The sequence below is a fragment of the Arcticibacter svalbardensis MN12-7 genome (assembly GCF_000403135.1).
Classification (GTDB): Bacteria; Bacteroidota; Bacteroidia; order Sphingobacteriales; family Sphingobacteriaceae; genus Arcticibacter; species Arcticibacter svalbardensis.
Genome location: NZ_AQPN01000143.1, coordinates 1 through 57671 on the forward strand (window position 1 = coordinate 1; position 57671 = coordinate 57671).

Here is a 57671-nt window from a genome sequence, read left to right on the forward strand (position 1 = left end):
TATTTATTATTAAAATAATCCAGACAGACGGACTACCAAACTTTTTATCACACTAACCTTAGTCAATAATACTTACCATTCATGACCGTCAGTAATCACTAAAATATTTTATATACTTCGTCTTCTTAGACTATTAAATTTTCACTTTTAGAACTTGATATTTTCAGTATTTTCTCCTGCTTTTATATTTCCAGCCAAACCATCCAATATCAGCTTGGCATTAATGCGTAAATTTTCAAAAGTAATCCTTTTTATAAGATGCAAATTATCCCAGACCATCAATACTGGATGTCACTTCATTATTGGTGGTTTAACTTACTTTCTTAAAAAAACATCCTCTATAGCTCTGCCTGGACCTGTATTATATTTCTGATTATAAAATGTTCTTATGCTAAATAGTTTCCCGTCGGGAAAATCATCTATACGTATGTCTTCGAACTTAATATTCCTTACAAGGTTTAAATCGCCCACACTAAATGCAATAGCTCCCTGATAATTTGGATCATCTTCATAGTGTTCCAGAATATCGATATTATTACTAATATTTTCAATGGTATCTCCTACAGCCGAAGTATTTCCCCGTAAACCTATATTGATAGGATGAGCAATATCTGCCCATAAATAGAATTAGTAATCTTATAATTTCGGACACTTCTTAAAAAATCCCATCTGTGTGCATACATTGCAATGCAATCGTCTGAATTTCGCATAAAAACATCATCTATCGTCACATCCGAACAACTCATCAGATCAATACCGTCGCTCCAACCATTAGCACTAAAAGACTTTATGTCCCGGATAGTCATATTTTTAGACTCCCCACCATACACAATATAGTGTTTTGGGATTAACACAATTATCCCTTCAATACTCACGTTATTTGAATGACGGATTTCCACTCCACGTTGAGGTTGGTCCAATATGCCCCTGCCCCTGATTTTTACATTACTTACGCGGTCGCAAACAAATCTTGCCTTTAAAATAGCCCCTCCTGCTATATACACTGTTTTTCCGCTGGGAATATCAAATTCATCACCTGACATATCGTTAGGCTGATGAATTTCAGGTCCAAAGTAAATAACATTAGGAGACTTTGGATCAGGCTTATTTGTCTCAATACTATTTCCGAATAGATGTAGGTTATGAAGTTTATTACCATCAAACTCAATAGAAAGCTTTACTGGACCATTTAAAGTGAAGTTTACCACCTGACCATGCTTTTAGTTTGAATTGCTTGCTGGAATGGGCGCACTGCAACCAAATTAAAATTCTCATTATTTTTCCTTACTGATTCTTCTACAGTACCTGAATAATCAAAATAGACCATAGACGCATTAGATTTAGTGTCAAAATCTACGACAACATTATATTCAAACGAGTCCTGCTATTCTTTTCCTGGCTTCCTTACCTTAACTGAATAGTCATCATTGTGATGCGTATAGTTTACTGGTCCAGGTGCAGGATAGGTTACCAGTACCTTTACCATCCATGGATATCTGTATTTCATTATCTGTCAGTACCTTTTGAAACTCATGAGAGGTAAACTGGCTACCTTGATCCGTGTTCAGGATCTGTGGTTTTCCATATAAAGCAATGGTTTCACTCAAGACCGCTGTACACCAGGCAGCACCCATCGTATTGGATACACTCCAGTGCAGGACATAACGGCTTTTAACATCAATAACGGCCATAAGACCCATCAGGCGCATCAACCTGCGTACACGCTTGACATTGATGGTAAAACCTTCGCTCAGGCACAAATAAGCACACAGTGTCACCACTCCGGTATGGGGATGTTTAAGAAAATAGGCATCAATAAATTGCATCAGCATCAGATTAAGGGTACTTTCTCCCTCTGGCATGTAATAGAAGCCTGATCGGTGGATCCCAAGTATTCCGCATTGATCGGTTATACTGAGCGTTCCACTTTTGCTGACCATCATCCTGCGTTCTGGCAAACTACACTTCATAATAACTTTTTTTTTAGCCAATCGTTCTGCATCTGAAGCTTGCCGATCTGCTCATATAACCGGGACTCATTGGCCTCATTCTCCTTATTGTCAGTTTGTTTCTCAGCAAACAAAGCAGAACTATTATCCAGAAAATGCTTTTTCTATGTGGCTATCTGCGTTGAATGAATATCATATAAAACAGCCAGCTCTGCTACTGTCTGTTGCTCTTTGATTGCCGCTAAAGCTACTTTTGCCTTGAATTCTGCACTGAATTTCTTCCTGCTAACCTTTTTTTTTCATATGTCTTTAAATTTAAGGTTTTTATACCTTAATTTACTGACCTAATTTTGTGGAGTATTATATTACATAATGTCGGAAAAATTGTTTTCAAAAAGGGAAAAACATTTGAGCAAGATAAAGCCACCAATTCTATTGTTAAAAAATCAAAATAATTTAATCACCTAATCATGAACATTAAAAGAAACATATCCGCACATTTTAAAATCATTTGTTACTTATCCCTTTTGGTATTTTTAACAAATTGTAAGTCAAAAGAAACACAAGGTAAGGGTGGTTTTGCCAGCGATGTAGCATTTATGCAAGATTACGTTGATGTCATCCAACTTTCAGATCCCTCTGGAAATGGAAAAGTAGCTGTATCAGCCGCATTGCAGGGAAGAGTAATGACAAGCAGTTCTTCTGGCGATGAAGGACAAAGCTACGGTTGGATCAATAAAGAACTTTTTAAATCTAAAGATACTTTAGACCATATCAATGTATTTGGTGGAGAGGAACGTTTTTGGATTGGTCCAGAAGGTGGTCAATATTCTCTTTTTTTTACAAAAGGAGTTGATTTTAATTTAGACAATTGGTACACACCCAAATTGTTAGATTTAGACCATTTTGACGTGAAAGAGGTCAATAAAACCAGTGCAACATTTACAAAAAATGCCTCTTTAACAAACTATTCCGGTTTTAAGTTCGACATTGGAATCGAAAGAAAGATAGAGGTTTTGTCTAGCGATGCTACCTTTAAAGCATTAGGAATCGAGCCGATTTCAGGGCTGAACTCCGTGGCTTACCAAAGCACCAATACCTTAACCAATACCGGTAATGCCGACTGGAAAAAAGAAACCGGATTACTTTCTATCTGGCTTTTGGGAATGTTTAATCCCTCGCCAGAAACCACAATTATGATTCCTTATGTAAAAGGCGATAGCATAACATTAGGAAAAATTGTAAATGACTATTTCGGAAAAGTTCCGGCCGAGCGATTGATTGTTAACGAGGGAATTATTTATTTTAAAGGAGATGGTAAATTCAGAAGCAAAATTGGTTTATCACCTAAAAGAGCTACAGATATTTTAGGTTCTTACGATGCCAAAAATCATGTACTTACTGTTGTAAACCATAGCCAAGAAGCAGGAGTTACAGATTATGTGAATTCTAAATGGGAGCTTCAGGACAAACCATTCTCTGGAGATGTAATTAACGCTTATAACGATGGACCTCCAGAGCCGGGCAAAAAACCATTGGGACCTTTTTATGAAATGGAAAGCTCCTCTCCTGCTCTCGCTTTAAAAGTTGGAGAAAGTGGCTTACATACTCAATTAACCTGTCATTTTGAAGGTGATCCGGCTAAATTAGATCAGATTGCGCGAAAACTGTTTGGAATCTCGCTTGAAGATCTCGATAAAATATTCAAAAAATAAATCTGTAAAAGTGAAAATGCTTTGGCGAACAAACAATTTAAGTGTGGTAAATCTCCATAAGGCTAAATCGTTTTTAGAAAATCGCATAAATGGCAAAATAAAGTGGGTGCAGAAATGCCAAAACCTAAGAATAAAAATTAAATTTTATAACGAATATGATAATGAAAAGGGGTTTATTAATGATTTTTTTATTTGGAACATTAACTTCCTTTAAAAATCAATCCGATAATTTCAACATAAATTCTCCCGATGGGAAAGTAAACCTTAAAATTTCCTCGATAAATAAAAAGCTAAATTACCAAGTGAAATGGGCTGGACAAGAGATGCTTGGTTTATCAAAATTAGCAATTTTTCCTGGAGGAGATTTAACCATTATAGATTCAAAAATCACAGAATACAATAAAACATGGAAACCAGTTTGGGAACAGTTTAGTAGTATAAATAATCATTATCAGCAATTAGAACTAGGTATTGTATCCAATAAAGTAAAAGGAAAACTGTATGCTAGGGTGTATGATGAAGGAGTAGCTTTCCGCTTTGTGCTTCAAAAAGGTAATAAACCTAAAACGGCAAATTTTTATTGCACATATAACTTACCAAAAGGGAGCAATTATTTTGCACCAAATGGAGAAAACGAACCTATTGGTCCGCTCCAACTTTCAGGGTTAGATGATTTTCAGAAAGCTGGAAATAAAGGCGGAAGTAGAAAAGCTATCCCAGTTCCATTGGTTGTTGAAACGCCTAATCATTCTTTTGCAGCACTTTTAGAATCTGACCTTTTTGTAGCTAAGGGGTTTAAAAACATGAATATTGATTTGGATCAAAATAAAATTGTTTCTAATAATGAAGCAAGTTTAACAGATGATGAGCTTATTTCTCCTTGGCGTGTGATCGTATTAGGTAAAACAGCAGGAGACCTTGTGGTAAATACGCTGACGCAAAACCTAGCTACTCCCTGCCAAATTGAAAATACCGATTGGATAAAACCAGGTAAAACTTTATGGGATTGGCGAGTGCATGGATATATAGCTCCAGACGGATTTAAATATGGTGTCAATACTGAAAGCTATATGCGTTTTATTGATTTTGCGGCTGCAAAAGATATCGATTATTTTTTGATTGATGATGAATGGTACACCAAGGTTACAAAAGGTCATTTTGAGATGTCAGATAAACTTGATTTACAAAAAGTAATCAGTTATGCCAAACAGAAAAAGGTAAAACTCATGTTATATTATGATATTAAACATGGCGAATTTGGTGATGATGAGCTGTTTCCGTATTATCAGTTATTAGGAATGAAAGGTATAAAATATGGTTTTATGGGCCCTAATGTTCCTTTTACTGAAGAAGCTATAAGTAAAAGTGCTGTCAATAAATTATTGATAGATTTTCATGATTCTCCTGTACCAATGACAGGTGTTCATCGTACTTATCCAAATGCAATTTCGCGTGAATACTGTCACGGTCAACAAGATTCTAGAAAGGCTTTCACCCCCGAAGCATTTATTAAAATGGCTTTGATTAACGCTATAACAGGTCCATTGGATATGAATAATGGAAATTTTGATTTACTAGGGATAAATGCTGGTAAAAGAGAAAAAGGACCAAAGGAGCTAAACTCCTATTTTTCTACAGTAAGCTCAGAGGCTGCAAGAACATTGATAATTTTCAGTGGCCTGGTTTGTATTCCTGATGCTCCCGAAGCTTATGCCGCTAAAGCAGATTTATTTGAATTTGTTCAAAAATTACCCGTAGGGAAATGGGACGAAAGTCGCATCCTTAATTCTAAAATGGGCGACTATATTACTACGGCTCGCCGACATGGGAAAGAATGGTTTATTGGTAGTGTTTATAACCAAAAGGGAGGCACATTAAATATCAATCTTGATTTTCTGGATGCCAACCAAAAATATGATGTAACCTATTACGAAGACACAAAAGAGACTAATTGCAAAACCAATCCAGAGTCTTATCAGGTTAGACAAGGAACTGTAAAAAAGGGTGATGTGATTAAAGCGGTTCTCGCTCCTGGTGGCGGACATTGTATGTGGATTAGGGCTGCTAAATAGAGGAATATTAAACCACATTTGCACACTTTGAAAAGAACTTCTAATAAATTAATAGAACGAGCACCATAAAAATAATATAATTCACTTATAAAATTTATACAACCCATAAAACATAAATAAAATGAAGAGAATTTATATATCACTAATCCTATCCTTTTTTTGTGGATTTTCGGGCATTTGTCAAAAGCAAAAGAATACACAGCGTCCAAATATCCTTTTTATTCTGGCAGATGATCTTGGTTATACCGATTTGAGTTGCATGGGGAGCAAATACTACGAAACACCAAATATCGACCAGATTGCAAGTAAAGGATTGGTTTTTACGAATGGATATGCTGCTTCTCAGGTTTGTAGTCCTTCACGGGCAAGTATCATGACCGGTAAATTTACTGCTAGGCATGATATTACGAATATTATTGGAGTACCTTCCGGCGAAGCATGGCGAACAAGGAATCGCTTCTCAAAAATGCTTCCTCCTGAATTTACCAGTAATCTTCCTGCTAAATACATCACATTGCCTGAAGCAATGAAAGCGGAAGGATATACAACTTTTTTTGCCGGAAAATGGCACTTGGGAGGCAAAGGCTTCTTGCCCGAAGATAATGGGTTTGATATTAATATCGGTGGTTGGGATGCAGGTAGCCCAAAAGGGGGCTATTTTTCTCCATTTGCAAATCCAAAACTACCCGATGGACCCAAAGGTGAAGATTTACAAATGAGGATGGCCAATGAAACCGTGAAATTTATGAAAGAGAATAAGGACAAACCATTTTTTGCTTATCTTTCCTTTTATGCCGTTCATGAGCCCATCCAATCAACAGAAGCACTATGGGAAAAGTACTGTGATAAAGCCGAAAAAATGGGTATTTCTGAACAAGGGTTTGCTATTGGACAAAGGTTGCCTTACCGTTTGCATCAGGATAATCCTGTGTATGCCGGACTAATAGAATCAATGGACGATGCTGTTGGTATAATTTTAAAAAAATTAAAAGAATTAGGTCTGGATAAAAACACCATTGTAATCTTTACTAGTGATAATGGCGGTGTGACCTCAGGTGATAATTATTCTACCAATAATGCACCGTTGAGGGGAGGAAAAGGTAATCAATGGGAAGGCGGGGTTCGTGAGCCCTATTTTATTCAAGTACCTTGGATGAATCTAGCTGGTAAAAAGAGTGATGTTCCGGTTTCGGGAACCGATTTTTACCCAACCATTCTCGATTTAGCCGGATTGCCATTGAGACCCGAACAGCATAACGATGGGGTTAGTTTATTGCCTTTGTTAAAAGGCGGAAAAATTGCCGACCGTTCACTCATCTGGCATTATCCACATTATGGAAACCAAGGAGGCGATCCAACTTCAATGATCAGGAGAGGTAATTGGAAATTGATTTATTATCACGAGGATGGCCACCAAGAATTATATAATCTTAAAACAGACCTGTCAGAGACGACCGATGTTTCTGCAAAAAATCTGGAAAAAGTTAAGCAGTTACATACCGAACTGTTTGATTACCTGAAAAAAGTGGGCGCCAAGTTCCCACAGAAAGATCCAGAGTATAGCGAAGAGGCAGAGAAAAAATATCAACTAAGCGTTGAGCATAAAATTTGGCCACAATTGGAAAAACAGCGAAAGGATATGTTGTCCCCCATTTTTGATCCTAAAAACAACTGGTGGGGTAGTAAACCTACAAATGATTAAATTTAGATAGGATGATTAAAAAAAAAGATTCTGGAGGTTTTTGATTTCAATTTCCCTGTACTATAAAAAAAGCTTTTTTTAATATCTAACAATTTCACCCGGTGGGAAGATCGAATTAAATTTAATCCCATATGCAAAAACTGAAAAAGAACCAGAATAAATTTACTAACAAACATGAAAAAGCTCAAAATTAAAGTTCTTCTAATGTCAAATTAATTACAAAGTAAACGGAATGTTAATGCCATCCATTAATTTAATTAGAAGAACCTGTAACCCTCCCAAATACCGAACTGGTCTGATAACGAGAAACCAAATTTACACAATACCGCTATTCATTACTGCGTTAAAATAAATTTATTGGTTTAATGTAAAAATTTCTTAACATTTTCTGATAGAGAGTGTAATACATCCTTATCAGGCTTATAAAAAAAATTGGCGAGTTGCATCATCGTTGGGATACCGTTTTCTCCCAATGAGCATCCTGACCCGAGTAAGAAAGAAAGATTACGTGTTTCCAGTAGTTTCGAAAAGTCTTTCTTAACTACTTTTACATATTCATCAAAGGTATTAGACTCAACTTCGGAAAGTAGGTTTTGCTTTCCTTTAAAAAAAAAGTGCTTCATTTAAGCGATAATTATCTTATAAGTATAGTTAGTAATGTAACAATCAATCTATGTTTATATTGGTTCCAAGCTGGTGATTTGCCTTACATCTTAAGTATGCAATGCTCTTAGTTCCGCGTCCTTTTTTGATGGACAATCTTTGAATGTAAGGTTATAAGTCGCAAATCAACAAACTTTTAGCTTAAGTATCTACTCCTGATCTATCTGATCTAGACAAAACTTAGCATGATTTGTCTTGTTTCAACCGTCAAGTTTATTTAAATACTTCCTCGACTAATCTGCCCCTAATACCGCCTTGGTGGCCCTGTATTGATATCTCACATCTTAACAGAATATTGTCAGAGCTGCTGATGTAAAAGTTTTTATTTAGTTTCAAAGATTGCATAAACTCAAATATATACCATTCTTTTTAGTGGGAGTACTATATTTATCAAAGGTTTATCAGTTAGGATAAAAGTAAAAGCCCTTTTCTTTTCAGAAAAGGGCTTTATAAACCGGGGTGGGATATGGGTCTCGAACCCATGACCTCCTGAACCACAATCAGGCGCTCTAACCAACTGAGCTAAAACCACCGTGTTTAGTCCTGCAAAAATAGCGCATTTATTACATAATCCAAATTTAACTTTAAATTATTATTAACTCCCTTATCCTGAACCCAATTCATCTTCCACACCACCTTAATTTTCCTAAATCCCCTTTACTTTCCTATTTTTGCCACCTCAAATTCAATACAAAATGATCGAAATCTTTACTGATGGTGCTTCAAGTGGTAACCCTGGTCCCGGTGGATATGGGGTGGTATTAAAATCAGGATCACATTACAAAGAGCTGTCAGCAGGATACAGGAAAACTACAAACAACCGCATGGAACTCTTAGCCGTTATTACAGGATTGGAATCTATTACTAAACCCGACCAGGAAGTCGTCATCTATTCCGATTCCAAATATGTTATTGATGCAGTAGAAAAGAAGTGGGTGTTTGGATGGGCAACTAAAGGCTTTGCGGGTAAAAAGAATAAAGACCTTTGGATGCGATTCCTAAAGATCTACAAAACACATAAAGTATTTTTCCAATGGGTGAAAGGTCATGCCGGACATATTGAAAACGAACGCTGCGACCGTTTAGCGGTCGCAGCAGCTCAACAACGAGACAAGTTACTTGTAGATGAAGTCTTTGAGTCTGAATCTAAGTAAATTTGAAATAATCTCTAGTAAGATTACATCATTTCTTTAGGGGCAAGTTCAGGAGAATACAGACTCATTAGCTCTTCAACTTTCAAAACCATGTTTTCAGAGCCCATAAAAATAGGCGAACGCTGATGCAATGATTCCACCTCAGTATCCAATATTCGTTGGAAACCGTTGGAAGCCTTACCACCCGCCTGCTCAATAATAAACGCCATAGGATTACCTTCATAAACCAGGCGCAACTTTCCATTTGGGGCACTTGCTGTGCTTGGGTAAATAAAGATACCACCCTTCAGCAAATTACGATGCACGTCAGCAATCATAGAACCAATGTACCGCGAAGAATAAGGTCTCTTCGTTTCGTTATCTTCAGCTTGGCAATATTTCAAATACTTCTTTACGCCCTGTGGAAAATGGACATAGTTACCTTCATTTAGCGAATAAACAAACCCATCTTTAGGAATTTTCATATCCGGATGGGATAAACAAAACTCACCAATCGATGGATCCAGAGTAAAGCCATTCACACCCTTCCCTGTCGTGTAAACCAACATCGTAGATGAACCATATACCACATAACCCGCAGCCACTTGTTCAGTGCCATTTTGAAGCGCATCCTTGATATCTGCAGGCCCATCGATAGATACCCTTCTATAGATGGAAAATATAGTCCCTACTGACACGTTTACATCAATATTAGAAGAACCATCAAGCGGATCGATAGCAACAATATATTTTGCATTCTTGGATACTTCCGAACTGATATAAACCGGTTCATCATTTTCTTCCGACACGACAATGCAACACTCTCCGCCAATCGTTAAGGCGGAAATGAATTGATCATTCGCGAATACATCCAGTTTCTTCTGCGACTCTCCGTGCGTATTATAAGTACCCACTTCTCCGAGGATGTCGACGAGGCCCGCTTTGTTTACTTCGCGGTTTACAATTTTTGATGCAATACCGATGTCCCGTAATAAGCGGGATAGCTCACCCTTTGCATAGGGAAAGTCTTTTTGTTTTTCAATGATGAACTGACCTAGTGTTTTTACAATTGACATACTTAGTGTATTTTTTACATTATCTATTCCCTAATTCTATGATCTCTAAGGTATGAATTTTTTCCTCAGAAATGGTGAACCTAAGCAAAGAACGCACTTTATGCCATCCTTGTTTGCCTGCTGCACCGGGATTTAAGTGTAAAGTACCAATCTTTTTGTCAAAAATCACTTTCAGTATATGCGAATGTCCACTAATGAACAATTTGGGGGGCTTATTGTATAATTCTGCCCTTATTCTGGCATCATATTTACCCGGATATCCGCCAATGTGTGTCATCCATACCTTTACCTCTTCACATTTAAAATGGAGATCCTCCGGATAGGTTAACCGAATATCCTGTCCATCTATATTTCCATAAACTCCCCGCAAAGGTTTAAAAGCCGCCAGTTGATCTGCTAATTCGATATTGCCGAAATCTCCGGCATGCCATATTTCGTCACATTGATCAAAATGCTTAAATACTGAATCGTCCAGATAGCCATGTGTATCTGATAAAAGGCCTATACGTTTCATAACCTGGTGTTGTAAAAGCTAAAATATAATAAGAAAATCACGAAGCAACGTTTTATATACTTCTGAATAACAATTAGGCGCATCATAAATCACCAGCGCCTCCTCAACAATCAAACCCACCACCCCTAAAACGTTAATAAAGCCAAAACAAACAACCTGTCGATGTGGCAAATCTTCTTTAAATGACCGCACAGCAATTCGCTTAAGCAAAGAAAGCCCAGTCAACGAAGCCAATTTACAAGTTTCCAGGTAGGCTTCCTCTGGCAAAATAAGCCATAACTCCCCTCTTTCCCGATTCAAATGAGCCACAGCAAAATCAATCAGCTCACTAAAAAACCCTTCTGCCGCATGCCGCGCAACTTGTTTTTGCACATCAGGATTTTTCAACGATTTCAGGAAAAATGGAGGATTACTTATAATAAGATCATAAGAAACAAGCGGATAGGAAATAGAGTAATCCTGAAAGGATCCCCTGATCAACTGAACCCTTGAAGAAAAAGGGGAATCTGAAAAATTACGAGATGCCCGCTCTGCTGCTGATGGATCAATCTCCACCGCATCTACCTCTAAAAGGTGATTGCGCTGTGCAAGCATCAGCGCAATCACTCCTGTACCCGTACCAATATCCAAAACCCGTCCAGATAACGAACTTCCAGCCAGTGCGCCCAGCAACACACCATCGGTATTAATTTTCATTCCGCAACCAGTCTGATCTACGCTAAACTGCTTAAAACGGAATACATTCTTCATTCTATTTTTGATAAAGCTCAAGAGGCAACTGGTCCGGATCAGCAAAAAAGGTAAACAATTTACCCGTCAGCTCATCTTTTCTAATAGGCTCCACAAAGATTCCAAAAGCTTGCAAAGAAGCCACATCAGCATAAATATCGGTACTCAGAAAGGCAATATGCCTCAATCCACATGCTTCAGGCCGGGATACTCTTTCTGGCGACTCCGGAAACGAAAAAAGCTCGAGCTGAAAGTGTTCATTTACTTTCAGATCGAGCTTATACGATTTTCTTTCGCTCCTATAGATTTCCGCTATAATCGCAAAACCCAGTACCTCAGTGTAGAAACGCTTTGATACTGAATAGTCAGCACAAATAATTGCCACATGATGTACTGCGTTTATACTTAACATTTATGCCTGTCCTAATATATGATGCAACACATTATCAAACACCTCTTTTGATTCCTGAACAGTAGCAAACAATTCTCCGTCAACCAAAAGGTCACCTTCCGATACCGTTCCTAAAAGACTGAATTCTACTTCCGAGGTTGCCATCAATTCCACAAACTCTTCTTCTTTATCCGCTTTAACCGAAACCAATACACGACCCTGTGCTTCACCGAATAAGAAAGCATCTTTCCGTACCTCATCATCCGATTCAATGTCAAATCCTAAACCTCGTGGCATAGCAGATTCCAACAAAGTAATATATAAACCACCATCAGCCACGTCATGAGCAGACTCAATCACTTTCGAAAGGATCAGTTGTTTAACTACCTGATGCATGTCATACTCTTCATCCAGATCAAAGTAAGGAGCCGGAGAGGCCGATACTTTATGAAATGATGCCAGGTATTCAGATGAAGAAATATCATTCTTGTTCTCGCCTATTAAAAAAATCAGGTCACCTGCTTTTTTAAAATCAAGGGACATCCTGTTTTCTACATTATCCAATACCCCCAGCATACCAATTGCAGGAGTAGGAAAAACGGGACCGTCATCGGTAGACTGGTTATAAAAACTTACATTACCACCTGTAACCGGAGTTTCAAATTTAACACAGGCCTCAGACATTCCTTTAATAGCACTCACAAATTGCCAGTATACTTCCGGCACATAAGGATTACCAAAGTTCAGACAGTTCGTAATAGCAACCGGCTCACCACCCGCACAGGTAATATTCCTTGCCGCTTCAGCAACTGCAATCGCACAACCCTTTTGAGGATCAGCATATACATATCTCGAATTACAGTCAATCGTTAAAGCCAATGCCTTATTAGTCCCTTTAATGCTGGTCAATGCCGCATCACTAGGAAAATTAGTGGTAATAGTAGCCGCACCAACCATTGAATCATACTGCTCGGTTACCCAGCGTTTTGATGCAATATTAGGATGAGAAATCAGGTGCATTGCTGCAACCTTCAAATCTTCCGGCTCTGTTATATCTTCAATATTGAATTTTTTATTCTCAGCAAAATAGGCCGGCTCTTTGTATTCCCGTTCGTAAACCGGAGCACCACCACCTAAAACAAGGTCATCAGCAGGAACATCAGCCACGAGTTCATCATGTACATAATATTCTAAACGACCATTGGCAGTAACCTCTCCTATTTGGATACAGTTCAAATCCCACTTGTCAAACACCACTTGTACCTCTGCCTCTCTACCCTTCTCAACCACAATAAGCATGCGCTCCTGTGACTCAGACAATAGAATTTCAAAAGGCTCCATGTTTGGCTGACGCATTGGAACTTTATCCAGGTCAATCCGCATTCCATGTTCGCCTTTAGCCGACATTTCTGCGTTTGAGCAGATAATACCAGCAGCACCCATATCCTGCATACCTATTACAGCACCTGTTTTAATCACCTCAAGAGATGCTTCTAATAAAAGCTTTTCCTGAAATGGATCACCAACCTGAACCGATGGAAGGTCATTTACCGAATCTTCCGTGATATTCTTAGATGCAAAAGCAGCTCCATGAATTCCATCTTTCCCTGTAGCAGATCCTACTATGAAGACTGGGTTACCCACACCAAATGAAGTGGCAGAAATCATATCGCCAACCTCTAAAATGCCAGCTGACATCGCATTTACCAGCGGATTCACATTATAACAGTCGTCAAAGAATACTTCACCACCAACGGTAGGTATTCCAAATGCATTGCCATAATCGCCAATACCTTTTACTATTCCCTTAATTAACCATTTAGTACGCTCCTGATTGATATCGCCAAAACGCAATGAATTTAATTGCGCAACAGGACGGGCGCCCATAGTAAAAATGTCACGATTTATACCCCCTACTCCGGTTGCAGCACCTTGATAAGGCTCTAACGCGGAAGGGTGATTATGAGATTCAATTTTAAATACACAAGCAATACCATCACCAAGGTCTACCATACCGGCATTTTCCTCGCCTGCCTTAGCCAGCATTCGGGGTCCATCTTTTGGTAAAGTCTTCAACCAGGTTATTGAATTCTTATAGGAACAATGTTCGCTCCACATCACTGAAAAGATAGATAGTTCAGTGAAATTAGGCGTGCGGCCTAAGATTTCTTTAATTCGTTCAAATTCTTCTGGTCTTAAACCAAGGTCATTTGCTGTTTCTAATGTTGTAAGCTGATTATATTCCAAAGCAATAACGTTTGATGGGAAGCGCAAAAATAGGAAAACAAGCTGATTATAGAAAGCTGATTTTCAAATACCGGAAATCAGCTTGAAAACTCTAAAAAAGATCGAATAATCAAATCATTCAAATGATCCTTCCCTTTTTAACAAATCTTACAGAAATACAGCTTAACCTCCATCTTTTAACCCTTATTTAGTAACATTCATCATTATTTTCAAACATTATTAGCTTTTTAACTGGATTTTAACAATTTTTGACCAAATCACGAATATTTAAATTAAATATTTTTAAAATAACAAACAATCATGTCAAGTCTTAGATTCCAGGCATTAAATGCCGTTCTAACCAGGACTGTTCCTGAAGTCAATTCTCCTTCGTCTAAAATCTCTGATTATTTCGCCTCAAGCGTTTTCGACAAAAGAAAAATGAAAGAGTATCTTTCTAAAGATGCCTATCAAAGTATAGATAATTCAATTATAAATGGCGAAAGAATAGATCGTGACATTGCTGAACAAGTAGCCTCTGCAATGAAAGCATGGGCAATGAGTCTGGGTGTAACGCATTATACGCATTGGTTTCAACCTTTAACCGGTACAACCGCAGAAAAACATGATTCTTTCTTCGAACCTTCCGGTGACGGGTATGGTATGGAGAAATTCTCAGGCGAAACATTGGCTCAACAAGAACCTGATGCTTCCAGCTTCCCGAATGGTGGTATTAGAACCACCTTTGAAGCCCGCGGATATACCGCATGGGACCCTTCTTCCCCAGCTTTTGTAATGGGTAAAACGCTGTGCATTCCTACTGTATTCATTTCTTACACCGGCGAATCACTGGATTACAAAGCTCCTTTACTAAAGGCATTGGGTGCACTGGATAAAGCAGCCGTTTCTGTTGCACAGTATTTTGATAAAGGAATTGAGAAAGTAACTCCTTCTCTGGGTATCGAACAGGAATATTTCCTTGTTGACCTGGCCTTATTTAATGCTCGTCCGGATATGTACCTCACTGGAAGAGCATTGTTCGGACATATGTCTGCAAAAAACCAACAGTTAGAGGATCATTATTTTGGATCTATCCCTGAACGTGTACTTGCCTTCATGCAGGACTTCGAAACAGAATCTCTAAAACTGGGAATTCCTTTGAAAACCCGTCATAATGAAGTTGCACCTTCTCAATTTGAATGTGCTCCACTTTATGAAGAAATTAATTTGGCCATTGACCACAACCAACTGTTGATGGATCTGATGGACCGGGTTGCCCGTCGCCACAACTTTAAAGTGTTGTTGCACGAAAAACCATTTGCAGGTGTAAACGGATCAGGTAAACATAATAACTGGTCACTAATTACCAATACTGGCAAAAATCTGCTTGCTCCCGGTAAAACACCTAAAAACAACCTGATGTTCCTTACTTTCTTTGTCAATACCATCAGAGCAGTATACGAACATGCCGATTTGCTTCGTGCATCTATTGCTTCGGTTGGTAACGACCACCGTCTTGGTGCAAATGAGGCTCCTCCAGCAATCATCTCTATCTTCCTTGGAAGTCAGTTAAGTGATGTCTTAGACGAAATTGAAACCTCCCGTGTAACCAGCAAAATGAAGCAGGAACCTGCTTTATGGACACACATTCCTAAAGTACCTCAAATACTTTTAGATAATACCGACCGTAACCGTACTTCACCTTTTGCCTTTACCGGTAACAAGTTTGAACTCCGTGCAGTTGGTTCTTCTGCCAACTCGGCTAATCCGATGACTGTGTTGAACACGATAGTTGCTGATCAGCTGAATAAATTCCGTGTAGAAGTAGACAAGCTTTTAAAGAAAGGCGAGAAAAAGGATGTTGCCCTGATGACTGTGATCAAACGATATATCAAGGAATCCAAATCAATCCGCTTTGAAGGTAATGGATACGGCGATGAGTGGACTGCTGAAGCAGAAAAAAGAGGTCTTTCTAATATCAAAACTACTCCTAAGGCTTTAGACGTTCTGCTTACCGATAAAACAAAACGCCTTTTTGAAGATTTAGGCATCTATACCGAACGCGAAGCAGTAGCCCGTCACGAAATTCTTTTAGAAAGTTACTATAAGAAACTGCAGATTGAAGCCAGAGTAATGGGCGATATGGTCAATAATGTGATCATCCCTGCATCTATTGGTTATCAAACTACACTGATCGATAACGTCAAAGGATTAAAGGACCTCGGTCTGGATGAAGAAAACTATGCCGCTCAAATGGAAATCATTAAAAAGATCTCCTATCATGTCAATTTCATTAAAACGAATACGACTAATATGATTAATGAGCGCAAGACAGCCAACAAGGTTGAAGATTCTCGTGATAAAGCAATTGCTTACGATGAGCATGTGAAGTCTTTCTTTGATCCAATCCGTTACCATGTAAACAAACTGGAACAGATCGTTGCCGATTCAGCCTGGCCTATCCCTAAGCTGAGCGAGCTCTTATTTCTAAATAAGTTCTTCATTTTTGAGGATTTCTGAATATTATATAAAAAAGCCGGCAATGCCGGCTTTTTTATTTTAGCACATAGGCTTATCTTTGCTGCCGATGTCAGATCTTAAATACAACCAAAGAGGCGTGTCTGCTGGAAAAGAAGACGTGCATAATGCCATAAAAAACATTGATAAGGGACTCTATCCACAAGCTTTTTGCAAAGTAATTCCGGATATCCTGGGTGCTGATGATGAATGGTGTAATATTATGCACGCTGATGGAGCAGGTACCAAATCTTCTCTGGCCTATGTATACTGGAAAGAAACAGGTGATCTATCTATCTGGAAAGGCATTGCACAGGATGCCATCATCATGAATCTCGATGACCTCTTATGTGTAGGTGCAACCGACCACATCTTACTTTCTTCTACTATCGGACGAAATAAAAACCTCGTTACAGGTGAAGTTGTAGCCGCCCTGATCAATGGTACGGAAGAGATCCTCTCCGAGCTTCGCGAAATGGGGATCGGTATTCACTCCACAGGTGGCGAAACTGCCGATGTGGGCGATGTAGTGCGTACCCTGATTGTTGATTCAACTGTAACCTGCCGCATGAAAAGAGCGGACATCATATCCAACCATACCATTCAACCTGGTGATGTGATCGTGGGACTTGCATCTTACGGACAGGCCAGCTATGAAACCGAATACAACGGAGGAATGGGCTCCAACGGACTCACTTCTGCCCGTCACGATGTATTCAGTAAATCCGTAGCCATCGCTTATCCCGAAAGTTACGACCCTTCTGTTCCTTATGACCTCGTTTTCTCCGGCAGCAAAAAGCTGACTGATGAAATAGATCTTGGCCATGGACAAAGCATTACCGCAGGCAAACTCGTTTTATCCCCTACGCGGACGTATGCGCCTATTCTGAAACAAGTTTTAGAACAATACCGTTCACAAATCCATGGCTTGGTACATTGCAGTGGTGGTGCGCAAACCAAAGTGCTGCACTTCATCAATAATCTGCATGTCATCAAGGATAACCTTTTCCCACTTCCCCCACTCTTCAAACTGATTAAAGAAGAGTCAGGCACCAGCTGGGAAGAAATGTATAAAGTATTCAATATGGGGCACCGTATGGAAGTATACGTTTCCGAAGAAATAGCAGCTGAAATCATTGCCATTTCTGAAAGCTTTAACGTAGCTGCACAAATTATTGGCCGTGTAGAGGCATCAGATAAAAAGCAAGTAACCATTCAATCTGAGTTTGGTGAGTTCGTCTATCACTAATAAAAAAGCGGAGTTTCAGGCGGTCCTTCAACCTGTTGATGGGCGGATGATCCATCATGTCATACTTGTTCCTTTAGATGTTTGTACCCTCTTCAGGGAAAACAAAGGGGCAATCAGGATAATGTGCTCCATAAAAGGACTAGAGGAGTTCCCTTGTGCCCTCAATCCCCGGGAAGACCGCTATGTAATCATGGCCAGCAAACAGCTTATTAAAAAACATAAACTCCTTCCGGGCGTTCCATTTATAGTACATATTCGCACGGACTTAAATGACGGACTGGAGATTCCCGATGAATTATTGGAGGTAATGAACCAGGATGATCATTTCAGATCACTGTTTGAAGCTTTATTACCGGGTCAAAAACGTGGATATCTATACTATATCCGCTCTGCAAAAAGTGTCGACACCCGTATCAAACGTTGCCTGGATATGGCCTATAAAATGAAAGCGGGTCTGTTATATTATCAAAAACCAAAAGAATAACACATGTGTAACGGTTAAAACGAATTCATAAAAACTTCATTCTTACATCATATTATAAAACGGCACGTTCAAGGTTTGACCATCTCTAAATAAAATCTCTGTTGGGTAAACGAATCACCGCTCAGCAAGTTATTTAAACGTCAGCTACCTTATCTTCTTTTACATATTTAATATATCGATAACAGGTGGCTATAGGCATCTGTAGCCTTTTAGCTATTTCAGAAATTGCATATTTTCCTGTATCATGTAGATCAAGTGCGGTCAATGCCAATTGCAGGTTTTCAGGAGATAAGCCTTTTGGTCTCCCTCCCTTTTTTCCTCTTGCTCTGGCAGCATCAAGCCCCGCTTTAGTACGCTCACGTATAATCTCTCTTTCAAATTCTGCTAATGATGCAAAAATATTAAAAGAAAATTTACCAGTAGCTGTAGTGGTATCAATGTGGTCATGCAAGCTGATAAAATTCAGCTCCTTTTCATTGAAAAGTGCAACCAGGTCAACCAGGTCCCTTAAAGAACGCCCAAGCCGATCCAATTTCCAAACAACAACCTGATCGCCTTTTTTAAGATTCTTAAGAAGATTTTTAAGTTCCGGTCTGTCTGTATTCTTCCCCGAAATCTTTTCCTGGTAGATTGTTGTGCATCCATATTCTGTAAGCGCTCTAGATTGAAGATCTAGATTTTGATCTGATGTACTTACCCTTGCGTAGCCTATTTTCATGTAATAAAATTATTATCAAAAACTCATATCAAAAATACTAAAAAACGCTTTGATTAATGGAATGAGTTTATGATAATCGGCTAAAAAGAAAAAGATCGATCAGGCTTAATAGGGAGAGATTTGGTATGTTCAGTTGCGGTACCTCAGGGACAATAATCGATTTTCAAAAAACGAGGGAATATTGATAAAAAATCTTTATTTCTAGGATAGTTCTTAGTTTGCAACTAGAAAATCAATTGATGTTTTGGGTTGATAAAATCCTATAGATATCCTTTCAAACTTTCTTCAACACCGCCCTTCCTGCATCTGTCTCGCTTTTGCCACCAAGCTGACTCATGATAAAGTCAGTGTTCCATAATTTCTTTAAACACGTGTTCATTCAGGTAAAAAATTTTATAAAAAATAGGGAGTGTTAAAGCAAATGAAAAAACAATGGGCATGACTATATTATTCGTGTAGATGCCAAAGGCACAAAATAACATTACAAGAACAGCAAAGTAAGAAACCGATGTAAAATAAATTAATTCTACACTTGTTTCATGATCGATTGAGTTAAATACAAACTTACCTTCGCCTATTCTAGTATGGAAGTCTGACTTGGCTTTTCTTCGGTCACTAAATTCATCTTCAACAAAGATTATGTATCCTAAGCCTCTTTCTGTAATCCGATAGGAGTTTTTTATTAAATAAGAGTTAATTTTCTCTTCCAAAACGTCAGCTCGAATTGTGAGTGATTTTTTAATTTTATATTTAAATTTCATATTATTAGTTACATTAGCCATGGAAAGCCTAAAAATGTTTTGCTATCATACGCCATTTTAAAGAAGGGCATAAAGATTACTTTTCTGCTGTCTCATAAGCAAATGCTTTGATGTTGTCAAACCTTTAAAGATGATTATAATAAGAAAAAAGATAATTGAATAGACGACAACAATATTTTAATTATGATAAGCAATTTATAAATTTTTTATTTCATCAATGTCGTTTGGGAGATACCATCTATTCAAAAAAGAACGCTCAATACTCTGCATTCCTCTGTAGCCATATTTACCCGAAATCAGCACTTCGAGATTCAAATAACGTTCCTCCCCGTCTATAATTCTGTATAATGAGATACTTGCAACAGGGTTCAGCAACTGTTTGCTAAATAATACACCCCACTTTGCTTTTAGTTCAGGGTGGCTGGCCATCAGCGCATTTCCTACCAAAGCAATAAAATTCAACTTGTACTTCGTTGTTAGCTTACGCTTTTGTAAAATTTTGTATACTTCGTCTAAATCTTGACTGATCCAATCGCCCTTTCTAGTTGGCAAAATAGCTTCTAGTTCCTTTACCAGATCAATACTGCTTTGGGGAAAATTATCAATTTTTAGTTTATTTTTGAAATAGAATGAATTGACACTCTCTTCGGTTGGAAAAAAAGACTCTGCGATCCATTTGTCTACTTCACTTCTATCTGAAGTGATTAAAGCTTTAGCAAACGGATTTATCGGTAGTATGACGTACTGCAGGTCCTTTGTTTTATATACAGAACTGAGATTGTAAGGTATATTTTCAATCAGCTCACTGCTATCAAGTAATCTCAAGTCATTTGCTTTTGACCATTCCAAAACTCTAAAATTGGTCTGCATAGTTAAACTTATTAATTTACACTGAAATACAGAATAAGCTAAAAGGTTTTGATTTTCGGTTAAAGTATGAAAATTTACTTGTCATTCGATACCGTTGGTAATATGATTTCAAAAATCTAAATAGGGCATTCCAAATTTAGTCCATAGCTTTTTGCAAAGACTTCCAAAGTCTTGCCGATTTGTAGGTCGTCTTAATGATTTTGATGCTTCCATAAGTTTGCCGCTAGCTTATAAATAGTCTGACAATTCGAGTGGCAAAAAATTATCAAAAACGAAAAGATATCAGAAATAGATTTCATGGATTCGTTTTAACCGTTACACTTTTGTAAATTGACTTATTCTCAGGTTTGAAGAAACGATAAGTTTCTAATGAAGTACACTGGAAATTAACAAAAGCCTAATGTAAGTTTGGGGGTTGATTATACTAGCGACGCTTTTTGTATATTTTAGAGATTGGTGCACTGCTTATGTTTGAAGTAGCCAATACAGAGTAAGAAAACAGTACTCCGGTATTTCACACAGTTTCTGGCAAGGTTATCTCTCAAATACTCATCTCATCATCTATTAAAAAACGGTGGGATAGAGAGACACTTGCTGGCTTATTACTAGATAAGGAGATAATAATAATAATAATAGCAGATCAGCTATGCATATTTTAAGTTCCTTTATAATAAATTTGAGTACAAGCAAATTATAAAAGTATATTCGGTGAAACCTTTAGTCTCAACGAATGATGAAAATTAATCAGATTGATGACAATCAAACTCGGCGTGTGATCCTATTTTTTTATAGTGTCGGATTTTTGATTGGAACCTCTACCCATTTATATAATATAATAGTTAGTGGCTTTTTATCAATATCCCCTGTGTGCCTTGGTACATAAATCTTTACTGGGACAGCCTAACCCTTTTTGATCTCTTTGCTTCGATATTAATTTGGTTTAAATTGAAGCAAGGTCTTCTTCTCGCAATTGCAATTATGGCCACTGATATAATAATAAATACTTACTCTTATTTATCCGGTTGGTTGGGTGACATTGTATCGGCCATGGTTCCTGTAGGACTCCTAATGCAATCAGTTTTTGGAACCTTTGTTTTTGTTACCGCCACTTTGTTTTATTAAAACGTTCCTTTAGTAAATAAATTTTCGAATTATCGTGGAATAGAGATAGCACCACTAGTCATTTATCAAATAAAGAGGGAATAATGAGAAAGCCTGATTTAACAAAGTCCACAACAACGTAAATTCAACTAGGTATCAGCCATTCTAAATGGGCTGGAACTTACGAAGCAGAGTTTGCAATGCTTTTCAAATCCGATTAGTCTTCATTAGGTGTTTTTAGTAGATTTGGATATGCCCAATTATATTGATGAAATCAAAATTATACTTGCAACAGCAAGAGAGAAAACCTACTTAGCTATTAATTCTACAATGGTTGAGGCTTATTGGTTGATTGGAAAGCGCATTGTTGAGCAGGAACAGCACGGAGAAGATCGAGCGAAATACGGTGAGGGTATCTTAAAGGAACTTTCGCAATCCCTAACGGTTGAATTTGGCAAAGGATTTTCCTATCCTAATTTACGCAACTTTCGGCAGTTTTATCTTACTTATCGAGATTTCCAAGACTGCTACACACTGTGTAGCAAATTGACATGGAGTCACAATAGGCTTATAATGAGAGTTGAAAGTGAAGAAGCAAGAAAGTTTTATTTAAACGAAGCAGCTGAACAAGGATGGAGCGTACGTACGCTTGAACGTAACGTTAACACTTTCTATTTCAACCGGATTTTGTCAACGAAAAACAGATCAAATAATGAAGCCAGTGGTAATCAATTAGAAAAACAACAACCGGAAGACTTTATTAAGGACCCGTATGTATTTGAATTTTTAAATATTCCACAACCTGTAAGTGCAAATGAATCAGATATTGAATCAGCGCTGATAGAAAACCTTCAGCAATTTTTACTTGAACTAGGGAAAGGATTTTCTTTCGTGGGAAGACAGTTCCGACTAAGCACAGAGACGGACCATTTTTATATAGATCTTGTCTTTTACAATTACCTTTTGAAATGCTTTGTATTAATTGATCTAAAGGCAACAAAGCTAACACATCAACATGTTGGTCAAATGGATATGTACAGAAGAATGTTTGACGATTTGAAAAAACCAGAAGATGATAATCCAACAATTGGGATAATATTATGCACAGAAAAGAGCGAAACGGTTGTCAAATACTCTATTATCAACGATAATCCCAGGCTTTTCGCAACGAAGTATTTGCCTTATTTACCTTCGGAAGAGGAGTTAATTGCAGAAATTGAACGAGAAAAAATAAAATTCAATCTCCTAAACAGTTAGAATCTACTATGACTACGGCTACAGCAGCTACTCCACGAAGACCATCCAGAAGTTCAAAATGTTGTTTAGTATTTAAGAGATCTTTATTGTTGTTCTGTACATTCATGTTATCAAATGGGTGTTCAGGCTTCTGCAAAGGTAATTTATATACTTTGAAAACGGTGGAATGATGATAGTACCAGCATACCAGAAGTTATCTATCAAAAAGCGAGGAAATTGTGAGAATAGTAAAGTCGATATAAGATGGTATTTAGACCCATATATAATGATCATAAGATTATGTTATCATGTTATTCAATTTGATTACTATACCAGATTATTTTTCCATGATTTCATTCTCAGAAATAATTTCGAAGACTTAAGACCCAGAATTTTGTTCAGTTTTAATTTTTATTTAGACCCATTGATCTTATAAGTTCCTCGATATCTTCAATCTCATTTTATTTATGTGTAAATGGGTTTGGGTTATTATCTTGGTGTGATATGGATTAGCTAATTATTCTTTCAGCTTTAATAATGTTCCATAATCTTTGCTTTTGATCTGACTCTCCGAAATAATTTCGAAGGTGTAAGAACCAGAATCCTGATCTGTCTTGACTTTTATCTTAGATCCACTGATTTTATACGTGCCTCTGTAGCTGACGTCCCCGCCGAGAGTAATATCAGCTGTCCCATCAGGCTTAAGCATTAAATGCATTGCGCCCCCAGCAAGATCGGTTTGCGGTTTTTCTGTAACCTCGAAATAATCCTTCGTTTCGTTCACATCCAATTTATCTTTTTTGCATCCGATGATAGTAATTGAAAACATGATTACTACTATTGGTAACCAGCTAGCTTTTAATGATTTTTTTTTCATATTTGGAAGTTTATCGTTTCTTAGCGCAAAGTTTGCCCTTGATGTATCTGTATTGGATTAAACGATCAAACTACAGATAACGCTACACCCAATATAAAACATTAGGGATTTTGAATGGCAAAACATATGGTGATTATGAGGCCTTTCAATAACTGGCTCTAATTATTGCAACCCGTCTCGCTAATTGAATTAGCTACGAATATCTTCACTTTTCCAATAATTGCTGGACAGACAAACACTTTGGTGTTTTTAGAAATATCATCAGATCGCTAAACAAACTAAATATAATATTCCCAAAAAGGGTGGAATAATAAGACACTGGCTATGTGTTTTACCGAATAAGGAGGGATTTCTGGAATGAGCTAAATGATTTGATGGGTAGGTAACATTCAATGAACTTATTGAGGGCTGGCACTTACTTTCAAATGATCCTGACAATTAAAAGTGCAGCAGTCACCGGTTGAAATTACCCTAATGGAATGGGAAATTTGCAACTGCCAGTTATGGAATGGTAATTTACACTCTTCGTGCATGCTCGTAGGCTGTAGCACTCTTCAATCACTATAAGTATCTCTAGTATATTTTTCTGATACCATTTTCAAAACCAGTAAATTATGAAAATCTTTCCTATTTCGCTTATAGCCGCTGTTTCAGTCATATGCATTAGTTCTTGTTCAAACAATAAAGAAAAAGAATCTACAGTTTGTATGCATATTTACAATCCACCTGTCCTCAACTTTCAAGTCATCAGTCAGACAAATAATGACGATTTCTTTTTTTCTTCTCCTCCTTTATATTCCGCATCATCAGATATTAAGGTATATTTTAGAAATGACCTCAATAAATTAGATTCGATTACGCCGCCAGTAATAATAAATGACTCGAAGAAACACTTTTCCTTTTCTACGTCTTCTTCAAAAGCCAGTGATACTTGTTATGTTAAAATAAAAAATCTAAAGGTGGACACATTGATTTATGCCGTAACAATACCAGATGAATTTTGTCCGCAACCTTATATCAGTAAAATAATGATTAATAAAGCCCCTTCAGTGAATACTACATCAACTACTGTCATACAAATAAAAAAATAGTAAGAAACAAAAGCTAATGCGCCACTGGATTATAGCTTTTCATCTTCATTAAAGAGAGGCCGATAATTATTTTACTATTAAAAAACGGTGGAATAATAAGACACTGGCTCTCGTATTACCAAAAATGAGAGATTAATGGGAATTCCAGCTGGTGTGACAAACGCTTGTTAGATTGCCGTTGTTCTTTTCTATTTGTTTTTAGCAATTCTAAATCCAAGGTCGTCAATCTTAAATTTTAATGGGTGACTTCTTCTGCGTGTCGTTGCCATTAAGCTTCTTTCGACGTCACAAAAACCGCCCCCACGAAAAATACGGTAAGAACCATAAACTTCTGTGTCGTATAGGTCTGAACACCATTCCCAAACGTTCCCAAACATATCATAAAGTCCCCAATTATTTGGCATCTTTTGTCCAACGCTATGTGTTCTGTTTCCCGAGTTATCTTTATACCAGGCAATCAATTCTAACTCACCGTATCTAATCCCTGTGGTCCCTGCTCTGCATGCATATTCCCATTCCGCCTCTGTTGGCAAACGAATTCCATTCGCTGATTTGTCAAAGATTATTTCTTCGTTATCAGTTTGAACAACATAACAAGGTGTTAACCTGTTCCGCTCCGAAAGTTTATTGCAAAAAGTCACAGCTTCTTTAAAAGTCACAGTTTCAACCGGCAGACGATTACCCTTGAAAGTACTTGGATTTTCATTGGTTATTTCAAAATATAAATCCTGTGTTACTGGAAATTTTAAAAGTAAAAAAGGCTCAATTTCGACAGCCCACTTCTCTTTAATTCTGTCATCTCGTAATTGAACGGTTCCTTTAGGTATTTCAACCATTTGGTCAAGAACAATAGCATTCTGTATGTTATTAAAATTCATTTAAGCTTAGATCTTTTCAGTGAAAAAAATTGCCCTGCAAAACTAACCAAACATTTACTAAATGGCACAAAATGATTCGAGATTGAAATAAAGTACGCATTACATTATTACCGACTAATTATTATAAAACGGTGGAATAAAGTGACTTTGGGAATAGTAAAAAAGATTTAAATTTTCGGCTAGTATCAAAAATATAAGTTTAGACTTGGCTACTCCAATTCTGTTTCATGTAATCAAGTTCAGCCTGAAGCTTATCAAGTATGATTGATGGGTTATTAGATATATAAGTTTTACCTTCTAAAAAATCCTCGATAAAACCCGGAGTAACATTACTGGCGTCAACAACTTTGTTAGGTTGGAACCCCTTAGAAAAATCATCCTTTTCGTCTAAAAAGGCTCTACGAAGTTTAGCAGAGTTTTCGCTAAGCTTACCAGCAATTCGGTTTGGAAAAAGCAGACTGACTTGTATACCTTGTTTACTAAGCTCATTGTGGAGGACTTTGAAGTAGCCCATAAGAGCATGTTTAGAAACGATGTATGGCATCAGATTAGATGCATCATGAATTAATCCTAATCCAGCTGAAGAGCTGGTTAATAAAATTTTCGGACAGTCACTTTCATTTAAAAAGGTATTAAGGTGTTGCACCAATAGGTAAGGGGCAATTACATTTATTTTTAGCATCCATGCAAGATTTTGGCTGGGATATAACAACGAATGACCTTCATCTATGGTTCCAATCGTAATTATTAGATAATCTAACTGAATGGATTCTTTTCGAAGGAACTCTGTTAAACTAGTTATTGAAGTTTCACAACTTGCATCAACATATCTTTTCGTTGATGTTTGCTCAGATTCATTGAAAGCTATATCAGCATCTATAACATGTATCTCTTTCTTTCGAAGTGCATTTGAGATACCTAGACCAATGCCACTTGCTGCTCCAATAATTAATGCTATTTTCATACAATTAAAAGTATTCTAATAATAAATTTAATAAAAAATAGCTATTGTGCTCATACTGAAAAATTAACATTCCTGGGGAGGCTGAAATAATGAAAGTGCTGATAATACTCAGATTACTAAAAAACTGCGGAATAGGATAGTACCACCAGTCATCTATCAATAGGAGGGAATAATGATACTATACCTGTGGTTAAAGAAACACTAACCTTCAAGCTTTATGAATGTGTTTCCGGCTTATGGTAACTCCAAGAATAGTCATACCATCGATGCATGGTCTCTGTCACAACATTAAATAGAAGACGATGCCCCATACTCCAATAAAGATAAGACCAGTATATAGCTCCCAAATATGTTGTTTTAGGTCTTTAGTAATGATTAATCTATAAAGGATGTAAAACACCCACACTTTGAATAGCCCAGGAACCATTAAAATTTTCATAGAACTAATATACAATTAATCATCTATCATACCTAAATCGTATTATAAAACGGTCTCTTTTCGATAATACATTGGAAAACGGAAAAATACCAGTGAGTAATTCTTGCAATTTATAATTAAAGTTTACATACTTATAATACATTAGTTCCAACTTTAGGTATTTACCCACATAATTTTTTTAATTGGTTCTTGTATATTTGTTTTATGGAAAGCTTACTTATACATCCGGAAAGTGCAGAACAGTTGAGAACAGTAAAAGCTGTACTCAAAGCACTTAAGGTTCAATTTGAACCACAGGCAACCAAGTTGCCTTTCCATGTATTGAAAGGCATTGATAAAAGTCTTCAACAATTTGCAGCAGGGAATTCAATTTCTATGGAAGAATTTTCTGAAAAACATCGCAAATAATTAATGGCTTAACCAATCAGGTTTTCTCCAGAATCAGAGGAGACATTTGAATTAGTAATTCAACTCCGATTTCCAATAACGCCTTTGAATTCCAATAACCACTATTCCATTTCCTGCCCTATACCCATATATGGCAGCACCACCACCTTCCTTCTCAACTTTTAAAGATTTAATAGATTTTGGTTTGATTAAGCTATCAATCAATCTGCAATTTAAAGTATAGTGTTGGTTGATTATCATAACCACACACCAGGGGTCGGGCGGAATCTTCGTAGCAAAACTTGGTGGAAGACTTTGTTGGTAATTAATTTGTCATCATATCAGGGCAGGCTTATTACCAATAAAATTCATTAAATTTGAATTACTTGTATATCCAAGATCATGACAACTTTAATAGTTAATATAGACAATCAAACTTCTGTAAAAGCGGTAAAAGCTTTCCTGGAAAGCATGGGGTTAAGCTATTCTGTTGACACAAATGTATCAACACATGCCTGGTGGGAAGATGAATCCTTGGTACAAGAACTTGAAAGACGCTCTTAGGATTTAAATAGTGGAAAAGATAAAGGTGTCTCGTTTGAGGAAATCAAGCAAAATTTGAATCGCCGTTAGGCGCTGATAAGTTGGCAGCTAATAGAATTAGCTCATCTACATTCTACATGTTTTCAATGCATATCAGAATCCAATAAAGAAACTGACTCTATAAAATTACCAACTCCCAAAAAAATAACACATGCAGGAATCAATCTCATTCCCTTTATCTCCCGATACCAGCGGAGCTATGGACAACGGAATAAATCTTAAAGAAAGCTTTTATAATGAAATACTTTTACATAAAGAAGTTGTAGCCGACTTAGTACGCGGATACTATTTTACTGCCCGTAAAAGTGTATCTGCACTCGAAATTGACGCCGATTCCGTAATGGTAGATCAGGAAGGAAGGGGCTCTTTTATGGCACACTTTATCCTGGGTATGTTTAATGCCTGTGCTGATCTGGATTATAACGACAAGTCTGGCATGCTCATTGAATTTGCGGCCGACCCGGATAATGCTACCATGACACTAAAAGGTGAGTATTTCCCTGAACGGGAACCAGATGATTTGTAAAAGAGTAAGCGCTACAACAGCAAGGATGCTTCACCCTTGCTTGTTCGTTCGTTGTAGCTTGCAGCTTCGACAAACCCTTTGTTTTAGCGAAGCACCAAGCTACAACGAAGCTGCAAGGTAGGGCTAAGCAACGAAAGCCATCCCATCCTGGTATACAGCTGACTCCTAGCCGAGATTAACAAAGTAGAACTCTTTTATTCAATAAAAAAGCGGCTGCCCCTTTTCAGGACAGCCGCTTTTTTGTCTATAAAACCTTATTACTTCTAAATTGCTCGTTTTGCTTTCACTGGTACCGCATCTTTACGGATATCTAACTCAGCAATGATGTTTTTAGCACCGCCTAAAATATCAATACACCATAATACATAACGGGTATCCACACTGATGGTCCGTTTGTATACTTTATCAAAAGCAATATCTCCGGACATGGCTTCCCAGTTACCGTCGAATGCAAGGCCGATCAATTCGCCCTTTGCATTGATTACCGGTGAACCTGAGTTACCCCCTGTGATATCATTATTACTAATGAAATTGACAACCAAGTCACCATTTTCACCATATTGACCATAGTTCTTTGCGTTGTAAGCATCGATCAGGTTTTGTGGCAAGTCGAACTCCGCATCTCCGGGAACATATTTGTCCATAACCCCTTCAATGGTAGTGACGATATCATAAGTAATACCATCCTTAGGTTTGTAGTTCTGTACATTTCCATAACTAATCCGCATAGTCGAATTGGCATCCGGGTACATTGCTTTACCGGCATTTTTCTCTAACAATGCCTTCAGGTAAATCTTATCCAACGCTGCTTTTTGATCCTCGAAGTTAGAAACCGCGTTGCCGAAGTTTTGTTTAATGTAATCTGCAGGTACCAGGTTGATCGCGTATGCGTACCCTGGATCATCTTCTATACCCTTTAAAGAAGGATTACTCCAGAATGCTCTCATTTTTGCGGGACGGATAAAGTTTGATTTCTCCCATAATTCGTCTGCAACCTTTTTGAATGTAGCTTCGGGTGTTCCCTGCCAGTTATCCTGCGCCAGGTTTGTATAAAATTTAGGATGTTGATTTTTAGGAATATCATTATAGAAAGCAGAAAGGATCTGAACAAAGATCTTTTTATCCGCTGATTCATTATAAGTAGATTCATAGACATCAATATCTGCCATCATCTTATCCTGCAGTTCTTTCAATCCTTCGGCATCACTCTTTTTCGCTTCTATCAAAGCCAACGAAGCCTTAGCAGGGAAAGCTCTCTTTACCCAGCCTGAAGCTAAAAGTCCTTCATTGATATAGGTTTTTTGAACAGCAAATGGAGCATATGCCGCATATACTTCCTGATAGCGTTGCATCAAATTAGCATATTCGGGCTTAGCTGCTGCCCATGTAGTAAATGCAGCTTCTTCTTTTACCTTCTGTTCGTAGATCTTCAGACGTTTTAATTGCTCGGTTTGTCCAATATAATATTTCCAGTAATTCGCAATACTGGCATGAAGAGAGGATAATTTCAGACGGGTTGCCACGTCATTTACCATCACTTCATCCCATGCCTTCAGGCGGATCTCGCGCAATTTCACGATTGTTGGAGAAGTTCTATCAGTTGCCAGTTTAACTCCATTGGAGGTTAAGAAACGGTCAGTGCGACCAGGGAAACCATATACCATGGAGAAATCTCCATTTTTAAGTCCTTTGATGGACACAGGAAGAAACTTCTTTGGTGTATAGGGTTTATTGCTGGCTGCAAAATCGGCAGGTTTATTATTGGCATCTGCATACACCCGAAATACGGAGAAATCGCCGGTATGTCTTGGCCATTGCCAGTTGTCCGTATCGCCACCAAATTTACCTATAGATTGAGGTGGATTACCTACTAAACGGATGTCGGTAAACTTCTCAAAGATGTATAAGAAATACTGATTGCCTTTGTAAAAGTCGCGCACATAACTGGTGTACTTGGTACCTTTTACAGCGTCTGCTGCGATCTGAACACCGGTTGCTTCGATCAAAGCAACCTTTTTATCTTCGGAAATGCCTTTGGTAGCTGCATTAATTTCTGCGGTTACATCTTGCATGCGGACCAGGAAATTCACAAATAATCCTGGAATAGGTTTTTCTTCTGCATATTGTTTAGCCCAAAAGCCATTATCCAGAATATTATCCTGTGGTGTAGAGTTTGATGCAATGGCATCGTATCCACAGTGATGGTTCGTAAAAATTAATCCATTTTTAGAAACGATTTCCCCGGTGCAAAAACCACCAAATGAAACAATCGCATCTTTTAAACTTGCTTTATTAATACTGTAAAGATCATCAGGGGTCAACTTGAAACCCTGTTTTTTCATTTGTTCGTAGTTTTTACCGATTAACATCGGTACCCACATCCCTTCGTCGGCCTTTGCTACTTCGGTATAGAGCATAAAAACCAACATACAGGATGTAATTAAAATATGTATCCTTCTCATTTAAAATTATTTTGTTGCGAAATTAATCATTGTGCGCCTAATGTTGCGTTTTTATACTGAAAAATGCAAAACCCCTATTGGAAAGGGAAGCGGGTTAAATGAACCTGGCTGTTTGCATCTTTCTCATACATGCCCACGCAGTTATTGAGGTATTGGGCATCGGGTTTTTGTGTTTCCAGGGAGATTTCGGATGGCGCAGTTGTTCCTTCCAAAAAAAAGAAGACTTTAGTTACTCCATATTTGGTATGTGGCATGTAGTTACCATAGGTTTCCATTTCGTTCCATAGTGTATCCTGCAAACTCACGGAATAAAGGCGTAAAATAGGTCCGGTATTGTTTTCATTTCTGGTGAAACCAAGCTCTTTAAATTTCCCCTTAAGATCCTGAGGACCGGGTTGCCAAAAGGCATCTTTCATCATGTAGATCAATCCGGCAACTACTAAAAAGAAAATAATATAATTACGTTTTTTGTTCATTTATTTGGTATTGTGCAGAAAAGGCTTGTTGGGGTCGGGAGGAAAAGATAGCATATATTTGACTATTTCTTCTGCATCAGACGGGTTCAGTTTGAGATGAGGAGTCATCTCACGACTGCCCCAAACCCCTTCATTGGGTTTCACTCCAACGATGACCACATGAGCCAGGTGGGCTATATTAGCCGGACTCGCTTCATATTCTGCAGCGATATTTGAAAAGGAGGGGCCTATTATAGCATCTTTCTCTGCGTGGCATCCTCCACAATCATTTTGCGCAAATAAAGCCTTTCCCTTAGCAAACCTTAAGGTATCCGTTCCTTTTTCTGCTGTTTTTGTAGTAGAGGAGTTGCAGGAGGCAAATATAGCAGAAGCGATTAGTAGATTATACAGTTTAGTCATGTTTTTATGGTATGATGATTTTATAAACAATACTATTTCATTATAGTTGACAAAAATTTAGTTAATGACACTTAAATTGTTACATATGCACCTGCAAAATTTAGTCTTTTGTATATATTTGAAGATAATTTACCGCACCCTATTATGTTAAAAGAAGAAAGACAAGCTTATATTATAAAACAAATCAATGTGCATAATAAGGTATTGTCCTCCGATCTGAGTGTTCAGTTAGCCGTATCAGAAGATACCGTACGAAGAGATTTAAATGAACTGGCTGAGAGTGGCAAAATTCTGAAAGTGTATGGTGGCGCCTTATCCAAGTCGTTCCACTACCCTTTTCAGCAAAATGATGTATATGCAAAGGACTCTAAGAAGATTATTGTCCACAAAACCATGAATCTGATCAAGAGCGGAATGGTCTTGCTTGCCGGTGGTGGCACAACTATGATTGAATGGGCCCGTTCGGTACCCGATAATATCGAATGTACGGTTTTTACAGTAAGTCCGCTAGTAGGCCTGGAACTTACTGAAAGAGCTGGTGTAGAAGTAATTCTGATTGGCGGACAGCTTTCTAAAAATTCGCACATCAACACGGGAGCATTGACTATAAACCTGTTAGCCGATATCAAGGTTGATTTATGTATCATGGGTACCAATGGGCTCTCTTATGAGGGTGGCGTTACCGAATCAGACTGGGAAGTGGTGCAGGTAAAAAAAGCGATGATCAAGTCTTCGCAGAAAACAGCTGTTATTAGTATTGGTGAAAAGCTGGGATCGGTTCAGAAGATGAAAATATGCGGACTCAATGCCATTAGCTATCTGATTACAGATCTTGACCGCTCCGACCCGATTCTTGCGCCTTATAAAAATGAAGTTCAGGTGATCTAACAGATCATTTAACTTCATTTAACAGATCAGGTACATTCATTTAATAAATAGATGATGGACTTGTAGTTTTTACCTACTGCATCAGAGAGGGCCATTTCACAGGTTTTAGATGTGGAGTAATAGCCATCATATTTTTTCAAATTGACCTCCTTTGCTTCGGGCAACGTAGCAGAGTAGGTTAGTTCAGGGAATAAAAAACCTCTGTCGCCAGCCATTCCGCAACAACCTGCATGCAAAGGAATATCTACTGTTTCCGCCATCTGTCTTGCGATACTGAGAAACTTAGTCTCCAATCCCATTTTCTGTAAAGAACAGACCGGATGTAAAACGACGGCTTTCTTTTTGTTTGTTATGGTCAGGCGGGGCAGCAAATAATCGCTGATATAATCAATACTATCGATAATTTTCATGGCATCAAACCTGGATTGGTTTTCTTCAGTAAGAGCGGGACGGCAATCCTGAAGCGTATGTGTACAGGAGGATATATCCAGCACAACCGGATATTTTCCATGATCGGTCCAGTTCCACAATTTGGCTATGGTTTCATTTACGGTATAGGTGTACGCCTCTTTAAAACCTTTAGAGGAGAAAAGTTGTCCGCAACAAGTACCCGCAATATCATCAGGGATCCAGAAACCAATCTCTGCTTTTTCAGATACACGCATAAATACCTCCATCACATTTAACTCCTGGTCGGCAGAGCCTCCCATATTTCGGGAGATACAGGTAGGGAAATAGATGGCTGCAGTATCTGCTGATTTCAGCTTTTCTTCCGGATCTATTTTCAGTGTTGAAGCATGAAGCTGGTTGCTCCAGAGTGGCATCACAGGAAAGACCTTTTTCAGGGCAGCAGTGGTCTTGATTAAAGTATCGGGACCCAATACCCTATTCATCACATTACCGGCTTGTAGCGCAAATTTTACCGCCCCTGCTACAGGACGAAAGTTTTTAGCCACTAACATGGCGACGCCGTTAGAGAAATCGTTATGACTTTCCTTTCTCAGGCGTTTAACCAACAGACCTGTATTGATATCAACCGGACAAGCAGTAGCACAAAGACCATCTACCGCACAGGTATCCAAACCGTCATATTGATACTCTTTTAGGAGCTCTTTGTAAGGTAGCACCTCACCATCACGCTTTAGTTTAACCAGTTCGCGTCTTACTACAATTCTCCTTCGCGGGGTAAGTGTAAGATTCCGACTTGGGCATTTATACTCGCAGTACCCGCACTCGATACATTTATCCACCTCCTCCTCTACCCTTGGAAGCTCTTTCAGATTTCGGATATGTGCATTTTTATCCTCATTAATGATCACGCCAGGATTAAGCAGATTTTGAGGGTCAATAACCTGTTTTAAGGCTTTCATCACCCCATAGATCTCTTCGCCCCATTCTGTACTAACAAAAGGCGCCATATTTCTTCCTGTACCATGTTCAGCCTTGAGCGTGCCGTCGTATTTTTTAACGACAAGATCAACAACATCCCGGATAAAGAGATCATAACGTTCAATTTCAGCCGGAGAAGAGAAAGCTTGGGTGACTACAAAATGGATATTGCCATCTTTAGCATGGCCGAATATAATGGCCTTTTCATAGCCGTGTACTTTGAATAGTTTTTGCAGATCGAGGATGGCATCGCCGAGTTGAGCGACAGGAAAGGCGATATCTTCAAGGATTACCGTGGTTCCACTGGCACGCACTGCGCCGACAGCAGGAAACATACCCTTTCTAATCTTCCATAAAAAGGCCTGTTCAACCGGATTTGTGGTAAAAACAGGGGTATTGAGCATGGAAAGATCCGGACTCAAGGTAAGGAATTTATCACTTTTTAGCTTAAGCTCCTCATCGTTATTGCCTTGATATTCGACCAGTAAGGCTGCTGCAGTATCCGGAAGTGTCTTTAAAAGGTCGGGCACTCCATGAATATCCTCCACAGAACGTAGTGAAGCACGATCCATAAGTTCCAATGCTTCAGCGCCTGAAAAAGTCAATGGAACGATAGCCTGACAGGCAGAATAGATATCAGGAAAATAAAGGAGTGCGGTAGATTTAGCAGGAAAATCGGGAACAGTTTGCATCACAGCCTCTGCGATAAAGCCCAATGTACCCTCTGCTCCTATGAGTAAATGCGCTAAAATATCGAGCGGTTCTTCATGATCGATGAATGCATTTACGGAATAACCTACTGTGTTTTTAGTTTTGTACTTATGCCGAATCCGGTCATATACATCCGGTTGGTTTCTGATCTGATCGCGAAGCAGGATGAGCTGGTCATAAATAGTTTTGCTTTCTTCCCGGAAACGCACATAGTCATCTTTCTTTTCGGTGGAGTAGCTTAATCCGTCTGGCAAAATAAAGCGGATGTACCGCGTGGTATGATAGGAATTCCGACTTACGCCACAACACATTCCACTGGCATTATTGGACAGGATCCCACCCATCATAGCGGAATTGATACTGGCTGGATCGGGACCTATCTTTTTACCGAATTTCTTCAGATTGGCATTGACATAAGCACCGGTTACTCCGGGTTGCACACGTACGGATTCGCCACCCTCTTCCACCTTTACCAGGTTCCAGTACTGGCTTAGGTCAACCAGAATACCATCGGTGACAGATTGTCCCGAGAGACTTGTTCCGGCAGCCCTGAACGTTAATGGAATCTGATGCTGATGAGAGAAGAGGAACAAACTTTTGACCTCTTCTTCTGAAATGGGTTGAACCACAGCAAGTGGTTGCAGGTGATAAAATCCAGCATCTGAAGCATAGGAAACTTTATCGATGAGTCTTGATTTAATTCTTGCTTTTGGCAAAATCGCTTCGAGCATCTGTCCGGTTTCCATAATCATCAATTTTTATTTAATTAACGGTTTCAGTCTGATTCATATTTACTTATTTAACGATTTCTGCTGATTCGTGGTATGTGGTCTGCTTGAAAGAAAAAGAAGGAAATAAGTAATCAATCCATTGATCACGATCAGTTCAAATCCAATGGTATATCCCGTAAGCAAGAAGGAATATTTATCTATCACGAAGGAGATAATGGGTGACAAAATACAAAAGAAAGGAACCAGTTTATCCTTCACATCGCGTTTAGAGATCATTCCAAAACTGAACAGACCAAGTAGCGGTCCGTAGGTATACCCTGCCGCTTTAAAAATAGAGTTCACAACAGAGTCGTCATTAATAATTTTAAATAATAATACAACGAGCAGCATGATGACTGAAAACACCACATGGACCAGATGACGAGTGCGGATTAAGCGTGGATCATTCTGGTTGGCTGATTTATTAAAACTTAGAAAGTCTACACAAAATGAAGTGGTTAGAGCGGTTAATGCAGAGTCCGTGGTGGCAAATGTAGCTGCCGTAAGGCCTAACATAAACACGATTGCCGGCAGAGTGCCTAAATAGTTCAGGGCAATTTCGGGAAACAGGTGATCGGGAGTAGCCAAAGCGGAAACATTGATTCCTTTCGCCTCTGCGTAGATATAAAGTAAAGCACCTACACTTAGGAAAAAGATGTTCATGACCACGAAGACCGCAGTAAAGGTTAACATATTCTTTTGTGCCTCGCCTATATTCTTACAGCTCAGATTCTTTTGCATCAGATCCTGATCCAAACCTGTCATCGCAATGGTCACAAATACACCACCTAAAAATTGCTTGATAAAGTGATTCTTACTGCCAAAGAAATCTTCCCAAAAGAAGATCTTGGAATAAGAACTATTTTTTACGGTTTCAAAGGTTTGTGTGATATTCAGATCGAGACTTTTGGAAATAAAGTAGATCGACAATATCACAGAGGAAAGCAGAAATACCGTTTGCAGGGTATCTGTAATAATGATCGTCTTTAGTCCGCCTTTAAAGGTATATGACCAGATTAACACTAAACAAATGGCTATAGTAACCCAAAATGGCACATTCCAGGCATCAAAAATAAACTTCTGCAATACAATAGCGACCAGGTATAAGCGAAACGCAGAGCCAATAGTGCGGGAGACCAGAAAGATCATCGCGCCTGTTTTATAGCTCCAATGTCCCAGTCTGTTTTCCAGATACGTATAGATAGAAACCAGGTTAATCCGGTAATATAAGGGCAACAGCACCGTAGCGATCAGAATAAAACCAACCGCATTGCCGAGTACAAACTGAAAGTACCCGAAACTACTATTGATAACTGCACCGGGAACGGAAATAAAAGTAACGCCAGATAAGGCGGTACCGATCATTCCAAAGGCAACAAAATACCATTTTGAGTTCCTGTTGGCAATAAAAAAGCTTGAATTATCAGATGATCCCCTGGATGTAAAATAAGAAACAGCGATTAGAACAGCAAAATAACCTATAAGAAAAGATAAAAGGACTATTGGAGACATAATTTGTTTTATTTGAAAGAGGCTTCAATTGCTTTGCGTACACTTCCATACTTGAGTAGTAATTCTGCGGCAGTAGGTTGTTCTGTACCTGTTTCTTTCATAATGATCTTGATGCCTCGTTCAACCAACTTTTTGTTAGTGAGTTGCATGTCCACCATTTTATTTCCATGCACCCTACCCAGTTGAATCATTACACTGGTACTTAACATATTCAGAACAAGTTTCTGTGCGGTACCGGATTTCATACGGGTAGAACCGGTAAGAAACTCAGGACCAACAACAACTTCTATTGGAAATTTAGCTTCCGCAGCAACCGGACTCCCTGAATTACATACAATACAGCCGGTTATTATATTATGCTCATTGGCTTTCCTGAGTCCGCCAATAACATAAGGAGTTGTACCCGATGCAGCTAAACCTATCAGAACATCATCCTCATTGATATGAAATTCTTTCAGATCAAGCCATGCCTGATCGAAATCATCTTCTGCAAATTCGACAGCTCTACGTATTGCGGTATCACCACCAGCAATAATTCCGACGACCCAATCGAAGGGTACGCCAAAGGTTGGCGGACATTCGGAGGCATCCAATACGCCTAAACGACCGCTTGTACCAGCACCGATATAAAACATTCTACCTCCAGACTTCATTTTCTCGGATGCAGCCTCAGCAAGGCGTTCGATTTGAGGGATTACTTTTTCAACAGCACGAGGGACAGTTTGGTCCTCGTTATTTATATTTTCGAGGATTTCTCTGACTGACATTGCTTCCAGATTATTATAATCCGAATCCTTCTCTGTTATTCTTTCCATTCTATACACGTATTAACTGTAGCGCTTATTTTATTAATCAATTATAAAGATTTTTCATCTGTTTAAATGTAAGATGAATCAATCAAAATTTTTTATCCTTATTGTCCGGCACCAAAGTGGTACTGTTCAGATACTGTAACCGGTAAAGTTCCTTTAGGAACTAAATCACCTTGTATAAAACGTAAAGCCGTTTCTTGCATCAGGTCATCATCCTCATAACAAATAACCAGATTTTTTGTATCCGGAAAGTTACTAATCAAATAAGGATTACCAAATACAAAACTATATACATTTTCTTGTTTACTCAGGGCATTAAAAAGGTTAATTCCTTCCATACTTACACCAAAGTTTGCAGATGGATATTTCTTATACTGATGAATGCCTAAAATGACAACATCGTACTGGGTACCAAGGATGTTCATCAAACTATCAGCAGAACCAGGCCCTGCAGTATAGTTCAGAAAGTAGCTATCTGCATTAAAATTGTCTTTAAGTAAGGTAGCAAAATGGTTGTTCTTACTCAAGCCAATACCCACATAAGCAATCCTTTTACCTTGCAGGGAATCAAGCAAGAGCGGATTATCGTTTCGCAGTCGGGTTAATGCATGGGCATATACCTCTTTTTTTTAATGCAGTGGTATGCGCATTCAGATCAGCAGCCAAAGAAATGGTATCTATTTTATGTACCTGACTTAATCCCAGGTTATACTTAGCCAGTAAAACACGGTTCACCTTTTGATCGATATCATCCCAGCTTTGTCTTTTCCGTCGGATTGACTTTCTTACTTTTTCAATATTTTCTTCGACATCCCCGGGAAGGCATAACATATCATTTCCGGCAATTAAGGAAAGCACACTAGCTTCTCCTTTAGGGAAATATTTGGCTACCCCTTTCATCTCCAGTGCATCGGTAAACGTGAGACCTTTGAAACCAAGATCATGGCGCAGCAGTTTGTTGACATTATTGGGTGATAAGGATGTTGCCCGGTTTGCTGTACTATCTATTGCCGGAATATACAAATGCGCCACCATGACACTACCAACACCCTCCCTGATCAATGCTTTAAAAGGAAAAAGTTCAAGTTCATCGAGCTGCGCAAACGACTTCATAATAACAGGCAAGTCGAGGTGAGAGTCAACGGATACATCGCCATGGCCTGGGAAATGTTTAGCACAGGCCATAATGCCATTGTCCTGCATCCCGCGCATGATGCTGCCTCCAAAGGAAGCAACCTTATATTTATCTTCGCCAAAGGACCTGAAGTTGATAACCGGATTGGCCGGATTATTATTGATATCAACCACGGGGGCGTAATCGACCTGAATGCCGATCCGTTTGCATTGTGCAGCAATAGTTTGACCGGTTTTATAAGCAATTGCCGGATCTTGAACCGCTCCTATTGTTAACTGATCGGGAAAGGAAATCACATCTGAAAATCGCATACCGAGTCCTGTTTCTCCATCAACACAAACCATCAGGGGTGTCTTTGCTTTTTGTTGAAGGGTATTGATCAGTAGGGCCTGTTGCAACGAAGTACCCTGAAAGAGACATACCGAGCCGATGTTATACTTACGAATATAACGGAGCACGTCTTTCTCAAAAAACTCAACTCCTTTTGTGCTTCGGGTAGAAGTACGAATGACCATTAACTGTGCGATCTTCTGTCGTCTGGATAGTTTTTTCAATGTGCTATCCGCCCAATGTTGCGATTGAGGAGTTACTTCCAGAAAACGCTGTGCATATAATCCTGTAGAGGATAATAGGAAAGCGATGATAATTAGTTTTTTCATTTGTATTTCAGACTTACAATTTTGCCATCCATGGTACTCATCAGTACTGCATTTTTTCCAAAAGGCAACATTGGATTAACTAAAGCATTCGAACTTTTGTATTGCCATACGACTTCCCCTGTCTTACTGTTTATGGCAGAAGCCAGTCCCGCATGACTAGGCACATAGATTAAGCCTTTACGTTCAACAATTGCAGAAGGACTTAGTTCGTATGGCAATTTCAGGGCAGACTTAAAGCTGATTTTCAAAGAGTCGGCTTTGGTAGAAACGCCAAAAAGCTGACCATCCATGGTTTTCACATATACTCGTTTACCGTTTGAAGAGATGCCCATCGATTCGCGGACTCTGCCTTCTTTCATTTTCTGTCGCCATATAACCATTCCGGTTTGGGCATCAAGAGATGTCATATACTGATCAGGAGCAACAATAAATATTCTTCCATTTGAGGCTACAGGATAACAGGCCGCGGGTGAATACATTCGACTCGCTGCACCATTATTCCATTTCCATTGCAAGATCCCTGTTTTTATATTCAGGGCATAAAAGTCATTCGCCCAACAGCCAAAATAAATCTTACCCTTGTAGATGAGCGGTTTGGTCACTACAAAACCTCTTACTTCTTTGAAATCCCATAAAAGAGCACCTGTAATTAAGTTTAAAGCTCTGAAATGCCCATCAGAACTTCCAATATAAACCACATCCTTGTGGATCATTGGAGAGCCAAGAACAGCTTTTTGTGCTTCATACTTCCATATTAATTTCCCATTCAGAAGAGAAATGCAGTAGATGAAATTATCTGAAGAACCAGCAACTACATGATCACCGGATATAGCTGGTGTAGAATACACCTTGCCACCTGTAGCAAAAGACCATTTAAGTTTTCCATCTTTTACATCAAGGGCATAAAGCTGTCCGTTTGTATTAGCGGCAACAACTAACCCTTTTCCAAGAGCCATACCACTTCCTATATCACTTTGGTCCTGATACTGCCATTGCTTTTTTACTTGCGGGTATTTGTCGTTGACTGCAAAAGAAGGTCGTGGATAGGCCTGAGTTGAGGATGCAAAATGATGATTCAGCATAGGTACCTCAAGCCACTGGCGTTGTGTGTTGATAAGAGGTTTCCGTTCTTCAAAAGTAGCTTTACCCTCTTTAATGGTTACTATATTATACCCTCCAATACTGTCTTTTGCACGAAGATTAGATCGCCCCATAACCTGTGGAATTCCCTCAAAATTATAGAGATGGTTATTGTGACCATGTCCACATAGGAGTAACTGCACATTTCTCTTTTTAACCTTATCCAGGGCATCATACCAGTTATTAAGCGATGAGTCCTGCGGATAATGGTTGATATAGATCAGTGGCATGGATGGATCTTTCATGTTGTTAAGAACAGAATCAAGCCATACTAGATTTTCACGGGGTACTTGTCCCGGACTCATACGCATATTGGGACCTGAACTAGTCGCTGCAAATTGATACCCCCCTTTTATAAAGGCAAAAGTTTCTGATCCAAACACCTTACGGAATGAATTAGCACCACTTTCAGACCAGTTAGAATCATGGTTACCACCAACGACGTACCAAGGTTTATTGAGACTATCTAATATTTGACGGGCAAGTTTTAATTCTGTATCAGCACCAAATTCAGTAATATCACCAGTAACCATGACAAACTCCAGAGCAGCATTTTCATTAATATCCTGAACTGTACGGCGAAGATCTTCAGCTGCGGTACTATTTCCTATGTGGGTATCCGAAACAAAAGCAAACTGAACTGATTGTGCTAGAAGTACATTTTGTAAACCTATAAAAAGGAGGAAAAGAAATGCGATTTTAAAGATCTTCATTGCAGGTATTTTTTTTAGAGTCAAATAGCAGTGTTACAAAAAAAGCATCTTTTTTTTACTATCTAACTAATATAAAAACCGCTCTGTTATAATAACAGAGCGGTAAAGTCTTTAATTTTCAACTACCAGCCTGGATTTTGTGTTAATTCAACTCCCTGATCTTTATATAATTTAATCTGATCTTGTGGAATTGGAGTTAAATATACTCTTGCATTATCAAACATGCGTTGAGATTCTGTTTTTGGTGCAGGAATGATGTAGCCTTCCGAAGCAGAATTTTCAATAGTAAGTGTTGATGTAGGATAATCAGCTTTCTTAATCCAAGCTCCTCTATTAATATCGGCATTAACCTTTGTATCTAGATATGTATATTTTTTCCATCGCCTAAGATCATCATTTCTAAAGCCCTCCATCATCAACTCTACTCTGCGCTCTCTTCTGATCTCCCATAAAATAGAGGACACTGATGAGTCTCTGCTCGGATCGTCATAAACAACACCATTAGCAGTAGCTTGTGTTCCAATTACTCCCAAGTCTGGTATGTTTACACCAGCTCTTTTCCTGATCTTATTTATTGTCTTATTTAGATCTTCCTGGGTTAGAGTTCCTAATTCTGCTGACGCTTCTGCATAATTCAACAACACCTCTGCATAGCGGATTACCGGAGCATCGGTAGTATTCAGGCTGGAGTTACCTTCAGTTAAATCCTTTATATCCTCATTAAGGAATTTTTGTGTTGCATAACCCGAACTTGAATAATTTGCAATTACCCCATTCAATCTAATCTGCGGAGCAATTGTAATTTTCAAACGTGGATCGCGGTGTGCCATCACATTCTTAATAGTTTTATCTCCTTGGTACAATGTAGAAATTCCAATGGGAAGACCAACGCTATCCAAATAAGACTCAATAGCATTCTTTGATACACCAGTTTGAGGCTCTTTATTATTATAACTGTTTAAACTATGCGTGATAATACCAGTAAGATAACTTCTGTACATGATAACCTCTGTATTACCGGTCAAGTCTAATGAAGTAAACAGTTTTCTGTAATCAGATGAAATTGCAAAAAGACCAGTGCTCATTACTTCATTAGCTGCCCATTTAGAGGCTTCCAGATATTCATTAGCTTTAACAATATTGTTTTTTTGATACTTTTGCCATGTACCTTCAAAAAGAAATACACGCGACATAAAAGCTAAAACAACATACTTATTTACAACTAATCCCTGTGGCCCTGTTGTTAAATCAGCCGCTCTAACGTTTGCAACTGCATATTTAAAATCGGCAAGAACACTGTCCATGACTAACTCGCGGGAATCACGTGGTTTATATAAAGCTGCATTATCTGTTTCAGATAAGACTTGATTATAATATGGAAAGTCGCCATACTTTCTGACTTTTTTGGCATACTCCATTGCTCTGAAAAATCTGCCAACTCCGGTCCAGTTATTCTTTGCTTCGTCTGACATAGGCACCTGCTTGATTCGGTCTATAAATAAATTAGCCTTCCGGATAAAGGAGAAATTCCAATCAGCCACCAAATTTGCAGTTGCAGGAACATTGCGAGTTAAGACTGTTGGAGTAGTTGGCGCAAAGTCATCATTTAGGCTTTCACCAGAAAAATAGCCACCCCATGTAAGATCAAAACCTGCCGCATATCCGGGGAAGTTCTGCGTATAAAAGCCAAAGGCAAAGGTCCTAACATTACCTTCGCTTGTCCAATAAGTATCATCTGTAAGTTTATCCAACGGATCCCTGGTAAGGAATTCATCTGTTTGTTTACAGCTAAAAGCCAGAGTACTAACAAAAGCTAATAGTATATATATCTTGGTTTTCATTCCGTCTAAAATTAAAATGTTACTTGAAGTCCAAAAGAGAACGTTTTTCTATATGGGTAGACCCTGCCAAATCCGGCTCTGTCTAAATCAAGCTGAGTTTGACTGAAATCAATTTCAGGATCTATTGGTACATTCAGATGATCAAATGTTAATAAGTTTTCACCGCTGAAATATAATCTTAAGCGATCAAGCTTAATTCGCTGAGTAACTGTTTTGGGAAGCGTATACCCGAATGTAATATTTTTCATTCGCAAGTATGCCATGTTTAACAGGTATTTTGTCTGCGGTTGAAAATTCCATCTGTCCACTGTTGCGCCATAATCAGCTGGTCTTGGATAAAATGCGTCTGTATTATCAGGTGTCCAGTAATCCATCTGATGCTCATACCATCCTTCAGCGGCCCTAAATCCAGGAAAAACTATATTACCACTAGCCCAAAGCTCTCTCTTTCCAACTCCCTGGAAATACATGTCAAAATCGAAACCTTTGAAGTCAGCTCCAAGACGGAAGCCATACTGATACCGGGGAGTAGAATTACCAATGACCGTTTTGTCACCATGATCATCTACAGTATTAGAACCCTGATAGATTACACCATCACCGTTATTATCAATATACTTCACATCGCCAGGACCGAAATAAAAAGAGCCTGTTTCAAGTTGTGCCTGAGAAGCAACACCATCTTTGTAGATGTATTTACCACTTGCATTTACACCTGAGAAATCATCTGCTGTAAATAACCGGTCTGTAGTATAGCCCCAGATCTCGCCAAGTGTCATTCCTTCATAATAGGTTTTATTCAAAGCAGCAATTGGATCTGGTAGAGATCGTGTAGCGCCAGAAAACTTGGTAATCTTTTCAGTAGCGTCTGCTAGATTAGCAGACAAATTAATGTTCAACCCATTTGAGAAATGATGATTATAATCCAATGCAAGTTCCCATCCTTTAGCTTGTAGCTCACCAAAATTAATAACTGGCGCCAGATCTCCAAATGATGAAGGCACGGTTACACCGGGAGATAACATATCACTTGTTGTTCTCTTATACCAGTCAAATGTGACACCTAACTGCCCGTTAAGGAATTTAGCATCTACACCGATATCGGTTGTGCTTACGGTCTCCCATGTAAGTGATGGAGAATAAGGAACAGGAGTGCCAATTGTAGGCTGGTTTGAACCATTTATCACCCATCCAGACCCTGCAGCAGGTACTGTCATTGTGGGAAGAAACCGGTATTCACCGACTGATTGATTCCCAATTGATCCATAAGATCCTCTAATTTTTAAGAATGAAAGCACTGATTTACTCCAATCCATATAGTCTTCTTCAGTTAGGATATACCCAGCTGAAAACGAAGGGAAGAAACCCCACAAATCGGATACAGGAAATCTTGAAGATCCATCAAAACGGCCATTTGCTTCTAACAAATATTTATTTTTGTACGCATAGTTAAGCCTACCAAAAAGGCCTAATGTGGACCAATGTGTATTAGACCCTGTAACGAACTGATCGCCTGTCGCAAGAGGAAGTTCACCATAACCAGCATCTAACAGATTTCGTCTTTCTGAAGACTGAGATGTGGCACGGTACAATTCCGCATCCCCTCCTACAATAGCCTTAAAGGAATGGTCATTTATATCTTTGCTATAGGTAGCAAAAAGTTTTCCTGTATTGATTTCGTTCCAATAAGAATAATACCTTGCTTTATTATAAGAAGCGCTTTGATAGTTTTTATAATCTAAAGCAGTACCGTTGAAAGACCAAAAATCATACGCATAGGTTGGGCCACCTGTTTGATGCAAATGCTCATTCGTATTTGTGTATGTATAATCTCCATCAATGGTTAAACCTTTCAATGGTTTCAAGGTACCCCCTACTGAAATTCTGGATAGTGATCGTGTTGTTGCATCCAGTTTGGCTTGTTCAACTTCAGCAATAGCTCCGCGAAATGGTTTTCCATCATAAGTTCCATACGGATAATTAGATGGCCATCTGTAGAGGTAATACAATGGACCGTATTGAGAACCGCTATAAATGAAAGGGGTTTCTGTCTTCGTATTTGAGTATATTACTTTACCCCGCACATCAAGCCAGTCTTTTACAGACGAATTCACACCTAACGTTAAGTTATAACGATCATTTTTATCAGGATTAACCTTTAGAATTCCGTCCTGACCAAGGAAACCTACACCAAGATTATAACTGGTCTTTTCACTTCCACCGCTCACATTTATATCATGTTTTTGCTGTGGTGTCCAGTCCTTCATATACATTTTACCAGCATCCCATGTACGATAGAAGTATAATTTACCCCCAATGATATCGAAGTCGCGACCTAATACCATTTCATTTCCTAAATCCTGTCCCGAGTATAATGATTCCCATTCCTTCATTTTTTCAATAGAAGCGGCATCTACAGAGTATCCGATTACACTATAAGATGTAGCATTTGGATTTGAACGCTGAATAGCTGCTAAAGACGCTATTGAATTATCCGATGCTTTAGCCATGACCGGAAGTTTAGTTGGTGAAGACCATGCTAAGTTGTTTGAATATGTTATTTTATTAGCAGCACCTTTTTTACCTGATTTAGTAGTAATCAAGATTACCCCCCAAGCACCTCTAGTTCCGTAAATAGATGCCGATGCAGCATCCTTTAATACCGAAATGGATTCAATATCATCCGGATTTACCATTTGAAGGCTTGGAATTTCAACATTATCCACTAATATTAGTGGTTGTGCTCCTGTTGTTCCTGTATTTAAAGAACCTGTAACTCCTCGAAGTCGTATTTTTGGGTCAGATCCTAAATCACCGGTAGCAGTGGTTATTGTTAATCCGGGTACTGCACCCTGAAGTCCGCGACCAACATCAGTAATTGGACGGGCTTCTAAAAGTTCGGTGTTTACTGTTGACACCGCCCCTGTGAGGTTTGCCCTTTTTTGTGTACCATACCCGACAACTACTACTTCATTAAGGGAATTAGCACTTGAAGCGAGTTTGATATTAATTTGATTCGCTTCCTTTACAATTTGTTCTTGAGTGGCAGAACCAATAAATGTAAAAACAAGAACTTGACCAAGATTGACACGTATGGTGTAATTACCATCAACACCAGTACTTGTGCCTAAAGTTGTCCCTTTTATTTTTACAGAAACGCCCGGCAATGGACTTCCGTCATCGGCAGATGTAACTTTTCCAGTCACAGTTTTCTGCTGTGCCATAATTTGTACAGTTACCATGATGAGGGCCATAAATGTAAGTAGCCATTTTTTCATACCTGTTTTTTTAAATTAATTGTTTTTGAATACTGAATAAAATAATTTTGCATTTTCCTGTTATATTAAATTTAATAATGCACAAACAAGCATTATTGAATACTATTCTGCGTTCTTTATTTTCATAGGCGAATATATGACTTTTATTAAGTTGCAATTACATGTTTTTGATAATCTAGATAAATTATTGCAAGAAAACGCATTAAAAATACATAAAACCTCAATATCTAATAATAAAACAAAGAAAAAACCTCAGAATTTACCTTTATTTTACTTATAAAGTAGATACTTTTCCCTCATTTTCTTAAAAACACTCAATTCAGGCTCCCAACTTTTCCTTATTTCCTCCTCAGACAATCCTGCAACAATCTGCTTCTTTAGATCATAAGTACCTGCCAGCTTATCAAAGTTGCCCATTTGTTTACTTTGAGTAAAATCAAAGAATTTATCTTTATAAGGGTAACTTTTATACATTTCAATAAGCCAACCCAGGTTTACTTTCTTACTCGCACGAAGTTTCTTCACATCGTATTTGCGGAGATCCAATCCATAACAGGTTACATCTTTGAATAAGGGAGTTTCACTCATCCCCTTTATGGCTAAGGGTGTAAAGGAAAAGGAATACTTGCCTTTTAAGTCAGGGTTCCCTAAAACAGCGAACGGGAACATAGTACCTCTGCCCTGACTGATAATTGTACCTTCAAACAAACAAAGTGAAGGATATAATAAAATGGATTGATTCGTATTCAAATTTGGAGATGGGTTTACAGGCAATACATAAGGGGTATCATGCCTGTAATTGGTCATAGGGATAATCTTGATCTTGCATTTAATGCCATTCGCCAACCAACCTTCACCATTCAGCATTTGAGCATATTCGGCTACAGTCATACCATGTGCAATGGGTACTGGATGGTACCCAATCCCTGATTTAAGCTTCATATCCAATACAGGACCATCAACAAAGTAACCATTGGGATTTGGCCTGTCAAGAATCAACAATTCCTTGCCATTCTCTGCACAAGCTTCCATTACCCGGTGCATGGTTGCTAAATAGGTGTAATATCTTGCCCCTACATCCTGAATATCAAAGATCATCAGGTCGATATTGGCAAGCATTTCTTTGGTAGGTTTATCATTTTTACCATATAAAGATATTACAGGAATACCGGTCGCAGGATCTACGCTGTTCCCTACATGAACACCGGCACCAACATCGCCTCGGAAACCATGTTCAGGACCGAATACTTTAACAATATTTACCCCTCGTTTATGGAGACTATCTACACTGGATTTACCATCAATAATGGATGTTGGATTAACGACCATACCAATCCGTTTTCCCTTGAGATAAGGGATATATTTTTCAGTTTGATCAGCTCCTGTACAGATTTGAGCTGTAGCAACACTTACAAATAGTACTGCGGAGAGGAGCAGTGTGATTTCTTTTTTAAACATATTATTTTTTCTTTAGAAGGATTGCATTGGCCACCTTACGCTGACCTTCATGATCCCATTTTTTATTATCAGAGGGATAGCTAACTACTCCATTAAAATTTTGACCGTCAACCCAAAGAGCAGAGGATCCTCCACCATCAAGATTGATTCCATCACTATATTTCAACCATTTTAATAAATTTTGCACTTCAAATAAGGACATCCCGGCAGCTAATTCTCTTCTGCCATCGATAACAATGAAATAGACCTTTTTACCCTTTCCTTTTGCTATGACTGAGCGAGGGTGTCTGGTGGTATTGAAACTCGCAGAATCCAGCAACTCAGGTTGTTTGTTCAGCAGTAAAATGGGACCGCTTAACATCACATCCTCAGCTTCTATTTTATTTTCCCAATCGGGAGATCCATCCCATTTTAGTATATCCAATTTACCATGCTGTAGCACTACTGCACCTTTTTGATGTACGGCACGCTGATTGGTCTTATTCAACCGATTCGTGCTGATTATCATTCCGTCAGATCTAATATAATCAACAGATCCTCCTTTTGCAACATCAAAAAAAGTACCGTTGATTGCCGCCAGTGCCTTATTAGACTGACCAAAGTCACTGGTTGAACGCAGCAGTGACTCTTCATATGCCAAATCTAAAGCTAAACGGCGTTTTTGTTTAACTTCCAGAATACTAATATATTGATTTGAGCCAAATAATGATTTAGCGAATGCTGCACGTTTTAGCACTACTCCTCTGGAGATTTTGGTAGAAAACCAGTCCGCTTGTACAACTGCAAGGGAATCGGTTTGAGAAAAGGCTACATGAAAACCTATTAACAAGAAGGTAGTAGTTAAACTAAATCTTATAATCCTCGAAATTAGCATAAATGAAGGAGCTTGTTAGGTTAATTAATTAGTTTGCAATATGAAATTACAAACTAATTTACGAATATGCAACAAATTGCAGACTTATTTATACTTGCAGCATAAAGACGCAATAACACTAAGGGTTAAACTTACGGAAATCAGGTTTAAATTTTCTTTCCCTTTTTAGTTCATGTTGATAAAGCATCTCCCCTACTTCTTTAAAAAATGGGTACCCTTTTTCATCATAGTCATACTTATCATCGTTCACTATACCGTCACTGTTGACATAGATCGTAGCGGATACCATGAATTCAACCTTATTTTTGGTGTCGACGATATAGGCATTATCAGTTAGAAAGCCGTGCGACCATCCTGCTTTACTAAATATGCGCATGTAATCAGGTTTTTGTTTTTTGTCTGCCCGATAGATAAAGAATTTAGCATACGTATCGAAGAACTCTTTTTTATCGAACTTAGGATCCTCACTTTCACCAGGCATCATGGACATATACTTATATACAAAAGAATAATCATCCCTGGTCAGGTTAAACCGTTTTTTCTTAGCTACCGATTCGGGGAACATAACCGCACGCAGCATCGTTTGCTGTTCTGATAAGGGAAAATTGTTCTTATGGGAGAAATCCATGGGACCATCTTTTAACACCTCATTGGCATCTACGTGTTTGTTACCGATCAGAATAGGGTCTGGAGAAGCATTCGCTTTTGTGTTATAGGCAGCAGGTTGTTTATAAATCAACTGATCATTTTTATAAAACAATATTGGATTGGTATGCTTGTTTTCCTCTTCAGTCATTGGATATTGAAAGCGGTGTACAATCCGTGTATCTTTGTATCCTTTGGCCTGTAATTTTTCATTCAGATATTGCTGACCATCGAATTCATAGAGCCGGTTGTAGGCATCATTGTCACTTACAATAAAAATCTTTTTAATGTACTGCGCAATGGAAGGCTTCATATCCACTGCAGAAGAATCTTTTGAAATCTTTAACTGGTGCGTAAAGGCACTATCGGTAATCATCGTAGCGTGAATATCCAAACCGGCAACATGCAGTTCATTCAGTTTTTCGAGAGCAAGCAGCACAGTAGGAAGTTTTACCGTGGATGCAGGGTAAAAATAACTATCCTTTTTAAAAAGACGATAAGATGTAAAATGAGGTTTATTGTTTTTATCCCGGTCGATTCGGGTATAGATCACCTGAACGCGGTACTGATCAGGATCGGTAAGTATGTCTTTTAACGCGGGACTAGCTTGATTGTCTAATTTAGTATAAAGCCATGATTCTTTGGTTTGAGATAACACTGCATTGTTTATACCTGATCCAACCATAATAATCACTAAAAGATAAAGAATTTTACGTCTCATGAATTAAATCTTTTCAATACCAATACCTGGCTTTGAATTAAGCGTCACTTTTCCATCCACTATAGTCACCCCTTTATATACATCATTACTAATCAGCAAAGCACCATCAAGATCTGCCCAGTCTGTCATGGGCGCAAGTTGTGATGCCGCAGAAATAGCACATGAGGTTTCGGTCATACATCCGATCATGACTTTCATTTTCAATGCCCGGGCCAGTGTTAACATTTTATGAGCCTCACGCATGCCTGTACACTTCATGAGTTTAATATTGATTCCATTGTATACATGATGCGCCTTGAGTACATCATCCAAACGCTGTACGGATTCATCACCAATGGTAGGAATAGGACTATGTTCAGTTAACCATGCGTTATCATCAATCTGCTCCTTAGGCATCCCCTGTTCAATAAACACCACTCCTTTATCATGAAGCCAATGGGCCATATCCAATGCCATTTGTTTATCCTTCCAGCCTTGATTGATATCTACGCAAAGTGGCTTATCGGTAATTTCCCTGATGGTTTCAATCATTTGTTTATCGGTATCGCGACCTAACTTTACCTTTAGAATTTTATAGGGATCTGCTTCTTTCACTTTAATCCGCACCACCTCCGGCGTATCAATCCCGATGGTATAGGACGTATTTGGTGTGGTTGACGGATCATATCCCCAGATCTTGTACCAGGGTTGTTTCATGATTTTTCCAACCAGATCATGCAGTGCGATATCTACAGAAGCCTTAGCTGCTTTATTACCCTCTTCTATCTGGTCTACATAGTTCAGAATATTCTCCATTTCAAAAGGATCTTCAAACTTGGATAGATCTACTTTTGCAAGGAACTTCAGCACGGTTTCATGAGATTCACCCAGATATGGAGGCATAGATGCCTCACCATATCCAATCATACCATTGTACGCTAACTGAGTAAGCACTACCGGAGTAGTTGTCCTGGAACTGTTCGACAAGTTAAATGCATGCCTTAAATTTAAGGTATAAGGCTTATAAGTAAGTGTAAGTTCTCCTTTTCCCGCAAACTCAGCTGAAGCCTGTGCAAATAGATTATTTGTTCCCAATACCATAGATGCTCCTGTGATTAAGCCTGATGATTTAATAAAATTCCTTCTGCTACTCATGGTCTTTTCGATAATGTTTGATAAAAAGCATGTTGATCAATGCGACTGATTCCTGGTGTGCCTACTGAATTCAGGATTCTTCTGGCAGCCACTAACTTTCGACTTTGGAAGTCATCATATTCAGGGTCATCTTTCAACATACTGTTGATGCGGATTAATCCTGCAGCCTGAATAAACTTCCCTTTTCCAATATATATGGCGGTATGTGTAATGCGTGGATTGACGCCCTTTGTCCCTCCCGGAGAAAAGAATAGCAGATCACCTGCTTGTAGATTAGCTATACATTTGGGAATACTAAGCGAGTCCTGATCGTAGATCTCTACCTTTTCCCCATATAATGCTTGTTGAGAAGCATCTCTGGCAAGTATAATTCCGTTTAGATAATAACACGTTTTGGTAAATCCACTGCAGTCCATCCCCTTTACAGAGGTTCCTCCCCATAAATATGGGATCCCTATGAATTGTTCAGCAGTACTTAGGATTTGTTTTGCTTCAGGAGCCGGACGGCTAATCCATTTCTGATAGGGGGCTGTATCTTTCCTGACAAGATAGGCCACACGTTTATCCGGATAAGACACCTTTAAATATTTTCCTTTACTTTCAAGTACTTCTAAAATATCCCCTGCCACTAAATCAGAAACAGGTAATGATCCATCCGAAGCCTCCGTATACGCACGTCCATATTCGGGTAAATAAACCACTTTCTCAGCCTGCTTCCATTTGTTAAACGCAAATGCTGTCATCGTTTCTATTTCGGCACTACTCACCCAGGAGATGTACCGATCGGGCGTTCTTACCAGGTAATAACCACCGGATTGTTTTAAGATTTGAAGGGGAGTGCCTAATAAGGTTTGGGTAACCATTTCAGCTGAATGTGCTGGTTTATCCCGGTGATTTGCAACGGAAAGGGTCACTAAAGCAAACTCTTTATCCTTTAGTTCCTTTGCTGGCAAATAATTTTCAATAAGCGTAACCGGAATTTTATCCTGAGCGATCAGCACTTTCAATCGATCATAAGCAGCTTGATTGGTGGTTTCCACCTTTAAGGTGTCATTTGTAAATGCTGTTGAAAAGATATCTGTTCTTCCATCAGGCACGAATTGATTTTTAACATAAGCAACCAAAACATCGCATCTTTTCAAGAGGAGCGAATCAGAAGGTGCTGATTTTGCCGTGTGTAAAAAGGCATTTGAAAGAATAAAGAGTAGTAAAAACAGTTGTTTCATTTCTGATTAAATCAAACGGATGACACCTTAATTATTTCGTACAGATAGCATTATCATTAACGCTCCTCTAATATACAAACTATGACTACATAAAGCAAGTTATTATGCGTTTTTAGTGATTTATGTTGCATTAAGTTGCAATAATAAGATCATTTCTCAATTAAAAACAGCACAATGCTGCAAATTAAACTAATTACTTGCTCAAAACAGTACATTAACTCCCCAAACAGGCTAAGCTCTTATCTTTTTTCAGGCAATGCCTTATAAATAGCATCCATCAACCGTGAACTTGTATTCAGATCTGACAACTTGGATGAAGTAACGGGATTAACACGGTTTGTTAAAAGAATATAGATCAGTTTAACATCTTTATCAACCCATACCCGTATTCCTGTGTACCCGGTATGACCAAAGGTATTCGCGGACGCCAGTTCAGATGGATATTTAATTTTAAGGTCACTGCGATCAAAGCCAAGACCTCTCCTACTTGTTCTGGATTGCTTAGAAGTAAATAGTGCCACCGTTTCTGGCTTAAAATATTGTATTCCGCCATACGTTCCACCATTGAGCAACATCTGATAAAATATGGCCAGATCGGTGGAGGAACTGAATAATCCGGCATGTCCGGAGATGCCACCAACCATAGAAGCACCGGGGTCATGCACATATCCCAACAATAAGGTATCCCGGAATAAAGTATCTACCTCAGTTGGAATGATAGCATCTTTTGGAAATCGATAAAGGGGATTGTAACCGGCGCGCTGCATTCCTAAACCTTTATAGAAGTTTTTTTGCACATAATTTTCGAGGTGATCATTTGCCAGGGATTCTACAATTTCTTTCATAAAATACATGCTCAAATCACTGTATACATATTTACCTGTATCCCTTAACGCTGAGTTGAGCATCTTTGGCCACATGACATCCTTAAAATAATCTTTACGAAAATAGTAATGTTCAGAAGCTGCTATAGGATAGGCTGCAGAAGAATCTCTCCTGAAATCATTTGGTTTTATATCATTAAAGAAGGGGATAAAAGGAGTGAAACCGGCTTCATGCAACATCACTTGCCTTACCGGAGTATTCTGTTTATTGGTTCCCCTTGTTTTCGGAATATACAGACTGACTAAACTATCTAATTTCAATTTTCCCTGTTCATATAGGCGCATCACGGAAGGTGTTGTAGCTGTAACTTTAGTCACCGATGCCAGATCATAAATATCAGTTTTTTTGGTAGGCAGTGCTCCTTCATCATAAGTATGAGTCCCAAAAGCCTCATTCATAATCACCTTACCGTCTTTGACAATCATTAAAACTGCACTTGGAGTTGCTCGTTGTGTGATTGCTTCAGTCATAATTTCATTAATAGGCTTCTGGAGGTCTTCGACATTAATTCCAAGTTCCTCGGGTACGGTATAACTTAAACGTGTGATACTAGTAGTATAACCAGCACCCTTTGTAAACTTTGCTGAAACATTTTTTGGGAGTCTGGCCACAGCGGGCATTCCTCCAAATATAACCTGCGCTACATAATTAGCTGAGGCATCTGATTGTTTGGCGGTCCAGATAATAGGTATATGGATTGCTTCCAGACTTGTCAAAGATTGCACATCACCAAAAACAGCCAGAATAACCTGTTTGTTTATTTGATTATCCTGTATGAAACGATGTACATTTTTATCCGCTAGCTGTTTAGGATTAAGTTGAATAATTAAAGTAGTGTAAAACTTCAGATCATAACTCAGATCAGCCATTGAACTTTCCAATGTTGTGCTATCGGTTCTATTAAAAAGGGTTACTTTGCTGTAATTATTCAAGGTACTATCAAATGTTGTTGCTCCCTTAGAATCGAACACGACACAAGCAATTTTATTATCAGCTAAGTTTTGAATAGGAATTACAGCGGTTTGATTATTTAGGAGAACGGTAGCATTCTGTACTTTACTTTTCTCTTTTAGCCATTGTTCATTGCGGGTATGCTGACTTTGAGAATAGACCTCAGAGCAGAGTAGATTGCAAAACAAGAAGATAACTATACTATATTTCATATTATTAATTTTTAATGGAATGAAAAAGCAACAGAACTTACTGCATAAATAGAGTTTGAAATGAATGGAATGCTTTTTTATGTGCATTCCATTCATTTATTTAATCTCCTGCATTTCATAATGTTGTATTAGGGCAGGATTTTCTGGTGTAAGCGTTATTTTAAGCAAAATATTTCCCTTTTCAGCTTCCAAAACAAAAGCTCCTCTTAGATTATTCTCCGGAATAATAGATTTGATACCCTTTATTTTCCCCATATTTTGAAATAAGGCAAGCGATTCCTGTTTTAATGCATCAGTATAATAATCAAGGAAGAAATTCTCAGCAAATAGACCAGATCGCTCTGCATCTTTCCATTCAGGTAGCAGCTTAAGAAGTTCACTTACGCGCTGTTGCAAAATAGAAGATGTCGCATGTTTTAGCGGTTCCAGTTTACCTAGCTGAATAAGGGCATCCAGGACATTATTATTAATTACGGTACAGGGAGCGTAAGTGTGGTTACTAAAAGTGATGATCGCTAAACCATAATCAGGCATGATCATCCAGTTACTGCCAAAGCCGGGTAACCCTCCACTGTGACCAACCGTCGTTCTCCCATCTGCATCTTTCGACCACCTCAATCCATAACCATAAGCAGATGTCATAGGTGACACTCTGTTCCCTCTTTCATAAGTAAATTCAGCATTCAGATTGTTAAACACCCAAGGCTGCTGCATCTCTCTCACTGAACTTCTTTTAAGGGGTCCTGTTTCTTTTCTATCCGATGCAGGCCATGCAGAGAGATGAAATAATACATATTTGGAGAAGTCTTCCATGGAAGTAATCATTCCACCCATGGCACCATATGCCCCGTCATGTAACAGAGGCTGTTCAACCCACTTCTCATTTATCCAGCGGTAACCATGAGCCAGCTGTTTTTCAGGAACTTTAGTATATTCCCAATAGGTCTGGTTCATACCCAATGGTTGTAAGATATTTTTATTGATGTATTCTTCGTAAGTCAAACCAGATACCTTTTTTATGATATTTCCCAATAGCGCAAAACCCATATTACTGTACTCGTATGAAATTCCAGGAACATTAGAGAAGCTGATCCCTTTTTTAATCATCGTCAGCAGCTCTTCATCAGAGATATCAAGCTGACGGTCGCCCCACGGATTATCTTCAGGAAATCCGGCAGAATGTGTCAGCAGATTACGGATCGTAATTACCGGCGCATCAGTAGTTAAATAATGCTGATTTTTAAGCTCTGGAATATACAAATAGGCCGGATCATCCAACCTGATCTTGCCTGCATCCCTCAATTGTAATATAGCGGTACTTACAAAACTCTTAGTCATGGATGCAATCCTGAATTCGGATTGACCACTAACCGCGTATTTTTTATCCAGGTTACTATATCCCCTATTGCCGGAATAAATTAATTTACCATTATAGATAATACCATAAGCAACTCCAGGGAGATGATATTTGTCCTGATAAACCTGATATATACTGTCGATGGCTGGAATGGTACTCAAGATAGAAGCCGTTTGATCATGCTGATCAGTGGGTGTATAATAATTTACTTTCCGATCTGCCCTTTCCTGTGCAGGAGATACCTGCGCACAGACCAGGAAAATGGCTAAGAAATAGGAATATTTAAGGATCATACTTATTTAAATTTGAATCAATTATTACGATTCGGGTTTTATCATTCGGGTATAATACATATATACGGGAATACCAGAAAAAATAAGGAACAGACCAATACTTGATTGCACCGGCTTTTGCACAATGGTAACCACGACCAGCATCAGACAAAAAGTAGCAAATATAATGGGCAAAACAGGATAACCAATCACTTTATAGGGGCGATGCGCATCGGGTTCCTTTTTCCGGAGAAGAAGCACACCAAAGGCACTGGCACCATAAAAAATAAAGGATGCGAAAATTAACAGGTCCGTTAACTGATCAAAATTCCCTGACCACAAAAGGACCAAAGACCACATAGCCTGCCACATTATTGCTCTTGAAGGGGTTTGGAAAATAGAATGAACCTTACCTGCACTTTTCAAAAATAAACCATCACGTGCCATTGCGTAAAAAATACGGGCGGACATCAGTATCGTACTATTGGTACAACTAAAAGTGGTCAGCAAAATGAGGCAGGACAAAACTATAGCACCAATATTTCCACTAATTACACGAGCCACCTCAACAGCAGCAATCTGATTGATACCATGATTGATGGCCGCCAACTGTTCTACAGGCAACACATAGAGGTAAACGGAATTGACCAGCAAATACAGAACGATCACAATTATCGTCCCCATAAAGAGCGCAATAGGAAGGTTCTTCTGTGGATTTTTCACTTCTTCTCCTAAATAGCCAATATTATTCCAGCCTTCATATCCCCAGAAAGCACTTAATGAGGCAGCAAAAAGAGCAGTCACCAATTGCCAACCACCAGGTACAGTTCCCTCATGGTGGAAATTCTCCACACTTCCTTTTCCAGAGAAAAGGGTCATG

At 38.6% G+C, this 57671-nt stretch carries 48 protein-coding genes and 1 tRNA gene (1 of these 49 running past the window's edge); 13 read left to right on the forward strand and 36 right to left on the reverse strand.

Translation table 11 applies throughout. The features are described from left to right. Positions 1-587: 587 nt before the first annotated feature. Positions 588-1208 carry a glycosyl hydrolase family 28 protein gene (locus tag ADIARSV_RS20840; protein WP_016197252.1) on the reverse strand — a complete coding sequence of 207 codons (621 nt, stop codon included), beginning with the start codon at positions 1206-1208 and terminating at the stop codon, positions 588-590. Between the two features lie 216 nt (positions 1209-1424). Next, positions 1425-1970, reverse strand: a complete 546-nt coding sequence (locus ADIARSV_RS18810) for a DDE-type integrase/transposase/recombinase (RefSeq protein ID WP_083936618.1) — start codon at positions 1968-1970, stop codon at positions 1425-1427. Positions 1971-2419: 449 nt separating this feature from the next. Here ADIARSV_RS18810 and ADIARSV_RS18815 point away from each other — a divergent pair, with 449 nt between their 5' ends. The 3 genes from ADIARSV_RS18815 (at position 2420) to ADIARSV_RS18830 (ending at position 7438) form a co-directional block, all read left to right on the forward strand. Further along, on the forward strand, positions 2420-3664 hold the full coding sequence (locus ADIARSV_RS18815) for a DUF6786 family protein (protein ID WP_016197256.1): 1245 nt from the start codon (positions 2420-2422) through the stop codon (positions 3662-3664). A gap of 161 nt (positions 3665-3825) precedes the next feature. Further along, entirely contained in the window at positions 3826-5736 is a 1911-nt protein-coding gene (locus tag ADIARSV_RS18825; RefSeq protein ID WP_200864784.1) for a glycoside hydrolase family 97 protein, read from the forward strand. A 121-nt stretch (positions 5737-5857) separates the two neighbouring features. Further along, entirely contained in the window at positions 5858-7438 is a 1581-nt protein-coding gene (locus ADIARSV_RS18830; protein WP_016197258.1) for a sulfatase, read from the forward strand. Between the two features lie 362 nt (positions 7439-7800). On the opposite strand, the gene ADIARSV_RS18835 is transcribed toward ADIARSV_RS18830, so the two are convergent. Next, a complete protein-coding gene (locus ADIARSV_RS18835; RefSeq protein ID WP_040300665.1) occupies positions 7801-8061 on the reverse strand; it encodes a hypothetical protein in 261 nt (86 codons plus the stop codon). Between the two features lie 497 nt (positions 8062-8558). Then, positions 8559-8634: transfer RNA gene (locus ADIARSV_RS18840), tRNA-His, on the reverse strand. 162 nt (positions 8635-8796) lie between these two features. Between ADIARSV_RS18840 and rnhA the strand changes: the two genes are divergently transcribed. After that, positions 8797-9255, forward strand: coding sequence for a ribonuclease HI (rnhA, locus tag ADIARSV_RS18845; RefSeq protein ID WP_016197260.1), 459 nt, complete (start codon positions 8797-8799; stop codon positions 9253-9255). Positions 9256-9278: 23 nt separating this feature from the next. On the opposite strand, the gene fbp is transcribed toward rnhA, so the two are convergent. Genes fbp through purL form a run of 5 tightly spaced genes read right to left on the reverse strand, consistent with a single transcriptional unit; the run spans position 9279 to position 14191 of the window. Continuing rightward, entirely contained in the window at positions 9279-10310 is a 1032-nt protein-coding gene (gene fbp / locus ADIARSV_RS18850; RefSeq protein WP_016197261.1) for a class 1 fructose-bisphosphatase, read from the reverse strand. Between the two features lie 19 nt (positions 10311-10329). Then, positions 10330-10824, reverse strand: a complete 495-nt coding sequence (locus ADIARSV_RS18855) for a metallophosphoesterase family protein (RefSeq protein ID WP_016197262.1) — start codon at positions 10822-10824, stop codon at positions 10330-10332. An 18-nt stretch (positions 10825-10842) separates the two neighbouring features. Next, positions 10843-11574, reverse strand: coding sequence for a tRNA1(Val) (adenine(37)-N6)-methyltransferase (locus ADIARSV_RS18860; RefSeq protein ID WP_016197263.1), 732 nt, complete (start codon positions 11572-11574; stop codon positions 10843-10845). A 1-nt stretch (position 11575) separates the two neighbouring features. Next, a complete protein-coding gene (gene gloA2, locus ADIARSV_RS18865) occupies positions 11576-11965 on the reverse strand; it encodes an SMU1112c/YaeR family gloxylase I-like metalloprotein (protein ID WP_016197264.1) in 390 nt (129 codons plus the stop codon). Then, the gene (gene purL, locus ADIARSV_RS18870; protein ID WP_016197265.1) at positions 11966-14191 is read right to left on the reverse strand and encodes a phosphoribosylformylglycinamidine synthase subunit PurL; all 2226 of its coding nucleotides are present in this window, start codon (positions 14189-14191) and stop codon (positions 11966-11968) included. Between the two features lie 300 nt (positions 14192-14491). Here purL and ADIARSV_RS18875 point away from each other — a divergent pair, with 300 nt between their 5' ends. The 3 genes from ADIARSV_RS18875 (at position 14492) to ADIARSV_RS18885 (ending at position 18420) form a co-directional block, all read left to right on the forward strand. Beyond that, positions 14492-16690, forward strand: a complete 2199-nt coding sequence (locus ADIARSV_RS18875; RefSeq protein WP_016197266.1) for a glutamine synthetase III family protein — start codon at positions 14492-14494, stop codon at positions 16688-16690. Between the two features lie 67 nt (positions 16691-16757). Continuing rightward, positions 16758-17936 (forward strand): AIR synthase related protein, encoded by a 1179-nt coding sequence (locus tag ADIARSV_RS18880; RefSeq protein WP_016197267.1) that lies wholly within the window; start codon positions 16758-16760, stop codon positions 17934-17936. Beyond that, positions 17917-18420 carry a YdeI/OmpD-associated family protein gene (locus tag ADIARSV_RS18885; RefSeq protein ID WP_016197268.1) on the forward strand — a complete coding sequence of 168 codons (504 nt, stop codon included), beginning with the start codon at positions 17917-17919 and terminating at the stop codon, positions 18418-18420. The genes ADIARSV_RS18880 and ADIARSV_RS18885 overlap by 20 nt, the downstream gene beginning before the upstream one ends. Before the next feature lie 133 nt (positions 18421-18553). On the opposite strand, the gene ADIARSV_RS18890 is transcribed toward ADIARSV_RS18885, so the two are convergent. The 3 genes from ADIARSV_RS18890 to ADIARSV_RS18900 form a co-directional block, all read right to left on the reverse strand. After that, on the reverse strand, positions 18554-19138 hold the full coding sequence (locus tag ADIARSV_RS18890) for a recombinase family protein (protein WP_016197269.1): 585 nt from the start codon (positions 19136-19138) through the stop codon (positions 18554-18556). Between the two features lie 344 nt (positions 19139-19482). Further along, positions 19483-19920: a hypothetical protein gene (locus tag ADIARSV_RS18895; protein ID WP_040300668.1), complete on the reverse strand. Its 438-nt coding sequence runs from the start codon at positions 19918-19920 to the stop codon at positions 19483-19485. A 174-nt stretch (positions 19921-20094) separates the two neighbouring features. After that, positions 20095-20769 (reverse strand): hypothetical protein, encoded by a 675-nt coding sequence (locus ADIARSV_RS18900; protein WP_016197271.1) that lies wholly within the window; start codon positions 20767-20769, stop codon positions 20095-20097. 1332 nt (positions 20770-22101) lie between these two features. On the opposite strand from ADIARSV_RS18900, the gene ADIARSV_RS18910 reads away from it, so the two are divergent. Next, positions 22102-23127, forward strand: a complete 1026-nt coding sequence (locus ADIARSV_RS18910; protein WP_235048448.1) for a PDDEXK nuclease domain-containing protein — start codon at positions 22102-22104, stop codon at positions 23125-23127. On the opposite strand, the gene ADIARSV_RS22000 is transcribed toward ADIARSV_RS18910, so the two are convergent. After that, positions 23108-23263: a hypothetical protein gene (locus ADIARSV_RS22000; RefSeq protein ID WP_160166682.1), complete on the reverse strand. Its 156-nt coding sequence runs from the start codon at positions 23261-23263 to the stop codon at positions 23108-23110. The genes ADIARSV_RS18910 and ADIARSV_RS22000 overlap by 20 nt on opposite strands. A gap of 360 nt (positions 23264-23623) precedes the next feature. Continuing rightward, a complete protein-coding gene (locus ADIARSV_RS18915) occupies positions 23624-23983 on the reverse strand; it encodes a hypothetical protein (protein ID WP_152439947.1) in 360 nt (119 codons plus the stop codon). 614 nt (positions 23984-24597) lie between these two features. Here ADIARSV_RS18915 and ADIARSV_RS18920 point away from each other — a divergent pair. Next, on the forward strand, positions 24598-25074 hold the full coding sequence (locus tag ADIARSV_RS18920) for a hypothetical protein (protein WP_040300671.1): 477 nt from the start codon (positions 24598-24600) through the stop codon (positions 25072-25074). A 188-nt stretch (positions 25075-25262) separates the two neighbouring features. Here the strand turns inward: ADIARSV_RS18920 and ADIARSV_RS18925 are convergent, their stop codons facing one another. Beyond that, positions 25263-25910: a formylglycine-generating enzyme family protein gene (locus tag ADIARSV_RS18925; RefSeq protein ID WP_152439948.1), complete on the reverse strand. Its 648-nt coding sequence runs from the start codon at positions 25908-25910 to the stop codon at positions 25263-25265. Between the two features lie 241 nt (positions 25911-26151). Beyond that, the gene (locus ADIARSV_RS18930; RefSeq protein ID WP_016197279.1) at positions 26152-26916 is read right to left on the reverse strand and encodes an SDR family oxidoreductase; all 765 of its coding nucleotides are present in this window, start codon (positions 26914-26916) and stop codon (positions 26152-26154) included. A gap of 643 nt (positions 26917-27559) precedes the next feature. On the opposite strand from ADIARSV_RS18930, the gene ADIARSV_RS18935 reads away from it, so the two are divergent. Then, the gene (locus ADIARSV_RS18935; protein WP_016197280.1) at positions 27560-27763 is read left to right on the forward strand and encodes a DUF2683 family protein; all 204 of its coding nucleotides are present in this window, start codon (positions 27560-27562) and stop codon (positions 27761-27763) included. A 51-nt stretch (positions 27764-27814) separates the two neighbouring features. Here ADIARSV_RS18935 and ADIARSV_RS22270 read toward each other — a convergent pair whose 3' ends face one another. Next, entirely contained in the window at positions 27815-27967 is a 153-nt protein-coding gene (locus ADIARSV_RS22270) for a hypothetical protein (protein ID WP_016197281.1), read from the reverse strand. Between the two features lie 177 nt (positions 27968-28144). On the opposite strand from ADIARSV_RS22270, the gene ADIARSV_RS22005 reads away from it, so the two are divergent. Together ADIARSV_RS22005 and ADIARSV_RS18945 are read left to right on the forward strand one after the other, a co-directional pair. Beyond that, positions 28145-28306 carry a hypothetical protein gene (locus tag ADIARSV_RS22005; RefSeq protein ID WP_016197282.1) on the forward strand — a complete coding sequence of 54 codons (162 nt, stop codon included), beginning with the start codon at positions 28145-28147 and terminating at the stop codon, positions 28304-28306. 190 nt (positions 28307-28496) lie between these two features. Next, on the forward strand, positions 28497-28871 hold the full coding sequence (locus ADIARSV_RS18945) for a hypothetical protein (RefSeq protein WP_016197283.1): 375 nt from the start codon (positions 28497-28499) through the stop codon (positions 28869-28871). 263 nt (positions 28872-29134) lie between these two features. Here the strand turns inward: ADIARSV_RS18945 and ADIARSV_RS18950 are convergent, their stop codons facing one another. From ADIARSV_RS18950 to ADIARSV_RS20845, 3 genes are all read right to left on the reverse strand, one after another. Continuing rightward, positions 29135-31333, reverse strand: coding sequence for a S46 family peptidase (locus ADIARSV_RS18950; protein ID WP_052017058.1), 2199 nt, complete (start codon positions 31331-31333; stop codon positions 29135-29137). Between the two features lie 74 nt (positions 31334-31407). Further along, the gene (locus tag ADIARSV_RS18955) at positions 31408-31809 is read right to left on the reverse strand and encodes a hypothetical protein (RefSeq protein WP_016197285.1); all 402 of its coding nucleotides are present in this window, start codon (positions 31807-31809) and stop codon (positions 31408-31410) included. Then, positions 31810-32208 (reverse strand): c-type cytochrome, encoded by a 399-nt coding sequence (locus tag ADIARSV_RS20845; RefSeq protein ID WP_016197286.1) that lies wholly within the window; start codon positions 32206-32208, stop codon positions 31810-31812. Positions 32209-32352: 144 nt separating this feature from the next. On the opposite strand from ADIARSV_RS20845, the gene ADIARSV_RS18965 reads away from it, so the two are divergent. After that, the gene (locus ADIARSV_RS18965; RefSeq protein ID WP_016197287.1) at positions 32353-33096 is read left to right on the forward strand and encodes a DeoR/GlpR family DNA-binding transcription regulator; all 744 of its coding nucleotides are present in this window, start codon (positions 32353-32355) and stop codon (positions 33094-33096) included. Positions 33097-33122: 26 nt separating this feature from the next. Here ADIARSV_RS18965 and ADIARSV_RS18970 read toward each other — a convergent pair whose 3' ends face one another. The 16 genes from ADIARSV_RS18970 to ADIARSV_RS19040 form a co-directional block, all read right to left on the reverse strand. Next, positions 33123-35942, reverse strand: a complete 2820-nt coding sequence (locus ADIARSV_RS18970) for an FAD-binding and (Fe-S)-binding domain-containing protein (protein ID WP_040300687.1) — start codon at positions 35940-35942, stop codon at positions 33123-33125. A gap of 45 nt (positions 35943-35987) precedes the next feature. After that, positions 35988-37478 carry a sodium:solute symporter gene (locus tag ADIARSV_RS18975; RefSeq protein ID WP_016197289.1) on the reverse strand — a complete coding sequence of 497 codons (1491 nt, stop codon included), beginning with the start codon at positions 37476-37478 and terminating at the stop codon, positions 35988-35990. A gap of 8 nt (positions 37479-37486) precedes the next feature. Further along, the gene (gene murQ, locus ADIARSV_RS18980) at positions 37487-38293 is read right to left on the reverse strand and encodes an N-acetylmuramic acid 6-phosphate etherase (protein WP_016197290.1); all 807 of its coding nucleotides are present in this window, start codon (positions 38291-38293) and stop codon (positions 37487-37489) included. Positions 38294-38391: 98 nt separating this feature from the next. Then, a complete protein-coding gene (locus ADIARSV_RS20850) occupies positions 38392-38865 on the reverse strand; it encodes a hypothetical protein (RefSeq protein WP_016197291.1) in 474 nt (157 codons plus the stop codon). A 7-nt stretch (positions 38866-38872) separates the two neighbouring features. Further along, the gene (locus ADIARSV_RS18985; protein WP_016197292.1) at positions 38873-40084 is read right to left on the reverse strand and encodes a glycoside hydrolase family 3 protein; all 1212 of its coding nucleotides are present in this window, start codon (positions 40082-40084) and stop codon (positions 38873-38875) included. Beyond that, the gene (locus ADIARSV_RS18990; RefSeq protein ID WP_052017059.1) at positions 40081-41937 is read right to left on the reverse strand and encodes an outer membrane protein assembly factor BamB family protein; all 1857 of its coding nucleotides are present in this window, start codon (positions 41935-41937) and stop codon (positions 40081-40083) included. Before ADIARSV_RS18990 ends, ADIARSV_RS18985 begins: the two co-directional genes overlap by 4 nt. A 122-nt stretch (positions 41938-42059) precedes the next feature. After that, positions 42060-43778 (reverse strand): RagB/SusD family nutrient uptake outer membrane protein, encoded by a 1719-nt coding sequence (locus ADIARSV_RS18995; protein ID WP_016197294.1) that lies wholly within the window; start codon positions 43776-43778, stop codon positions 42060-42062. Positions 43779-43789: 11 nt separating this feature from the next. Then, the gene (locus tag ADIARSV_RS19000) at positions 43790-47056 is read right to left on the reverse strand and encodes a SusC/RagA family TonB-linked outer membrane protein (protein ID WP_016197295.1); all 3267 of its coding nucleotides are present in this window, start codon (positions 47054-47056) and stop codon (positions 43790-43792) included. 270 nt (positions 47057-47326) lie between these two features. Further along, entirely contained in the window at positions 47327-48514 is a 1188-nt protein-coding gene (locus tag ADIARSV_RS19005) for an exo-beta-N-acetylmuramidase NamZ family protein (protein ID WP_016197296.1), read from the reverse strand. Between the two features lies 1 nt (position 48515). Then, positions 48516-49343 carry a phosphodiester glycosidase family protein gene (locus ADIARSV_RS19010; RefSeq protein WP_016197297.1) on the reverse strand — a complete coding sequence of 276 codons (828 nt, stop codon included), beginning with the start codon at positions 49341-49343 and terminating at the stop codon, positions 48516-48518. A 163-nt stretch (positions 49344-49506) separates the two neighbouring features. Then, positions 49507-50754, reverse strand: coding sequence for a serine hydrolase (locus ADIARSV_RS19015; protein WP_152439949.1), 1248 nt, complete (start codon positions 50752-50754; stop codon positions 49507-49509). A 3-nt stretch (positions 50755-50757) separates the two neighbouring features. After that, on the reverse strand, positions 50758-51888 hold the full coding sequence (locus tag ADIARSV_RS19020) for a dipeptide epimerase (protein WP_016197299.1): 1131 nt from the start codon (positions 51886-51888) through the stop codon (positions 50758-50760). Continuing rightward, positions 51885-53114, reverse strand: a complete 1230-nt coding sequence (locus ADIARSV_RS19025; protein WP_016197300.1) for a C40 family peptidase — start codon at positions 53112-53114, stop codon at positions 51885-51887. The genes ADIARSV_RS19020 and ADIARSV_RS19025 overlap by 4 nt, the downstream gene beginning before the upstream one ends. A gap of 239 nt (positions 53115-53353) precedes the next feature. Then, positions 53354-55162: a serine hydrolase domain-containing protein gene (locus tag ADIARSV_RS19030; protein ID WP_016197301.1), complete on the reverse strand. Its 1809-nt coding sequence runs from the start codon at positions 55160-55162 to the stop codon at positions 53354-53356. Positions 55163-55258: 96 nt separating this feature from the next. Then, positions 55259-56812 carry a serine hydrolase domain-containing protein gene (locus ADIARSV_RS19035; RefSeq protein ID WP_016197302.1) on the reverse strand — a complete coding sequence of 518 codons (1554 nt, stop codon included), beginning with the start codon at positions 56810-56812 and terminating at the stop codon, positions 55259-55261. 24 nt (positions 56813-56836) lie between these two features. Continuing rightward, positions 56837-57671 carry the 3' portion of an APC family permease gene (locus ADIARSV_RS19040; RefSeq protein WP_016197303.1) on the reverse strand. 542 nt of this gene lie beyond the right edge of the window, so the window shows 835 of its 1377 coding nt (coding positions 543-1377); its start codon lies beyond the right edge, outside the window; it ends in the stop codon at positions 56837-56839.

Excerpts from the sequence above, each read along its gene's own strand:
- gloA2 (WP_016197264.1), bottom strand. The coding sequence starts at position 11,965 with ATGTTAAGTATAAACGCAGTACATCATGTGGCAATTATTTGTGCTGAC.
- ADIARSV_RS22005 (WP_016197282.1), top strand. The coding sequence starts at position 28,145 with ATGACAACTTTAATAGTTAATATAGACAATCAAACTTCTGTAAAAGCG.
- ADIARSV_RS18890 (WP_016197269.1), bottom strand. The coding sequence starts at position 19,138 with ATGAAAATAGGCTACGCAAGGGTAAGTACATCAGATCAAAATCTAGAT.
- ADIARSV_RS18900 (WP_016197271.1), bottom strand. The coding sequence starts at position 20,769 with ATGCAGACCAATTTTAGAGTTTTGGAATGGTCAAAAGCAAATGACTTG.
- ADIARSV_RS19030 (WP_016197301.1), bottom strand. The coding sequence starts at position 55,162 with ATGAAATATAGTATAGTTATCTTCTTGTTTTGCAATCTACTCTGCTCT.
- ADIARSV_RS18880 (WP_016197267.1), top strand. The coding sequence starts at position 16,758 with ATGTCAGATCTTAAATACAACCAAAGAGGCGTGTCTGCTGGAAAAGAA.
- ADIARSV_RS18950 (WP_052017058.1), bottom strand. The coding sequence starts at position 31,333 with ATGAGAAGGATACATATTTTAATTACATCCTGTATGTTGGTTTTTATG.
- ADIARSV_RS19035 (WP_016197302.1), bottom strand. The coding sequence starts at position 56,812 with ATGATCCTTAAATATTCCTATTTCTTAGCCATTTTCCTGGTCTGTGCG.
- ADIARSV_RS18955 (WP_016197285.1), bottom strand. The coding sequence starts at position 31,809 with ATGAACAAAAAACGTAATTATATTATTTTCTTTTTAGTAGTTGCCGGA.
- rnhA (WP_016197260.1), top strand. The coding sequence starts at position 8,797 with ATGATCGAAATCTTTACTGATGGTGCTTCAAGTGGTAACCCTGGTCCC.
- ADIARSV_RS19025 (WP_016197300.1), bottom strand. The coding sequence starts at position 53,114 with ATGAAACAACTGTTTTTACTACTCTTTATTCTTTCAAATGCCTTTTTA.
- ADIARSV_RS18985 (WP_016197292.1), bottom strand. The coding sequence starts at position 40,084 with ATGAAAAAACTAATTATCATCGCTTTCCTATTATCCTCTACAGGATTA.
- ADIARSV_RS18825 (WP_200864784.1), top strand. The coding sequence starts at position 3,826 with ATGAAAAGGGGTTTATTAATGATTTTTTTATTTGGAACATTAACTTCC.
- ADIARSV_RS18945 (WP_016197283.1), top strand. The coding sequence starts at position 28,497 with ATGCAGGAATCAATCTCATTCCCTTTATCTCCCGATACCAGCGGAGCT.
- ADIARSV_RS18975 (WP_016197289.1), bottom strand. The coding sequence starts at position 37,478 with ATGTCTCCAATAGTCCTTTTATCTTTTCTTATAGGTTATTTTGCTGTT.
- ADIARSV_RS18835 (WP_040300665.1), bottom strand. The coding sequence starts at position 8,061 with ATGAAGCACTTTTTTTTTAAAGGAAAGCAAAACCTACTTTCCGAAGTT.
- ADIARSV_RS18990 (WP_052017059.1), bottom strand. The coding sequence starts at position 41,937 with ATGAAGATCTTTAAAATCGCATTTCTTTTCCTCCTTTTTATAGGTTTA.
- ADIARSV_RS20845 (WP_016197286.1), bottom strand. The coding sequence starts at position 32,208 with ATGACTAAACTGTATAATCTACTAATCGCTTCTGCTATATTTGCCTCC.
- ADIARSV_RS18875 (WP_016197266.1), top strand. The coding sequence starts at position 14,492 with ATGTCAAGTCTTAGATTCCAGGCATTAAATGCCGTTCTAACCAGGACT.
- ADIARSV_RS18920 (WP_040300671.1), top strand. The coding sequence starts at position 24,598 with ATGAAAATCTTTCCTATTTCGCTTATAGCCGCTGTTTCAGTCATATGC.
- ADIARSV_RS18810 (WP_083936618.1), bottom strand. The coding sequence starts at position 1,970 with ATGAAGTGTAGTTTGCCAGAACGCAGGATGATGGTCAGCAAAAGTGGA.
- ADIARSV_RS18995 (WP_016197294.1), bottom strand. The coding sequence starts at position 43,778 with ATGAAAACCAAGATATATATACTATTAGCTTTTGTTAGTACTCTGGCT.
- ADIARSV_RS18895 (WP_040300668.1), bottom strand. The coding sequence starts at position 19,920 with ATGGCTAATGTAACTAATAATATGAAATTTAAATATAAAATTAAAAAA.
- ADIARSV_RS19015 (WP_152439949.1), bottom strand. The coding sequence starts at position 50,754 with ATGAGACGTAAAATTCTTTATCTTTTAGTGATTATTATGGTTGGATCA.
- ADIARSV_RS19020 (WP_016197299.1), bottom strand. The coding sequence starts at position 51,888 with ATGAGTAGCAGAAGGAATTTTATTAAATCATCAGGCTTAATCACAGGA.
- ADIARSV_RS18855 (WP_016197262.1), bottom strand. The coding sequence starts at position 10,824 with ATGAAACGTATAGGCCTTTTATCAGATACACATGGCTATCTGGACGAT.
- ADIARSV_RS18815 (WP_016197256.1), top strand. The coding sequence starts at position 2,420 with ATGAACATTAAAAGAAACATATCCGCACATTTTAAAATCATTTGTTAC.
- ADIARSV_RS18915 (WP_152439947.1), bottom strand. The coding sequence starts at position 23,983 with ATGAAAAAAAAATCATTAAAAGCTAGCTGGTTACCAATAGTAGTAATC.
- ADIARSV_RS18925 (WP_152439948.1), bottom strand. The coding sequence starts at position 25,910 with ATGGTTGAAATACCTAAAGGAACCGTTCAATTACGAGATGACAGAATT.
- ADIARSV_RS18930 (WP_016197279.1), bottom strand. The coding sequence starts at position 26,916 with ATGAAAATAGCATTAATTATTGGAGCAGCAAGTGGCATTGGTCTAGGT.
- ADIARSV_RS18935 (WP_016197280.1), top strand. The coding sequence starts at position 27,560 with ATGGAAAGCTTACTTATACATCCGGAAAGTGCAGAACAGTTGAGAACA.
- ADIARSV_RS19000 (WP_016197295.1), bottom strand. The coding sequence starts at position 47,056 with ATGAAAAAATGGCTACTTACATTTATGGCCCTCATCATGGTAACTGTA.
- ADIARSV_RS18970 (WP_040300687.1), bottom strand. The coding sequence starts at position 35,942 with ATGGAAACCGGACAGATGCTCGAAGCGATTTTGCCAAAAGCAAGAATT.
- murQ (WP_016197290.1), bottom strand. The coding sequence starts at position 38,293 with ATGGAAAGAATAACAGAGAAGGATTCGGATTATAATAATCTGGAAGCA.
- ADIARSV_RS18860 (WP_016197263.1), bottom strand. The coding sequence starts at position 11,574 with ATGAAGAATGTATTCCGTTTTAAGCAGTTTAGCGTAGATCAGACTGGT.
- ADIARSV_RS19005 (WP_016197296.1), bottom strand. The coding sequence starts at position 48,514 with ATGTTTAAAAAAGAAATCACACTGCTCCTCTCCGCAGTACTATTTGTA.
- ADIARSV_RS18965 (WP_016197287.1), top strand. The coding sequence starts at position 32,353 with ATGTTAAAAGAAGAAAGACAAGCTTATATTATAAAACAAATCAATGTG.
- ADIARSV_RS18830 (WP_016197258.1), top strand. The coding sequence starts at position 5,858 with ATGAAGAGAATTTATATATCACTAATCCTATCCTTTTTTTGTGGATTT.
- fbp (WP_016197261.1), bottom strand. The coding sequence starts at position 10,310 with ATGTCAATTGTAAAAACACTAGGTCAGTTCATCATTGAAAAACAAAAA.